We start from the raw sequence: 57,671 nt of genomic DNA, 5'->3' as shown, positions 1-57,671 counted from the left end.
AATAATTCAGGGCTGGCACCGATGACTTTCTGCTCAGCAAATTTGATGTAATACATCTGTGGCGAAGGGTTGACCTCGCGCAATTCCTCGTAAAGGTTGATGGTGTCGCCTTCCAGCTCGAACCACTTTTTAAAGCCCACTTCACACTGGAAGATCTTGCCTTCAACGATGTCTTGCTTCACCTTAGCAACGGCATCCGCATGATCAGTTTTGGTCATCGACTCTCCCAATGGTCGCACCACCAAAGGCCCATTTTCTGGCGTGGTTTCTGCCATCATTTGATTGACCAAATCCAAGCGATTATTTTCATAATAAAAATAGAAAACTTCGCCGGTCATCTTGTCTAGAATCAGCCCGTCGGTATACAAACCAAAACGGAACGCATCAAACATGTCACTGGCTTGCAGGTCTAAACTCGGCTCAAAATAATTCATACTGTCGTAGCCAATATAGCCCGTCAGACCACCAGCAAAGCCTCGAGACAAGATATTTTGTGGCACGATACTGCGCAATAAATAATAAGGGTTGTCCGACTCATAAGCTTGCGTTGCGCCATCACGCTCTTGAATGAAGAGCTGCTTACCTTCGGCCCACAACAATTTTTCAGGATCAAAACCAATGATGGAATGACGAGAAATAAAACTTTCTTCCCCAAGAGACTCCAACATAAAGCAGTTTTCAAAACGCTTTTCTATCTTTTTAAATAAACCAAAAAAATCGCAATCGGAACTGATGGTCACGTACTTTGGTTTACGCGGTAGCTCGATGCGAGGCGGTTGTTTGTTTTGTTCAGGACTCATTTTCTTTCAATTCCTTCAATGCTCGGGAGCCACGTGTCACTGTGGCAATACCAACCCCTAACTGTTTCGCAATATCCCGTTGAGGCACACCCTGCTCCAACAGAGACAAAATCTGTAAGCGATGCAACACCTCGTTAATTTCATTCGGCGTCAACAAAGCACGCAGACGCTTTTCTAACAAAGCTTGATCATCGACTTGGCTTAAAAATTCAATTAATGGCTGCATAGGCAGAGTTTACCATTCTTGTATTCACGTACTAGTACAATATAGTTTTCATATAAAGGATGCAAGAAAAGAAGGTGGTGATTCTTAATTAAGTTGGTGACTGAAGATGACTCTCATTTGTAATGAGAACCACCTTAAAGGAGTCTCGAGAACTAGTACAAAAAGTCCAACCAATGAGGCAAGTTCAATATTGAGGACTCAAACCTTTACTCAAAATTAAATTCTTCAACACTTGCAACTTATTCAAGCTGCCTGCCCACACCTTTGAATTTTTCAACAAAAGCGGCGATTTTTTGAAAAACTGTTTGTTTCTGGGTTCGATACAGTGGGTTCAATGGGCTGAGTTTTGGTAGTGCTTCATTAAGCGCAGTACCATTTTCAGAGGCATACTCTCTCTTAAGTGATGAGGCAATATAACGCTTAGCTGCCGCTTCATTTAGATTTTCTGAGGCAATAATTTCAGCAGCCTCTCGCTTTAACTGCTCTTGAGCAAATTTATAAAACTCATCTATAACACTCGCTTTATCAGCGATTTGGTCAAGGTCTGTTTGGTTTATAAAGTCAACAACTAGACCTTCTTTTGCGCGATTACCAATGCTACTGCGGATCAAGCGTCGAACTTCTTCGATTAACCACGCTTTATTTTTGTTCTTCTTATTGTGCTCATAAAGTAACCCAATAATATAATCGAGGTTTATTTCTTGAGATTTAAGCAAATCCACTTCAAAGACCACATCATCCCAATCTAGTGTTGACTTATCTTTGTCTTGGCCTTCTTTTTCACGACGCAACCAATCACGGGTATCGTTGTAAGTAGAGCGATAATCTTGAATAGCTCGCTCGCTAGGCATGTCGATGGTTTGCATGCTCTCGATGTCGGCATCATTTAGATAGTACTTGGCTTTAAATTCTTCAACCGCTTGTTCATCACTAAGATTTAAGTTTTGCAGTGCTTTTAAACCAGCAAATTCATCGTAGTTTTGTAAAATATTCTCAGCCTTTAGGTATTCACCAAAAAGCTTGGCAAAATCTTTTTTGTCCTGTTCTCCGGCAATGCTCTCAGAATTAGGAAAACGTTCTTTTAACTCTTTGACAATTGTCAAAAAGCCTCGGCGTTCTTGGCCAGTAAGAATATCTTTGAAGCCTTCCATGTACTCTTTGTAGCTCTTCTCCAGCACGACATTTTTGGTGTTACTATCACCAAACAAAGTAATCGCATCAATAGTAGCCTGTTCCAAATCTCGGAAGGTAACAATATTGCCAAAGGTTTTGGTTGCATCATAAATACGGTTCGTACGAGAAAACGCTTGCATCAAACCGTGATAGCGCAAATTTTTATCTATAAACAAGGTATTGAGCTTAGGCGCATCAAAGCCCGTTAAAAACATCCCCACCACGATGAGCAGATCTATTTCTTGATTCTTCACTCTCTGGGCAAGGTCACGGTAATAATTCTGAAAGCCATTACTGTCCACGCCATAATTAGATTTAAACATAGCGTTGTAGTCAGTGATCGCAGCACTCAGAAACTCCTTGGCGCTGCTGTTCATGGCACTGACTTCAAAGCTCTCATCTAAAATATCGCCAATGGCGTCCTGCTCTTCGTTGGCCGAAAATGAGAAGATAGTCGCAATGCGCAGAGGCTTAATGGTCGGGGTATTTTCAACCTCGGCCTGCAATTTTTTAAAGGTTTCATAATACGCTTTCGCCGCATCAACACTGCTGACCGCAAACATGGCATTAAACCCTTTCGCACCGGAATAAGCTCTGTGAGTTTTTTGATTAAAATGGCTCAGAATGTGCTGGGATATTTCACGAATACGAATAGGGTGTAAAAATGCTTGCTTGGTTTCAAAGGCGCTGAGTTTCTTATCGTCCTGCTCAGTTTCAATACTTTTAAATTGTGGGCGAACATCATTATAGTCCACTTTGAACTTGAGTACTTTCTCATCACGGATGGCATCGGTGATCACATAAGTGTGCAACTGCTGACCGAATACGCTGCCCGTGGTTTCTGCACCTAATGCATTCCCTTTACGGATTACTTTGCCATCAACAATGTCATCACCAAAAATAGGTGTACCACTAAAGCCAAATTGATAGAAGCGCTTAAACCTCTTTTGCAAATTCTTTTGGGCTTCACCAAATTGGCTACGGTGGCACTCATCAAAAATAAAGACAACTTGCTTGTTGTAGATAGCTAAATCGCTTTCACTTTTGATTAAGTTATTCAGCTTTTGAATCGTGGTGACGACGATCTTGTTATCGTCTTTATCCAAGTTGCTTTTCAGCCCAGAGGTACTGTCTGAACCGTTCACACTATCAGGCGAGAACCGCTGATACTCTTTCATGGTTTGAAAATCGAGGTCTTTTCTGTCCACCACAAAGAAGACTTTATCAATAAAGTCTAAATCCGTAGCTAAACGTGCGGCTTTAAAGCTGGTGAGCGTTTTGCCTGAACCTGTAGTATGCCAAATGTAACCACCACTTTCAGGCTTAGCCCAGTCTTTACCGTTAAAAGAACTTTTGATTTTCCATAAAATGCGCTCAGTGGCGGCAATTTGGTATGGGCGCATTACGAGCAGGGTGTTGCTGACATCAAACACTGAGTAACGCAAAATAACTTCAAGCAGCGTCTTTTTTTGGAAAAAGGTAGCGGTAAAGTCTTTTAAATCTTCAATCGTTTCATTATCGAATTTCGCCCAGTTCATGGTGAAGTCGAAGCTGTTCTTGTCCCGCTTAGTGGTATTAGCAAAATAGCGCGTATCAGTACCATTCGAGATCACAAACAGCTGTAAGAACTTATACAACGAGTTATCGGCATTAAAGCTTTCTTTGGTGTAGCGATGTATTTGGTTAAACGCCTCACGGATCGCCACACCACGCTTTTTCAGTTCGATTTGTACCAAAGGCAAACCATTGACCAAAATCGTCACATCGTAACGGTTGACATGGCTGCCCGTTTGTTCAAACTGCTTGATCACCTGCACTTTGTTACGAGCAATGGTTTTCTTGTCGAACAGGTAGATGTTTTCGATATGGCCATCATCAAAGACAAAATCGAAAATATAATCACTGTGCACCTTGCGAGTTTTATCAAGAGTATTGTCGCTTGGTGTGTTCAGGTATTGCTCGCCAAAGCGAATCCATTCGGCATCGGTAAACTCAACTTTATTCAGTACTTGTAGCTGCTTGCGCACATTCGCCATCATGGCATCTGGCGTCTTTAGTGTGGGTAAATACTCATAACCTTGGTTGCTTAGATCCTGAATGAACTCGCGCTCTAAATCACCTTCGCTTTGGAAGTTTTCGTTAACCTGCCATTCTTTAGTGTATTTATCTAACACAATAAAGTTATTCGATTCTGCAACCGTTTTATACGTTGTCATTCGTTTACATCCCTTTTGGTTAGCCGTGGTATTTTCCAAAATGGAAATAGCTACTGCATCGCATTATTCAGTGACTTGCCAATGGCCGGTTTTATCTGAGCCTATTCGGGTTAACTTACCTTCTTTTTGCAGTTTGCTAATAGCGCGACCAATGGTTCTCACGTCTTTATTCAAAGTATCAGCAAGTTGCTGTCGGGTCAGCTCAGGCGTGCTACTCAGCAATGCTAAAATAGCCTCAGGCGTTTTAAGGCCTGATACATTTACAAGAGTATTTACAGGGGCGTTTTGGCCCTCTTTTACAGAGGCATTTACAGAGGCGTTTTGCACGAGCGTTTGCTGAATAACCGATAACATAAAATGTATAAAAGGCGTGCTATCCGCATGCTTATCGGCCTGCTCAAGGGCGTGATAATACGCTTGCTGGTGGTCTTTAATCACACTTTCTAGCGGCAAGGATAAAAATAACGGATGCCACTTAGACAAAATCAGCGTTTGCCATAACCGCCCCATACGACCGTTACCATCGGCAAAGGGGTGAATAAACTCAAATTCATAATGAAATACACAACTGGCAATTAAAGGGTGATCTTTTGTTTGCTTGAGCCATTGGATTAAATCCGCCATTAAACCAGAAACTTGATGGGCAGGCGGTGCAACGTGGTGCACCACACCCCCTTTATGGATACCCACGCCTTTACTGCGAAACTCACCCGCATTCACTAGAACATCTGACAACATTAAACCGTGAGCAGTGAGTAAATCGTCAATGGCGCTAGGTGTAAAGGTAGGAAGGGAATCATAAGCAGCAATAGCGCCTTTTACCTCGGCCAGCTCGCGCACGCTACCCAACACGGGCTTACCTTCAACAATTGCGGTGATTTGCTCTTCAGTTAAGGTATTGCCTTCAATCGCCAGCGTGCCAGTAATGGTTTTAATGCGGTTTTGTTTGCGTAGTTGCGGCGAGGCATTAAGCTGGCTGGCGTTTAACTCGCCGACTTGTTGGCTGATTTGAGCCACCAAGTTGAGAATCTCGGTGGTAATGGTAAACGGCGGTTGATAGGCCATTAGGCTGACTCCTTACTCTTGTCATCTTGTAGACTAAGGTTTGGCATTTACGTCTCCTTACTGCTTGAAACCATAGTTTTTTATTAAGCGTTGTACTAGAGCTTCAAGATTTTCCTTATCTTTTTCTTCAATATCTGTAACTTCTTCCCCTGCATGCGCAGAGTGACTGGACAAGTTAAGAATTCTATTTGAGAAAGGATCAGGAGAGCCGTCAGTAGTCTTTTCCAAAAGAACTTCCCAGCGCGGGTGTCCAAGGAATGTAGCAGTTTTTTCTAAGATATTTCTCATGAATGAAAAGTGGTACTTTCTAACCTGATTATTTTTAATAGCCTCACGAATTTCAGACAATAAGAATAGATGATAGGAAAAGGGGTGATCATTCGAATTGAACAGTTCGAAAGTTCCGTCAGCATTTTTAACAAGCCTATACTTTTCTGCTTGATTGCGTCTATACAACCACTTTGGGCGGCTACCTTTTACTGGGTTTTCAAGGTCGTTATTGAACTCATTGTGTAAGACGTTATAAAACAATGGGCTATGTGTTGTAATGACGAATCTTAGACCTTTCCCCTCATGGTAATGGCTTCTTTTGATTAAGTTAGCTAAATCAACAGCCAATTCAATCAGGTGAGTATCATCCAATGAACTCACGGGGTCATCAATAAATACGTATTCTAAAGCATTAAACTTATCAGTAATCCTATTGGTAACATCTTGTTCATTAAGGGTGGAAATAACTTGTTCTAAAAGAGTATACATAACACTCCAAACAAAGTTACTTTCCTCACCTCTTGAAATTTTTATTACTTCGTATTTACCCTGAACCACATTTTCAACACCATCAGTAGCGTCAATAGCACCCTCATAGTTAACTAGTTCATTCGCGGCTACTTGAAAAGTGACCTCAGAAAACGCGGGTATCGTTACTTCCTTTCCATCAATTTTAGTTTTGTATGTTTCGTTAAATATCGGGGTAGCTTTGCTACCAGTATAACGTTGAAAGTTTGTAGCGATGTTGCCGTCTTCGCCTAACTCTTTTAGCAAGTTTATCAACCAACCCGTAAAAGTATTTGGTTGTATTTTTAACTTGGGCCTTGAATCTTCTTTTAAATCGTTATCCCAATAAAACAGGTCTTCCGTAAATGCGTTGTAGTACAGGAACTTATAACGAGTTTTTTCAACGTCGCCTTCAATATTAGCACCTTGTATAGAAGGAGATATTTCCTCTTTAAAAGCTCGTGATAAACGCGTTTTACCTGTGCCATTAAAGGCATAGATCAACTGCACTTTGGGAACAGGCTTAGTTTCTTCGATTTTCTTGGCTGGAATTTTTGTTTTTTCTTCAGTCACGATTTTTTCTGAATGTCGTGGCGTGCCTAATTGCTGGGCTATTTTCGCTAGCACTTTACTCATTAGGCCGCCTCATCTGATTTCGGGAAGCTCAACAACAAGTCTCGATAATACTCGTATTGCTTTTGACGTAACTCGATTTCGCGGGGCAGACCTTCTTGGATTGAAGTGGTTAACGTGTCAAACTTATCTAAAATTTCCACAATTCGCTCCTGTTCTGTAATAGAAGGAACAGGAATTTCTAACTTAGCCAAATCAGATTTATTCACTGCTGGAACACCACCTTCTTTTTTTAATCCTAATAACAGTTGATTTTTCGACTGAAGAATATAAAAAAGGTACTTATTGATTAGTATTTTGTTATCTATAGACCGTATTTTGTAACAAAGGGGACCTAACCAAAATGACTTATTTTGGTAACCAACAAAGCCAATGCCACCTTGCCCTCTTGATGGGGTCGTCACAGTATCGCCCTCACAATTACTCAGAGCACAATATCCAGACCTAGTTGTCCCAGCATTGATATAATCAAACTCCGCCTCTGTATCCAAGATTTCAGATGGTTTCTGACCAGTATTTATTTCTGCGATTTTCCCTAGTGCCTTCCACTCAACGTCACCCTCTTCAAAACTCAACAACTGGTCGCGGTAGTAGTTGTATTGTTTTTTGCGTAGGTTAAGCTCGACGGTCAACACGGCGGTCATGGCGGTAAATGCGTCCAGAATACGCACAATTTCAGCTTGTATTGCCAGCGATTTTTCTGGGTTATTTGGGCATGGGATGGGGATTTGGAAATTTAAGATCGCAGCTTTGTTCCCACGCGGCATTTTGGCGCCCTTAGCATGCTGCATGTTGTACGTGAAAAATGCGTCTGAAGACAAAAGGTAATAGAGATAATCAGAGCTTACCATTCCCTTGAAGTTTTCCGATATTCGAATAGCGAGTACATCACCACTACAGCCACCTGAGCTGGTCGCCTTCCAAACTTTCTTGAGGTATGGACGAATATTGCCGAGTAGGATGTCTCCAATTTCATATGCGGTCAAACGCTCTGTATTAGGCATATAGGTTGCGTCGACACGCCCGCTTTTGTTAGCAACAAGGTTATCTACTCCAACAAAAGACGATGCACATAAACAAGACGCATCTACTCGCGTTTGAGAATAGTCTGCTACATCGCCTAGAGCTTTCCACACCACCTCAACTCCATCCAGCAGTTTCTCCATGTAGCTCAAATGACTCATGCCTCAAGCTCCTCACCGTTAATTTCCGCCACAATGGCATCAATATCAGTACGAAGTTGGTCGATTTTAGCAACGGTAGTTTTAAGCTCGGCATTAAGCTTAATGATATCTATCACTTCACGAGTGTCTTTCGCTTCCACATAGCTACTTACCGAAAGGTTGTAGTCACTTTTCGCAATGACATCTAAATCAACGGATTTGGCAAAGTGATCCACATTCTCTTTGCTGGCAAACACCTTCATGATGTCTTCGATGTGTTGCTCAGTCAGCACGTTGTTATTGGTTTCTTTTTTAAACAGTCCGCTGGCATCAATAAACTGGGTGGTGGTATCGGTTTTATGTTTAGACAGCACCAAGATATTCACAGCAATGGTGGTGCCAAAGAACAGGTTAGGTGCCAATGAAATCACGGTTTCAACGTAGTTGTTATCTACTAGGTACTGGCGGATTTTCTTCTCCGCACCGCCACGGTAAAAAATACCGGGGAAGCAAACAATGGCTGCGCGGCCTTTGCTTGATAGGTAGCTGAGCGCATGCAGCACAAAGGCAAAGTCGGCTTTGGATTTGGGTGCCAGTACCCCTGCGGGGGCAAAGCGGTCGTCGTTAATTAGGGTTGGGTCGTCGTTCCCCATCCATTTCACCGAATAAGGCGGGTTAGAAACAATGGCATCAAAGGGTTTGTCTTCTAAAAAGTGCGGTTCGGTTAAGGTATCGCCCAACTGAATATTAAACTTGTCGTAATTAATGTTGTGCAAAAACATGTTCATACGCGCCAAGTTGTAGGTGGTGTGATTGAGCTCTTGGCCAAAAAAACCCTCTTCAATGATATGCGCATCGAAGTGCTTTTTAGCTTGTAACAGCAACGAGCCTGAACCCGCCGCAGGGTCGTAAATTTTATTGACACTGGTTTGGCCGTGCATAGCAAGCTGTGCGATGAGTTTTGACACATGCTGAGGGGTGAAAAATTCGCCACCGGATTTACCCGCATTGGCGGCATAGTTTGAAATAAGAAACTCGTAAGCATCACCAAACAGGTCATTTTCATTATCTTCAAACTGGGTAATGTTTAGCCCCGCCACGCCTTTTAACACAGCTGTTAGGCGTTTGTTTTTTGCCTCTACCGTATTACCCAGACGATTACTGGTGGTATCAAAATCCGCAAACAAGCCTTTGATGTCTTTTTCTGAATCATAGCCATTGGCTGAGTTTTCGATTGCAGCAAAAATCGCCGCCAAATCCGTATTTAAATTTTCGTTCTTATGTGCATTGGCCGCCACATTGCTAAACAACTGGCTAGGGTAAAGAAAATAGCCTTTGGTTTTAATCGCATCTTCTTTAGCCAGCGCTAGGTTTTTGTCATCGTCCGACATGGCCGCATAATGAACGCTTTCATCACCGCCGGTAATGTAGCCAACAAAGTTTTCGCTGATAAAGCGATAGAACAAAGAGCCCAGTACGTACTGCTTGAAATCCCAGCCATCCACTGAGCCTCGTACATCATTGGCAATCGCCCATATTTGGCGTTGAAGTTCGGCTCGTTGTTGTAAACTTGTCATCAGTTTATTCCTGTTTATCTATACTAATATTGCCCCAATGATAACTGATTTATCATGGATTTATTTACCACTAAAGCTCTGTTTCTATGGAAAAATCTATGTCATACGGCATATAAGACAACACTCTTTCAAGAACATGGCACTCAGTCAACGAATGTTAAAGATGGCCGCGCTGCCTATATCAATACGCACCAAACGCGAGTTTCCTAGCAAAATCCCCCTTAGGTTCAGATCATATTGATGTATTACGTTCATTGGAACAATGCTATTTGAGGTTAAGAAAAACGCAAAATTGCCCCCCAAAAGCAAAAAAGGGGGGGAGATTAGAGAAAATACTATAACCTGACTCAATAGATCAGCACCCTCCACAACCGTCATTTCAATGACATAGCGCTTTATCAGATCTGACCCTGTTCTCCTTAACCATTCTCAAACACCCCATAAGTCAGTTATTTGTTTGCTGAATGCCTGTTTCTGTCACGATTCCGCAAAGCTTTTTAAAAGGTCATACAAAGGCTGGATTTTAATAGGCTTCACTGCATAGAATCATCGACTTTTATTTGGGAATTTTTTTATGTTCGCTCGGTTTGTTAGTCTGTCTAGTACAGTACTTTTATTGTCTGCTTGTTCCAGCGGGCCAATCAGTCACAAGAATACTGCGGGCTTTTCCGAAGAAGGTGGCGCGAGCTATTATGCGGACAAATACCATGGCCGAACCACGGCAAGTGGCGAGCCATTTAATCAAAACGCCATGACAGCTGCCCATAAACGCTTACCTTTTGGCACTCAGGTACGGGTGACCAATTTAGACAATGAGAAAAGTGTCATAGTACGTGTAAACGATCGAGGGCCATTTGTTCGAGGTCGCGTGATTGATCTGAGTAAAACCGCATTTCAGCGCATCGCCAACACTCGCGCGGGAGTGGTAGATGTAAAGGTGACAGTGATGGGTCACTAGTTAAGTTGAGACCAACTTAACTAGAATTATATTATCTATTGAATCGACCTAACCTAGACCTCGATGCAAAAGGCATAAAAAAACGCCTACTGAACGTTCCAGTAGGCGTTTTTTACATGCTTAAAGCACTTAGCCATTAAGCGTAAGCACGTTGGTCTTACTAATACGGTGACGATAAATCTCACGCAGATATTTGATCGCATTTCGAACATTATCAATGTCCAAACGAATGTCGTTGATGGACACAAACTGCTGCGTATTGTCGATCAATTCACGGTATTTTTTCTCATACATAGGCTTGATCGCGTACCAGTTCGTATCCAAAATTTTGGCTGGATTTTCGTGACTGTTGAAATATTTGTCGACCAAACTGTCGTCAAAGTCTTCCATTTGAATCATGTCAATGATCGCTTGGTCCACTTCATCTGTGTAACGGTAATCATCTTTTGCAAAACAACGCTTCATGTAAGCCACCATCAGCGTTAAGAAGTCATCACTCAAACATGGGCTCTTAGCAATCAAGGTGGTTAATGATAGATTCGCTGACGCACCAATCACCAAGGCATAACGTTTAAGCGTGGTGTTTGGACACAAGCGGTTCAAGTGCATTTTCAACCGGTTTAACGCAGTGAAAGACAGTTTGAAGTCACGTGGCAAAGAAATGATCGACACAATAGACGAACAGTTTTTGAAGAAGTGCAAGTCACTCAATTTGGTGATGTCATAACCACTCTTACGGAAATCCTTAATGGCTTGACGGTAACGATCTGATTCAACAGGCAAGACACTCACCCCTTCAATCGCCGATGTGTCTTCGTTAAAGTGAGGCAATTCAATCGAACGGCAGAATAAGTCATCAATGTCGACCATATCCTGATGAACACCAGGTCCCACTACGCTCTCGGCATAAGCGACAGCAACTGGGCCCGCCAAACTCATAAACAAGTCATTGGCATCCAAACGAATGGTTTCTGAAATATCAATCCCTGCACGACGGAAGTAATCTTCATCGTAATCCGTTGTCACCGCTTGCGCCGTCAGGATGTTGAAGATTTGCTGAGAAATATATTGGTTTGCGTATTTCTCCATCGTATTCACATCAATACTATCGGCATCGCCGCCATCTTCTTCTTCCGCATAACGCATAATGTCGTTTGAAATTAGCATCATGGAGTTCCAAGGACGAATACGCTCCATCACATCGGCAGGTACTTCATCTTCTTCACGCTCTTCGTTGTAAGAGAAATTCCACTCTTCCGAGATGTATTTCGTCAACAAACGACCCGCATTGATGTGCAAAGCTTCTGAGATTTCCACGTTCTTACCGGAAATATTCGGCAAGATACAAATACCAGAGGTAAAAATAGGCTCAAAGACAAAGCTGTGGCGCTTATCCACCAATTGCGATTGGTCAGAACGGTAATCAAAGGTTTTGCTTAAGTATGAGAATTGCTGCGCCAAGCCGAACTCAGAGGCCATACCTGAACCGGTACCACCGCCCGCACTAAAGATGTAAAAGTACAAGCGAGATTGGTTGGCTTTGATACCACAAGAATCCACCAAGTAGGAATGCAGATGCTTCCAATCTTCGTTACGGAAGGTCGAGGTATCCTTATTCAGAATGATTTTCGCAAGATACTGACCAAGGATAGGTGCGTTACCGGCACCACCAGCATGGACTTCAGATAAATCCATGATTTGTAATTTTTTATATTCTTCCAAGAATTGCTCGCGGCCTTCTTGGTTTGAAAAACGAATACGGCCTTCGATGTCTTTGTCTAAGTCACCCAGTAAGACGATCGGTTCAATTAAGAATACCGGCTTAAAACCATCTTTACCTTCAATGGGCAAATGCTTGCGAATCCAACGCATCGGGCGGAATTCACGTTCGGTATCTAACAGCTCTTGATTTTCCACTTCACGCATATAATTTGCGCGCGCATCGTATACCAAAGACGCCACATCTAAAGCGATATTAGAGCCACAACGCCCTAAACCAATCAGACAGACTGACGGAAAAACCTGATCACTATTTTGTGCGCCTTCTGTCGTCACCGGTGGGTGAATCTGACCGCGAACAACGTCCAAATTTTCTAAGATTTTCTCTAGATTCGGTTCCGTGTAATAGAGGTGTTCTATTGGCAGGTTGTCTTGACTCATGTGGCATCCTTTTTTGAAGCAATTTACTTACAACAGGCGATCTGTTTTTCGCGACTCAGGCATTAAGAAAACAAACTTTTTGCTCTGTTAAATGCACGTTTTTTTCAATATCTATACTCAAACAATATCATCCTTATATAACAAAGGCACGAATATGATGAGACAGAATGCAAAATTTTTATCCGCTTTCATCAATCTTTTGTCTGAGCACTTCAATCTGGCTTATTGTTTACAAATCACACTGAATTTTCGGAATGGATAATAATACTGACACTGCAATAACAAAAAATTACACTAATTCAAACATAAAGTTAATCTTTGTACTAAGCTTATTTGCAAAGTTGTGTCTTAGATGACTGTCGGGGTATTGCCGTGTCGATTTCATCCATACCATTAAATCGCCTCACCATACCGACGATTCAGCCGGCAGCAGAAGTGCGGCCGCAAACATCATCACAACAAGAGCAAGAACCTGCCGTAGATTTATCGGAACAAGCAAAGCAGCTATTATCGTCATCCCAGTCTCAATTAGATGAAACCAAAGGACACAAACAAGGGAAAGAAGAGGAAGGTAAGGAGTCCGTACAAGTGACTTCCAGCATTGGCCGAATGTCACGAGTCACAGGTTTACAAAGGGAAGAAGTAGCGGCCTTGTACCGCACCATCGAAAAGCTGAATTAGCCAACATCACCACGAAAGATGTTGGCTCTCGTTGTCATGGTTATTCAAACGTCAGTGTGTAGCCGTTAGGTGCCAAAACCTCTGCTTCACGCTGTAAGTTCGCCAAAGTCAAAGGTCGGCTGTCTAACCAATCCGCCAAGAACTCTGCATGCAAACTTTTCTCAGACGCTTTCAATGTAAAGATCGGCATGTCGCCTTCTTTGCGATCATGATGAAGCAAAATGGCCAAGCGCAACAAAATCGAAAGTCGATCTAGGTCTTGCTGATCTCCTTTGGTGAAACGATATCCTAAAGATTGAGTAAATTTGCGACGATGGCGCAAGATCAAATTCGCTAACGCCTGTTGTTCTTGCTGTGAAAAGCCTGGCATATCAGATTCACTAATAATGTAGGCACCATGTTTGTGATAGCGGCTATGTGAAATCCCCACACCAACTTCATGCAACAAACCAGCCCAACGAAGCAAGTCTTCACTCGAAATACTGCTCAATCCCCAGTCATCTTTCACCTGAGCTAACGCAGAGAGCGCGGTTTGCGTGACCAATTTCGCTTGCTCAGTATCAATATGATACTGATTCAACATGTAGTTGACGGTACGCTCACGAATGTCCGTTTCCGCGTAACGCCCCATAATGTCATACAACACACCTTCTCTGAGCGCGCCATTGGAAAAGTCCATCTGCTTAATATCAAAACATTCAAACACCGCGGTTAATATAGCGATGCCTGCAGCAAAGGTACTTTTCCGCTCAGGCTTCAAGCCAACTAGATCAATGTTGTCTGCATGTCCTGCTTGAAATAGGGCTTTTTGAATTTGTTTGAGGTTTTTCGGCGTAATGCCCTTCTTACCCCAATTATTTTCTTTAACAATATTAAACGCCGCTTTAATGGTACCGGAGGAACCGATGGAGACGTCCCAAGCTTCATCTAAATAATCATCTTGAATACTCAGTAGCTCAAGACGAGCGGCCGTTACCGCTTTCTGGAAGTTTGATTTGGAGATCACACCTTCTTTAAAGAAACGTTTCGCAAAACTCACACAACCCATGTGCAAGCTTTCCGTTAAAATGGGTTCCAGTTGTTGACCGATAATAAACTCGGTACTCCCTCCCCCAATGTCGACCACTAGACGCTTGGATTCGCCATGATCCATGGTGTTAGAGACGCCCACGTAGATCAATCGAGCTTCTTCTCGCCCAGCAATGATTTCCACTGGGTGACTCATAATGTCCATGGCACTGCCAATAAAATCATAGCGATTTTTGGCCACGCGCAAAGCGTTGGTGCCCACTACCCGCACCGATCCAGGTGGCATGTCTTCGATAACCTGAGCAAATCGCGCCAAGCATTCCAAACCACGCTGCTGCGATGCGTCATCTAAATAATCGTTTACCAGGCCCGCTGCTAACTGTACTTTTTCACCAAACTCGCCAGTGATACGAAGCTGCCCATGAGTAACTTGAGCAATCACCATATGGAAACTGTTGGAGCCCAAATCAATAGCGGCTATTTTTTCGAAAGGGAAATCATGAGATTGTTGCAAAAAGAGTGACTGCATCCAGTAAACCTTATCTTGCTGAAATCAAAAAGGTGTCGAGTTGAGAGTATATCAGTTAACCGAACAAGCATTGATGGATCCGCTCATAAAAACCATGAGATTGATGGCTTTTTTTATCGCCGATCAAACCTTTTCTCAAAAAATCAAGAGAACATACAATTATTTTCCCTCTGCAACGGCCTAAAAACCCCACTTTGATCAAAAAATTACCAGAAATTGCTTTTTTCCTAGTTTTCTCTATAGACCTTCCCTTTAAGTCGATCTATAGTATGGATGGTCTTGATGAAGAGCCAACTATAAATGGCCTCTGAAAGATTCCAATCAAATTGTTTCGCGCTGTATTGGCTTAGCCCTATCCGGGCCCTTATAAATAGAGCATACCTTAAAAACATTGCTCGTTTCTTTGGTGCCGAGTGGCTGATACATTGTTAGATACTTCCAGACACAGATTAGTCTGGCTTAATAAGAAGCCCTTTTAATCCTGTCAATTTTCCTCAAATGAGCTAATACAAACCCGTTTATGAACCTTACCGAATTAAAACAGAAATCAGTACACGAACTTTTAGAAATCGCATCAGAAATGGGCCTAGACAACATGGCTCGTTCACGCAAACAAGATGTTATTTTCTCCATCCTTAAGCGTCATGCAAAAAGTGGGGAAGACATCTATGGCGATGGTATCCTTGAAATTTTACAAGATGGCTTTGGTTTCCTTCGATCGCCAGATTGTTCTTACCTAGCTGGGCCAGACGACATTTATGTTTCGCCAAGCCAAATACGTCGATTTAATCTTCGTACAGGTGACACCATTGCGGGGAAAATTCGTCCACCGAAAGACGGCGAGCGTTATTTTGCCCTTCTAAAAGTAAACGAAATTAATTTCGACAAGCCAGACAGTGTCCGCAACAAAATCTTATTTGAGAACTTAACCCCTCTTTTTGCTGATGACCGTTTGGCCATGGAAGCGGGTAACGGTTCAACCGAAGACGTTACCTCACGCATCATCGATCTGGTTGCACCAATGGGTAAAGGCCAACGTGCTTTGGTGGTTTCACCGCCTAAAGCCGGTAAAACCTTCATGCTACAAAACATTGCGAATTCCATTACTCGCAATAACCCTGAATGTCATTTGATCGTTCTATTGATCGATGAACGTCCAGAGGAAGTAACCGAGATGTCTCGTACCGTTCGCGGAGAAGTGGTTGCTTCTACCTTCGATGAGCCACCAGCACGTCACGTTCAAGTGGCTGAAATGGTCATCGAAAAAGCCAAACGTTTGGTTGAGCATAAGAAAGACGTTGTCATTTTGCTAGACTCCATTACCCGTTTGGCCCGTGCTTACAACACCGTCATTCCTTCTTCCGGTAAAGTCTTAACCGGTGGTGTGGATGCCAATGCCCTGGAACGTCCAAAACGTTTCTTCGGTGCGGCTCGTAACGTTGAAGAAGGTGGCAGTTTGACCATCATCGCAACAGCACTGGTCGATACGGGATCTAAAATGGACGAAGTTATCTTCGAAGAATTTAAAGGTACAGGTAACTCTGAGCTTCACCTTGACCGTAAGATTGCTGAGAAACGTACGTTCCCTGCTATCAACATTCGTCGTTCAGGTACTCGTCGTGAAGACCTACTGACATCCGAAGACGAACTGCAACGCATGTGGATCCTTCGTAAACTACTTAATCCAATGGAAGACATTGCCGCTACTGAGTTCCTCATTGATCGACTTCGAGTCACTAAGACCAATGACGAATTCTTCGAGTCGATGAAAGGCAAGAATAAGTAAGTCGATACACAACTTGAAAAACCACTTTTTATAAGTGGTTTTTTTTCCATTCTAGAAAGCATAACGGACATTTGTCTTTTGGCTGACAAATGCGCGACGGAGTAACAACATGAATGAAGTGACCGCCAAGGTAAAGGCTGTTGAACTGGTTAATAAAGACGTTTATCAAGTCACACTGGAAATGGATTCCTTTTCTTTTATCTCGGGTCAATATGTCATGATCCAGCTACCAACGGGCGAACAAGTGCCTTATTCCATTGGTAGTGCGCCTGGCGAGTTGCCACTGCTGACTTTATACATTCTTGTTAGTGATCCGGACTCCCTTGCTCACAAGGTAGTTGAACATCTTAGCCAATCGTCAGAAGTGAGCTTAAAAGCACCGGGTGGGGACTGCCATCTAGAAAGTGAAGCCTTCAGTCTGACCTCTGAGCATATCTTACTTATTGCCGGCGGCACTGGCTTTGCTCAAGTGAAAAGCCTATTCAGCGACCTAGTTGCACGTCGCTTTGAAGGCAAAATATCTTTTTATTGGGGCGTTAGAACGCCACAAGACACCTTTGCAGAAGCGTGGTTAGAAAATGCTAAGCAACATGACAACGTCTCTGTGAATCTTGTGGTTAATGAGGGTTCTGATGAGTGGAACGGCCGAACTGGTTGGTTGTATGAAGCCATCTTAGCCGATCATCCAGATCTGTCAGACAGCGCGGCTTTCATCAGCGGTTCAGTCGGTATGGTCTATGGCACATTAGACCAGCTTGAAGCAAAAGGCCTGAAAGAGAACAATTGTTTTTCTGATGTCTTTGCTTATGCACCAAGACCTGAAAAGCCGCAGCTTTAATATTAGCGGCCAAGGCGACAATACATTAGAAAGACAACAACCAAAAAGAGAAGTCCAAGACTTCTCTTTTTTCGTCTAGAAAGACGCTCAGTTTTAAGCGATCACTGACGTCCAAAGCTGCAGGATCTCTTGCTGATCCGCTGCTGACACGCCTTCTGACTCAAGCGTTTCTTTCAAAGTTCCTTCAAAGGCGAAGTCAAATTCATCCGCGCCTTCCCCTTCTACACTGCTGTGCAATCCCAACAAGCCTAACAAGTAAGCACAATAAAAGAGTTGATCTCCCTCTTCGGCTTGATGCTCTAGTTCGCGCAATTTATCGCACAGCTGATCAGCTCGATCAGCAAAGGTTACTGACATAATCTCTCTCTACTTTTTTGACGGATACAAAAAAGCTGGGCCACATTCCCAGCTTTTGAATGACATTAAAACCAGCTTAGGGCTTTAATTCCAATGTTGATAGGGTACGATCTCGAATCGTCAGTAACAAGTCCGTGTTTTCAACCAATGACTCACCGTAAGAAGGCACCATTTGTTTCATCTTCGTTTGCCATTCGCTGTCATTTAGACGGTCTGCGAAACAACGCTCAAGAATGCCAATCATGGTATTCACTGTAGTAGACGCACCAGGTGACGCTCCAAGCAAAGCAGCCAAAGAACCGTCTTGAGATGTGATCGCTTCGGTACCAAACTCCAGTTTACCGGCGCCCTTCTCGTCCTTCTTGATAATCTGAACTCGCTGCCCGGCGTACGCCAATTCCCAGTCTTCATCTTTCGCATCAGGGTAAAATTGACGCAAAGAGTTACAACGATCTTTATGGGATTGCATCACCTCGCTAATCAAGTAACGCGTCAGATCCATGTTGTTCTTACCGACACTCAACATAGGTTTGATGTTGTTAAAACGAACACTCTTTGGCAGATCCAAAAATGAGCCCGTTTTTAAGAACTTAGTGGTGAAGCCTGCAAAAGGCCCGAACAAAATGGCTTTTTTGCCATCAATGATTCGAGTGTCTAGATGTGGCACTGACATAGGTGGCGCACCAATCGGTGCAGCGCCATACACTTTAGCAAAGTGCTGCTCAACCAATTCTGGTTTGTCACATACAAGCCATTGGCCACTGACTGGAAAGCCACCATAACCATTGCTTTCTTTGATGCCGGATTTTTGCAGCAGCGGCAAGGCGCCACCTCCCGCCCCTAAGAAAACAAATTTAGCGTCAATTACTCGCTCTTTACCGTTCACGTCTAAAGTCACTTTCCAACGACCATCTGGCCCTTGTTCAAGGTCCGTTACTTCGCTCTTCAAGCTAAGTTCAAACTGATCAGACCTTTCCAGCAACTTGCTCATATTACGAGCAATGGCACCAAAATTAACGTCTGCACCATGTTCGATGCGAGTCGCAGCCAAAGGCTCATCCACACCGCGGTTTTGCATAATTAATGGCATCCATTGAGCCAAAGTATCACGGTCTTCCGTGTACTCCATTTCTTTGAACGCAGGATGTGCACTCATCGCTTGATGACGTGCTTTTAGCATGTTTACATTACGCTCCCCCCAGACAAAACTCTGATGAGGTACGCGATTGATGAATTCTTTAGGCGCTGGCATTAACCCTTGTTCAACAAGGTAAGACCAAAACTGCAGGCTCACTTCAAAAGCAGCATTAATACTGACCGCTTTATCAATGTTCACTGAACCATCTGAATTTTCTGAGGTGTAATTTAATTCGCAATACGCGGCATGTCCTGTCCCTGCGTTATTCCAACCATCCGTACTTTCTTTTGCGACACTGTCTAAACGCTCCACCATTAAGATGGACATATTAGGATCAAGTTGTTTTAGCAATACGCCTAGTGTGGTGCTCATAGCACCGCCACCGACGAGTAAAACGTCTACTAAATTTGAAGTCATAAAATTTCGCCGTGTCATACCCAATTGTAAAGTTGAGACTGATTTAGAAAGGGGGCTTTTGGCCAGCAGCTAGTTATTATTAGAGGAGGTACTGCAATACTTTCTTATCGGTTCCTCAGAATGCTTTTATTTGCATTGGCAAGCAGCTAGATTAAAAAATAAACAAGCCATAAAGGATTCTAAGTGGATAAAAAGTGATTATACGGATTTTGTCCCCAATGTCTTGAGACCTTAGTCTAAGTTTGTAGATATATTAACATTTCGAGCAACACGATCTATGACATTTTATTGACTTTAGCGACAAGAAATAGGATTTTTAAGGCATTAATAAAAAACTTGCTTCGATTTTGCAGCTATAATTAATTCGTAATACTCGTTATCACCGCACGAAATTCAATTTTCACTGGCATGGAGACTTAAGCAATGAAAGCTCAAGACATTATGGTGAGCAATGTTATCTGTGTTGACATGGACGACAGAGTGCCTGAAGTGAAAAACCTGCTACAGCAACATGGCTTCCATCACCTGCCGGTTACCGAACAGGGTCGTCTGGTTGGCATCATTTCAGATCGAGATATTTTACGCTTGGTCAGCCCGTTCATCGACAGCGTATCGGAACAAGCAAGAGACCTAGACACATTAAATCGTGCCGCCCATCAAATCATGACACGTCAACCAATCCGTGTGAAAGCCGACACGCCGATTACAGAGATTCTGGCTTGGCTAAAAAAAGTGGATATTTCATGCTTCCCCGTCGTCGACGAGGAAGATCATGTGATTGGCATCATCACTTGGCGAGATTTGGTCAACCACGCCAAGTATTGATCATAGGAAAAGCACTCGCTTAGTGCGTTTGTGCCTGATCTCCTAGCATGTCGACTAGATCGGCCTCTTTGAATTCATATTGCTCTGCACAGAATTGACAGTCGACCTTAATCGCACTTTGCTCAATCAACAGCTGACGAATCTCTTCCGCCCCTAACGACATCACCGCATCCAACATACGTTGACGAGAGCATGAACAACCAAATTGCATCTGTTTCGAGTCGTACATGCGCACTTCTTCTTCATGATACAAACGATGCAATAACGTCTCCGTATCCAATCCCAACAGCTCGTCTTCTGACACCGTTGAGGCAAGATGTGTAAAACGGTCCCAAGCATCGGTATCACCAGCCTTGGCTTGTTCTTGCGGCAATCGCTGTAAGAATAAACCACCACACTGAGAGCCATTCGCCGCTAGCCAAACCCGACTTGGTAACTGCTCAGACTGCAAAAAGTATTGCTCTAGACATTCTGCCAAGGTATCACCAACCACTTCCACAATGCCCTGATAGCGCTGACCATTGCGTGGTTGAATGGTGATCACCAAATACCCACCAGCCAGCAAATCTTTCAACGAAAGCGTGTCTGGTAAGGTTTGCTCCTCATCCCATTGCACAATGCCGCGCAAATTTTGGAATTCATCGCACTCCGTCATTAAAGTAGAAAGAAAACCATTACCTTTAGCTTGCATGGATAAAACACCATCTATCTTGATAATGTCACGCAACAAAGCAATGGCCGCGACAAACTCACCCAAGAGTTTTTCCAAGGGTAAAGGGTATTCTTTACGCTGAATGATTTCTTGATACGCACTGTTCAACAACACTCGCTCGCCACGCACATTGGTATGATCAAACGAAAAGCGTTGAATCTCATTCACTGATAAATTATTCACAAAAAGCACCTTCTCAGCTCAAAGCTGATGATAAAATTCATAACATAGATGCGCGCCATTTTACCCTTGCGAAAAGCAATCATCCACTTTAAAACAGTGTAACTAACACCTTTGCTATTTCGTTTCTTATTAGAGCACTCTAAAATACCCCCACACAGACATTAGTCCTCTTTTTTTGAGGTAAGAGACAGTTCGCTTATATGATTCAATTCACCGAAGTCAGTTTACAACGTGGTACGCAATTCTTATTGGAAGAAGCCGATCTCACCGTATTTGAAGGCCAAAAAGTCGGTCTTATCGGGGCCAATGGCGCCGGTAAATCGTCTCTGTTTGCCATGATCAAAGGCGAGTTACAAGCGGACACAGGTGAAGTCATCCTGCCAGGCCAACGCCGCATTGCGTTTATGGCGCAAGAAGTTGAGGAAACACAACGCTCGGCATTGGATTACTGTCTTGATGGCGACGATAACCTCAGAAAAATACAAGCCCACATCCTGCAAGCCGAAACCTCAGGTGATCATCATGCTCACGCTACTTGGCTAGCAGAGTTTGAAACTGCACAAGGCTACACCGCAGAGTCTCGCGCTGAGACATTACTGCAAGGTCTCGGCTTTAAAATGTCCGACATGCACAAACCCGTATCAGATTTCTCCGGTGGATGGCGCATTCGCCTCAACCTAGCCAAAGCGTTAATGTGCCCCTCTGACGTGTTACTGCTGGATGAGCCGACCAACCACTTAGACTTAGACGCCGTCATGTGGCTAGAAAACTGGCTACGTCAGTACCCAGGCACCCTATTACTGATCTCCCACGACCGAGACTTCATAGATGGTATTTGTAGCCACATTGTGCATCTGTACCAGAAAAAACTAACGCTTTATAAAGGCAACTACTCTGACTACGAACGCCAACGTGCAGAACATCTTGCCCAACAGCAAGCCAACTATGAAAAGCAGCAGACGAAGCGAGCCCACTTACAACAATACGTGGACCGTTTTCGCTACAAAGCGGACAAAGCCAAGCAGGCTCAAAGCCGCTTAAAAATGCTGGAGAAAATGGAACTCATTGGACCTGCGCACATTGATTCCCAGTTCGAATTCAGCATTCCCGTGGCCGAAAAGACCTCTCAACAACTGATTAACCTGATTCAAGCAAACCTCGGCTATACCTCAGAACAACAGGTTCAAACACAACAACTTGGCAACACCAACTTCACCATCCGTGATGGTCAACGCATCGGCTTACTGGGTCCAAATGGGGCAGGTAAATCCACCTTAATCAAATCCATTGTAGGGGAAATTCCACTCTTATCAGGTGACAGAGTGACTGGAGAAAACCTAGCCATCGGCTATTTCTCACAACACCAGCTCAGTGCACTGGATTTGGAAGCCTCTCCTGTTTTGCACATACAAAGACTGTCGCCCAAAGTGTTAGAAAGCGATATTCGTCGCTATCTAGGTGGTTTTGGCTTTATTGGGGACGACGCGTTGCGTGCCGTAAAAGGTTTTTCTGGGGGGGAAAAGGCGCGCTTGGCCTTGTCGTTAATCACTTGGACCAAACCCAACCTTCTCATTCTCGATGAGCCAACGAACCACTTGGATCTAGAAATGCGCCAAGCCTTAACCGAAGCCTTGCAAGCCTTTCCTGGAGCCATTTTACTGGTTTCACACGATCGCCATTTATTAAACAGCACAGTAGATGAGTTCTATTTGGTCGCTGACCACCAGATTCAAGCCTTTGATGGTGATCTGGCCGCGTACCATGCTTGGTTACAAGCTAGACAAGCCCAATCTTTAAGAGAAGAAAAAGGTGAGCAGGAAATCAAAGTAGATAAAATCGATCGCAAAGAAGAGCGACGAAAAGCCGCAGAACTTCGCGAGAAACTACGACCGCTTCGTAAACAAATTGACCAACATGAAAAAGCCGTTCAAATGGCGCAAAGTAAGCTGGATGTGATCTCTGAGAAAATGGCCGATTCCAGCCTTTATGAAGCGAGCCAAAAAGACAAACTACAAGCCTTACTCAGCGACGAAGCGCAATGGAAAAAATCCTTAGAAGAAAGCGAAGAAGCTTGGTTTGAAGCGCAAGAGGAACTCGAAGCAGCGGAAGCAGAACTTCAATAAACCGCTAACTGAGTAAATAATGGGGTAAAGTTTCTCTAATTGCCTAATCGCAAGGCTTTCCTCATGACTCTGTCTTATTATTGTCACATAACTAACGTACATTCCTACACTGCGAAAAGGAGATATGTGGATGACCTTTCCATACACTCGTATGCGCCGCATGCGTAAGCACGATTTTTCTCGTCGTTTGATGCGTGAGCATCGACTCACTGCAGACGATCTAATCTACCCAATGTTTATTCTTGAAGGAGAGCAAGTTCGCGAAGCGATTCCTTCAATGCCAAACATTGAACGTGTCTCTATTGATCTCCTTTTAGAAGAAGCCAAAGAACTGGTCGAGCTAGGCATTCCTACGGTTGCACTGTTTCCGGTCATCGCAGCGGATAAAAAGTCACTGCTCGCCGAAGAAGCCTATAACCCAGACGGTCTAGTTCAACGAGCGGTTCGCGCACTAAAAGAAGCGTTCCCAGAACTGGGCGTCTTAACCGATGTGGCCCTTGATCCCTATACCACACATGGACAAGACGGCATCATCGACGATGATGGCTATGTTTTGAACGATGTCACCGTTGACACGCTTGTGAAGCAAGCTCTGTCCCATGCGCAAGCAGGCGCTGATGTGGTTGCGCCATCAGATATGATGGACGGTAGAATTGGCGAAATCCGTGAAGAACTGGAAACAGAAGGCTTCATTAACACCTTGATCATGGCGTATGCCGCGAAATACGCATCCGCCTACTATGGTCCATTCCGTGATGCGATTGGCTCAAGCGGCAACCTCGGCAAAGGCAACAAGTTTACGTATCAAATTGATCCGGCAAACTCTAATGAAGCCATCCGAGAAGTCATGCTGGACCTAGACGAAGGTGCCGACATGGTGATGGTGAAACCAGGGCTACCCTATTTGGACATAGTTCGTCGCGTTAAAAGCGAACTAGAAGTGCCCACCTTTGCCTATCAGGTCAGCGGTGAGTATGCCATGCACATGGCCGCTTTTGAAAAGGGTTGGTTGGACAAAGACTCAGTGATGATGGAATCGCTGCTAGCGTTTAAACGTGCCGGAGCAGACGGCATATTAACCTATTTCGCAAAAGACGCAGCTCGCCTGCTAAAAGGTTAAAGAAGGTACGAACTGATTCGTGCTTTCCTTAATTTTATAAATATTGAAATAAAACCAGAGAATCTGGTGACCAGCAGGCGGCATTGGTGTAATTTGTTTATAGCTGCTTTCAACAATTGAAGGCAGCAAAGACAAGGAATACCAACAACATATAAAGGTATTTGGAGAGAATAGAAGCACATGTCTGAGCAGCCTGTTAACGACGTTGAAAAAAAGGGCGTTCCTACCGCACCGCCGATGGAACTGGATGCCGAATTGGTTCTTGAGCCCATTCCAGAGCAACCACAAGACCCGACCAAGATCGCCATTGAGGAACGTTTACCAGAAGAAATTGATCTGGGCGATCCTGAACTGTATTTCAACCGAGAGTTAAGTCACCTGCAATTCAATGCCCGTGTGCTTGAACAGGCCATGGATGAAAACCACCCAATTCTCAACCGTTTGATGTTTTTGTGTATTTTCAGCTCCAATATGGACGAATTCTTCGAAATTCGTGTCGCTGGATTAAAGAGCCAACTGGAATACAGCCGCGAGAAAAACGGCCCAGACGGCATGCACCCGAAGAAGGTGCTGAATCTAATCAGTGAACATGCCCACAAATTAGTACGTCGCCAATATCGTATACTCAATGACATCATCTTCCCTAAATTAGCGGAAGAGAATGTGCAATTTATTCGCCGTACCCTATGGACAGACAAACAATCCAACTGGGTACGTCGCTACTTTAGAGATAATGTACTGCCTATTATCAGCCCGATTGGCTTGGATCCAGCGCACCCTTTTCCTAGGCTGGCAAACAAAACCTTTAACTTTGTGGTTGAACTAGAAGGACGCGATGCCTTCGGCCGTGAAAACGGACTGGCAATTGTGCCAGCACCAAGCTCCTTACCGCGTTTGGTGAAACTGCCTGACGATGTCAGTGAAGGCGGCGACAACATGGTCTTCCTGTCTTCGATTATTCACGCTCACGCTGATCAATTGTTTCCTGGCATGACGGTCAAAGGTTGCTACCAATTCCGACTCACTCGTAACGCCGATTTAGAAGTGGATTCCGATGATATTGGCGTGGATTTAGCGGGTGCGCTTCGAACCGAATTACAAAGCCGCCATTATGGTAGCTCTGTTCGCCTCGAGATTGCAGAAAACTGCCCAGACCATATTGTTAGCTCCCTACTCAAGCAATTTGACCTTGAGCAACAAGATTTATATCAAATTGACGGACCAGTGAACCTAAGTCGTTTAATGGCCGTATTAGAGTTAGTCGATCGTCCTGATTTGATGTACTCGCCTTTCTCTCCTGGCTTACCAAGAAAGCTAGCGAGCGCAGGTGGACTATTTGAAGCAATTCGTCAGCGCGATTACCTATTAATGCACCCGTTCGAGAGTTTTTCGCCTGTTATCGACTTATTAAGCGAAGCTGCGAAAGACCCGAACGTGGTGGCAATACGCCAAACCCTTTACCGAACGGGTGCTCGCTCTCCTATTGCTAACGCCTTAGTCGAAGCGGCTCGAAATGGTAAAGAAGTAACGGTCGTTATTGAGCTACGCGCTCGCTTTGACGAAGCAGAAAACCTGGCCTTGGCCAGCCGACTTCAAGACGCTGGCGCCATTGTGGTGTACGGTGTCGTGCGTCATAAAACCCACGCCAAAATGATTTTGATTGTGCGTCGTGAGGGTAACAACCTTACCCGTTATGTGCATTTAGGCACAGGTAACTATCACGCCGGTAACGCTAGGCTGTACACGGATTACAGCTTCATGACGTGCAACAAGGAAATCGGTGATGACGTGCATCGGGTTTTCCAGCAACTGACCGGAATGAGTAAAGAGCTGAAGGTGAAAAAGCTTCTGCATGCTCCTTTTACACTCCGTAATCGTCTGCTGGAAATGATCGACCGCGAAGCCAAAAATGCGCAAAACGGCGATCCATCTCGCATCATTATCAAGGTCAACTCTTTGACCGAGCAGAAGCTGGTTCAGGCCTTGTACAAGGCATCACAGGCCGGTGTTAAGATTGATTTGATTGTGCGTGGCATTTGTACTCTTCGCCCGGGCATTAAAGGCATTTCATCGAATATCCGAGTACGCAGTATTATTGGCCGCTTTTTAGAACATACTCGTGTTTATTACTTCTACAATAATCGTAACCCTGCCGTCTATTTGTCCAGTGCCGATGGCATGGATCGCAACCTCAATAACCGAATTGAAGTCGCCTTCCCATTGCAGGATTACAAACAAGTACGTCGAGTGAAGAAAGAGTTAGAATATTACTTAACAGACAATACACAGAGTTGGATTTTACAAAGTGACGGTTCCTATCAATTGTCTAAACCAAGAAAAGGGGAATATCGCAGTGCACAACGTGCCCTGTTGAGTGAACTGGCTGATAGCACACGACAAAGCTAGCCTTTTCAAGGTCCACTAAAACAAAAAAACCAGTTCGATGAACTGGTTTTTTTTTCGTCTTACTGACGGTTAAGCGAGATTTTCTGGCCCGAACGAAAAGGGCAACAACTCATTCATGGTCAATGATTTGCGAACCCCTTCTGGCCCACAAATGTGGATCACAGTGTCCACAGAAGAAAATTCTCGAATACGCTGACGGCAGCCGCCACAAGGTGTTACCAATGCATCCCCTTCACCTATGACGTAGATTTCTTTAATCTGTGTCTCACCGTCACGAACCATGGCAGCAATTGCCCCAGCTTCCGCACAAGTTCCTTCTGGGTAAGAAGCATTTTCTACATTACAGCCAGAATACAGCTCACCAGATGCCGTCAGAATCGCGGCACCAACCGTAAAATGAGAGTACGGCACATAGGCTTGGCTCATCGCGGCTTTAGCAAGATCAAACAACTGCTTGCTTTGCTTTGCATCCGACATATTAAGCTCGCTCTTTCACGTAGGGTCGACCAATCGCTTTTGGACCCACAGCTTTACCGATGAAACCAGCAAGAAGCAGTACCGTTAAGACATAAGGCAAGACTTCAATGGCTTGAACTGGCACTTCACCAACACCTGGCAATACTACCCCTTGCATGCGCACCGCAACCGCGTCGAGGAAGCCGAATAGCAAACAAGCGAACAACACTGGTACTGGACGCCATTTACCGAAGATCAGCGCAGCAAGCGCCATATAACCTTTACCTGCACTCATGTCTTTCAAGAAGCCCGCATTATGTGCCGTCGACAGGTAAGCCCCGGCCAAACCACATAAAATACCACACACAATTAAGGCTCTGTAGCGAATGAAAGCAACCGAAATACCGGCCGTATCAACCGCATGTGGGTTTTCACCCACAGCACGTAAACGTAAACCAAAACGGGTTTTATACACCACCCAAAATGTCATCGGCACCATTGCAAACGCTAAATACACCAAAATATTATGGCCACTTAACAATTCGGAATAGATCAAACCAATCACAGGCACATCCGCTAAGGCGTCGGCAAATGGCAGGGTAATGGATAGGAAACGCGCGTCACCTGACAAAGTGGGTGTTTGCCCCCCCATACCAAACCAGTCCATAGACAAGGTAACCGTTAAACCTGCGACAATCGTATTAATGGCAACACCAGAGACAATGTGATCACCACGGTGCGTAATACACGCAAAACCGTGGATCATTGCCAACGAAATGGATGCCATGATACCAAAACATAAACCAATCCAAGCAGAGCCAAAAATAGCCGCGCCTGCCGCCGCCGCAAAAGCACTGCCCAAAATTTTACCTTCCAGACCAATATCTACGATGCCCGCACGTTCTGAATACAAACCAGCCAAAGCAGCAAAGATCAGTGGTGTCGACACTCGCATGGTCGCGTCTAACATAAGTATTAATGTTTCAAACATAATGGTTCCCCTACGCTACCGCTCTGCGAATAAAAAAGCCTTCAATACGATCTTTAAACATATGTTCAAGAGCACCAGAGAAGAGAATCACCAAACCTTGAATCACAACAACGATCTCAGGTGTGATGGTCGGGATTTCAAATGCTAACTCAGCACCACCTTGGTACAAAGCACCAAACAGAATCGCCGCTAGCACAATACCAATAGGATGATTACGCCCCATCAAGGAAACCGCGATACCTGCAAAACCATAACCGGCGGTGAAGTTCAGCAACAGGTTGTGGTTTACCCCCATGATTTCATTAATGCCGACAAAACCGGCTAGACCACCGGAAATCAGCATCGCCCAGATAGTCACCTTGGCGGTATCAATGCCCGCGTAACGCGCCGCAGTCGGATTGGTGCCCAAAGTACGCAATTGATAACCCCAGCGCGTGTGCCAGATCAATCCCCACACAAACACACAGCAAATCAAGGCGATGATGAAGGCTAGGTTCAATGGTGAATCACCAATATCAATGCCCAGAGGCGACAAGAGCTCATGCAAGTAAGGTAACCAAGCGTTTTCTTCAAAGGTTCGGCTGTTAGGCGCCATACGACCGTCTTCTTTTAGCCAGTTCACAATCAAATAAACCATTAAAGAAGAGGCGATGAAATTAAACATAATGGTAGTGATAACGATGTGACTGCCACGACGCGCTTGTAAATAAGCCGGAATGTAAGCCCATGCTGCACCAAATACTGCCGCACCAATAATGGCCAATGGCGCAATAATATACAGCGGCATCGTGTGATCGAGCGCCAGACAAACTAATCCAACCCCCAAACCGCCAATATATGCCTGACCTTCACCACCGATATTGAACAAGCCACCTTTAAAGGCAACAGAAACGGCCAATCCGGTGAAAATAAGGTTGGTCGCATAATACAGCGTATAACCAATCCCTTCGTCATAACCGAACGCACCGTAGACCAAATACCCAGCCGCCTCAATCGGGTTCTCACCAATCGCTAGAATCACCAAACCAGAGACAATAAAGGCCAATAAAATATTCAAAAAAGGAATCAGCGCAATGTTTACCCAAGCTGGCACTTTTGCTTCACTCATGCTGATACTCCTTGCTCTTCTTTGTTGTAGGCATTTGCCATCATCAGACCAAGGGTTCGTTCATCCGCGTCTTTAGCGTCAAGTTCGCCAACGACTGCACCATCAAACATCACTATGATGCGATCACTCAGTGCCATAATTTCATCCAATTCTACTGACACAAGCAAAATGGCTTTGCCTGAGTCTCTCAATTTAACAATTTGTTCGTGTATGTTTTCAATCGCACCAATATCGACGCCTCGTGTCGGTTGACCGATCAACAACACATCTGGATTTTGCTCCACTTCACGAGCAATAACGATTTTTTGCTGATTACCACCAGAGAAATTCGCGGTTTTTAGATGCGGATTAGGCGGACGCACATCCCAATCCGCCATACGCACCTTACACTCCTCTAACATGGCGGTATGATCCATTAGAATCTTACCGTTATAGGAAGCGGAGTTATGGTAACCAAGGACTGCCGCTTCATAAGCCTCAAAGCCTGTAACAAGCCCCATCTTATGACGATCTTCTGGCACATGCGCCATTTTTAAATCACGCATTTGCGCCGCATCTTTTGGTGCTTTAGCGGTAATGGTTTGACCTGCAAACTGTATTTCGCCTTCGCTCATCGGTGTGATGCCAGATAAGACGTTGAGCAATTCACTCTGACCATTACCCGACACACCAGCAATGCCTAGAATTTCACCCGCACGCAATTCCAAGCTGACTTCTTTTAGGCGTTTTACACCTTGGCCATCAAATTGCGTCAAATTCTTCGCGGAAAGGAAAACGTCACTCGGTTGAGCGTCGTCTTTGTTAACCGTTAAACGGACTTTCTTACCGACCATTAATTCAGCCAACTCTTCCGTATTGGTGTGCTGAGTTTCACGGTGCGCAACCATTTCTCCCTGACGCATGACAGAGATGTTATCCGTCGAGGCCATGATTTCACGCAATTTGTGGGTGATTAACAGTACCGTAACCCCCTGCTCTTTAAGGGATTTCAAAATACGGAATAAATGATCCGCTTCTTGCGGTGTTAACACCCCAGTTGGCTCATCCAATATCAAGATGCGAGCACCGCGATACAAAGCCTTTAAGATTTCCACTCGTTGCTGCAAACCAACCGGAAGTTCTTCAACGATTGCGTCTACATCAATGTCTAAGCTGTACTCTTTCGCTAGGCGTTGAAGCTCCACCCGAGCGGCAGTCAAACCACCTTTTAGTAGCGCACCGCCCTCTGTCCCTAAGACAACATTCTCAAGCACACTAAAATTTTCCACCAACATGAAGTGCTGATGCACCATGCCGATGCCAGCATCAATCGCGTCTTGTGAACTACGAATATCAACTCGTTTGCCGTCTACTTCGATGAACCCGGTATCGGCTTCATAAAAACCATAAATGATACTCATCAAAGTGGATTTACCCGCACCGTTTTCACCAATAATGCCGTGAATGGTACCAGCCGGAACTTGTAAGCAAATGTCTTTGTTGGCCTGAACGGCACCAAAGCGTTTGCTGATATCTCGCAATTCTATTGCGAATGGCACTGTATTATTCGTCATATCAAAAAGTTATTCGTCTGCTTAAATTGGAACGCTTAGAGCAAGACTCTAAAGCGAGAGCACCTTCTGGCACTTTTAATTCGTCTCTCTGAATATTCAGCAAAACACTGATCACAGAGCTTTGCTGATTACACACTCACCTGCCAAGGCATTATGAGTGAAATACTTTACGCAAAAAAAACAGTTGCCCGCATTAGCGGACAACTGTTTTCATCATAACTTAGTAGTTACAAGTGTTGTCTGACATGTAGTCATGCACCTGGATATCACCGCCGATAATTTTACCACGGATATCTTGGATTTTAGATTTCATGTCAGCCGTGATTAGGCTCGCGTTGTTATCATCAAGCGCCCAGTCAACACCGCCTTCAGCCAAACCTAGAACCACAACACCTGGCTTCCAAGAACCGTCTGCAGCGCTCTTGTAAGTGTTGTATGCGGCTAGATCGACACGCTTAACCATGGATGTCAGCATAGTACCTGGCTGCAAATGGTTTTGGTTAGAATCGACACCGATCGCCAATTTACCTTCGTCTTTCGCCGCTTGGTAAACACCGATACCTGTTCCGCCTGCCGCTGCGAAGACAACATCAGCACCTTTAGAGAACTGGCTCTTCGCAAGCTCAGAACCCTTGGTTGGATCGTTAAATGCCGCACCAGTAGAACCCGTCATGTTCTGTAAAACCGTTGCATCTGACGTCACATATTTCACGCCTTGCTCGTAACCACAACCAAATTTACGGATAAGAGGAATATCCATACCACCAATGAAACCCACTGCATCGGTTTTAGATGCCATGGCTGCTAGCGCACCAACAAGGAAAGAACCTTCGTGCTCTTTAAACACGATAGATTGAACATTTGGTAGATCAATCACACTGTCGATGATGCTGAAATGAATTTCTGGGAAGTCTTTCGCTACTTTTTCAACAGCAGAAGACATGTTGAAACCAACGGCAACAATAGGAGAGTAACCACGTTTTGCTAAACGACGAAGACCCTGTTCAACCTGAGCCTCGTTCTTTGGCTCAAATTCACGAATTTGTATACCTGTTTCAGACGTGTACTTTTTCACGCCATTGTATACGCCTTCGTTAAAAGACTTATCGAATTTACCCGCTTGGTCATATACTACAGCTGGATCAGCTGCTTGAGCCATGCTTGCAGAGATGGCCAACGCCGTTACTGACGCAATAAAGACACCTTTCATTCCTATTCCTCTTTTTATGTAATTAATCTAGGCAATACAACCTTGCCTAACTGGTCAAAAATAAACCTATTCAAACAATACCGCAACGAAATATGCACATTTTAATCAAGGTTTTTGCGCAAATCCCGAGAGGCACCCGAAAAACTTCTCTTTGATTGACGAAATCAAACTAATTTACAGCAATTCTTGTGCCTAAATTGAACAAAGAGTCAGGTTTGGCATTTTGCACAATACACCGTACTACGTTGCGCCTGACGAACTTCCGTTAACACCTGCTGGCATTGGGTACATGGCAAACCAGCCCGGCCGTACACTGCCAGCTCTTGTTTAAAATACCCAGGCTTACCATCCCCACCGACAAAATCTTTCAATGTCGTGCCACCTTGTTTGATCGCATTGGCAAGCACTATTTTAATGCACTCAAGCAATTTCCGCATTCTAACTTTGGAAATATTCCCTGCCATACGCGTTGGACGAATACCCGCCATAAATAGGGCTTCATTCGCATAAATGTTGCCAACGCCCACCACCACCTTACTGTCCATCACGAAGGTTTTAATCGGCACTTTACGACCTTTGGCTTTGGCATAGAAATAATCCAAATCAAAGGCATTAGACAAAGGCTCGGGACCAAGGTGACTCAACAAGTCATGCTGTAACCAATCTTCAGTAGTCCATAAAATGGCACCAAAACGACGAGGGTCCGTATAACGCAACCATTGATCCACACCCGCAATCTGAAAATCCACATGATCATGAAACAAGGGCGGCGTATTAGCTGGTACAAAATACAAGCTGCCTGACATGCCCAAATGGATAATCATGGTGCCTTTTGCCGTATGAACACCTATGTATTTACCGCGACGCGATACCTGCACCACTTCCTGGCCTAAAATATCTTGGCTTAACTCAGGCGTAATCAACCAGCGTAATTGTGGCTGGCGAATATCTATTTTTGCGATTTTCTGCCCCACCAAATGCGGTTCAATACCGCGCATCGTGGTTTCCACTTCAGGTAATTCAGGCATCTCTACCCCCAAGAAAAAGACGGATAAAACACTGACCAAACGAACAAAGTATATCTACTAGATACAAAAAAACCGACTCAATGAGTCGGTTTTTTTGAAGAAGTCAAAAATTACTTAATTTTCGCTTCTTTGTACATTACGTGCTTACGTACTACAGGATCAAACTTTTTCATTTCTAGTTTGTCTGGAGTATTACGCTTGTTCTTGTCAGTTGTGTAAAAGTGACCAGTACCAGCGGAAGATACCATGCGAATAAGATCGCGAGCGCCTTTAGAAGCCATGATTCAGATCCTTATACTTTTTCGCCGTTGGCACGAATTTCAGCAAGAACTGATTCAATACCTTTTTTATCGATAATACGCATACCTTTAGAAGATACACGTAAACGGATGTAACGGTTTTCGCCTTCGACCCAAAAACGGTGCCAGTGAAGGTTTGGAAGAAAACGACGTTTAGTACGACGCTTTGAGTGAGAAACGTTGTTACCTGTAACAGGACGCTTCCCAGTAACTTGACATACGCGAGACATAATTAAATACCTTTTGCTATCCAGAAATTATTGGAAGTGTGCTTCACTTCCTCAGGCGGAGCATGGTTCCGAATAAACCAAAAATATCCCGTACCGAGGAATAGCGGCGCGGATTTTCCCATAACCTAGCCCATTGAGCAAATCTTTTGTTAAAAAAATGATCAATTCTACTTTTTTGCTAAAGCAGGGAGCGCTGGAAAGCGCTGCGTATTAATTGTATTAATTCCGCATGAATGTCCTGTCTCGTTCTTCCGCCGACGTCATCACACAGTCGATCTTCTTCGCCAATTTTTTTAAGAAACGCTTTTGCCCCGTCCCTACATTCAGGCAAAAAACTAAAATGTGTGGCGTCTAAAACATGATCCAATTGACCATTAGGTAGCGCTGCAGATAAGGCTGTTGCATCAACCGATACGGGCACGTTTATCGAACGCCCGAGATTAATAAAATACATCGACCTATGATTATTTCGCAAGCGACTCAACTCAAAAGCCTGCGCCATAGATGGATCGACTAACACGGCCGCCCGGACTCTAGCATCTAAATTCGATTGTTCGAATTTGCCTTTATCAGTGGATCTAAGCTCAAACGGAGGCATATCAACTTGTTTTCCATCCACATACCCTATTAGCGAATCAAACCAATGACAATCGGCCATAGAAGGATATTTATCACAATAATGAACATAGTCATCTAGATTCAATTTTGCGCCAGCTAAAGACAGAGCAGCCGCCCCTCCTAAAGAGAACCCTAGGACACCGATTTTCGTAGAATCAAGATGATCACGTGACGACCATGTGTCAGTCAGAAAAGTCATCACCAAGGCAAGGTCATCCGTACGCTGCCATAGTTTAGGCGTATCTATCGGTGTGGAATCTCCTGTCGTCGTACCTGGATGATTCGGTGCCGCGACAATAAAACCTGACTGTGATAATTCAGTCGCCAGCCACGCCATACTATCGTTATTGGAACCTGACCCATGAGACATGACGAGAAGAGGATAACGACCGGAGGCAATAGGCCCTTCTTTTAATACCCGGCTCCCTTTAAAGATACGATTTGTATCAGTCATAATGGGTGCGTCCATTGCCGAAGACGGATACCAGACTTTAATCGAAACATCTTCTTGTCTAGAAGGTGAATATACCACCAAACTTTGCATTCCAACGGAACGATACTCATCCGCTAAAACAGAGCCTGAGACACTAACTAAAATTACAACACACAAATTCACCAGTTGCTGGACACTCATCACATCACCTAAAACCTTATTGAAAGATAATGAGATACTAGAAAAACTCGGAAAAAATACGTCCTATTTCACAATCAAGGACGTACTTTATGACATAAAACTCAAACCAAACCCCGTTCAGCCAAGGAAACAGGCAAGCCATCTCCCACCACAAAATGATCCAATAAGCGCACATCAATCAGTTCTAACGCCGATTTAATTCGGCTCGTAATACTGATGTCAGCTTGACTGGGTTCCGCGACACCACTGGGGTGATTATGAGCAATGATGACCGCGGCGGCATTATGTTGCAGTGCGGCTTTCACTACTTCTCTAGGGTAAACAGCGGCGGCATCTATGGTGCCGAGGAAAAGTTCTTGGTAACGGATCAGGCGATGCTGCGAATCCAAAAACAACACAGCAAAGATTTCTCTTTGCACATGACGTAACTGTGACGATAAATAGCTACGGACCTGTTCTGCACTGGAAAACACCGCCTCTCGCATCAGCTGCTCTTGCAAATGACGCTTCGACATTTCCAACACGGCTTGCAATTGGGTGTATTTCGCATCCCCTAACCCAAAGCCTTGGCAAAACTCTTCTCGACTGGCTGACAGCAAAGCGCGTAAACCGCCAAAATGCTGTAACAGTTGTCTCGCCATTTCGACCGCACTTAAACCATGAGACCCAGTGCGTAAAAAAATCGCCAGCAGCTCTGAATCTGAAAGAGCCCCAGCACCATGATGGATAAGTTTTTCGCGGGGACGATCCTGCTCTGGCCAGTGTTTAATACTCATGATCTACTCCTTGATCCATGATAATCTTGTGGTATTCGGCTTCCTGCCTACAAAACTAACCATATAGATCACTGAACGACTTGAGAAGTTTTTTATGTCAAACCTAGCGGCAAAACGTATTTTATTAGGTATTACTGGCGGCATTGCCGCTTATAAAAGCATTGAATTAATTCGTTTTCTGACGAAAGCTGGTGCGGACGTTCAAGTAGTATTGACAGAAGGTGCCAAAGCCTTCGTAACGGAAATGACGTTGCAGGCCATATCAGGTAAGCCGGTGAGAAGCACGTTGCTCGATCCGACGGCCGAAGCCGGTATGGGTCACATAGAGCTCGCCAAATGGGCCGACATGATTGTCATTGCCCCTGCGTCAGCCGATTTTATGGCACGCTATGCCCAAGGCATGGCCAATGATTTATTGACCACGCTTTGTTTAGCCACCGAGGCACCTGTGCTAATTGCCCCAGCGATGAACCAAGCCATGTGGCGACACCCAGCCACTCAAGCCAACGCCACCACCCTGACGCAGCGTGGTGTCTTAAGTGTGGGACCAGCCGAGGGCGCGCAAGCCTGTGGTGACATTGGCCCGGGCCGTATGAGCGAACCTGCGGACATTTTCTCCAATGTGAATGACTATCTGGCGGCGAATGGCAAACCACAAGATTTAACAGGCCAGCATTGGGTGATTACCGCAGGGCCAACCATGGAAGCCATCGACCCTGTACGTTATATCAGCAACCACAGTTCTGGTAAAATGGGCTATGCGCTGGCTCAAGCAGCCCAACGGCGCGGGGCTAAGGTCTCATTAATTTCTGGACCTGTGGCCATCTCGGCTCCTCAAGGTGTGACGTTAGTGAAAGTAAAAAGTGCTGACGACATGTTAGCAGCTTGCCAGCAAGCCATGACGCAAAAAGCCGATGTCTTTATCGGTGCCGCGGCGGTGGCAGATTTCAAAATGAAATCCCAAAGCGGTCAAAAAATGAAGAAGCAAGCGGACAGCAATGAACTGCAACTGACCTTAGTGAAAAACCCAGACATTATCGCCACGATTGCCGAGCAACAAGGTGCAAATTGTATGGTGGGCTTTGCCGCTGAGACGCAAGACGTGATCGCCTACGCGAAAAGCAAACTTGAACGCAAAGGCTTAGATATGATCATTGCCAATGACGTGTCACGCAGTGACATCGGTTTTAATCAAGACGAAAACCAAGTCACCGTGATCAGCAAAGATCAAACTTGGTCACCAGAAAAAGCCAGCAAACAACAACTGGCCATGCAACTGGTGGAACATATTTACCAACACATTCAATCCTCATAAGCAGATTAAGAGACACACATGAAACAAGCTATTCAACTAAAAATCGTTAACGATAAAATTGGTAACGACATTCCATTACCAACTTATGCCACCGAAGGCTCAGCAGGGCTGGATTTAAGAGCCTGCTTAGATAAGTCCATTGAACTGGCACCAGGCGAAACCACTTTATTACCAACCGGGCTGTCCATTTACATTCAAGACCCAAATCTGGCCGCGACTATTTTGCCGCGCTCTGGTTTAGGTCATAAACACGGTATCGTGTTAGGCAACCTAGTTGGCCTGATCGATTCAGACTACCAAGGCGAGCTAATGGTGTCTTGTTGGAACCGTGGCAACACCAGCTTTGTGATCGAGCCTGGTGAACGTGTTGCACAGCTTGTTTTACTTCCGGTTGTACAAGCAGAATTTGATATCGTGACAGAATTTGAAGAGACCGAACGCGGCGCTGGCGGTTTCGGTCATACCGGCACAAAATAAAAACCACATTAAAAGGGTGAGTAAAACTCACCCTTTTTCTCTTGCTGACCAGCCTAGCTCAACCATCTTCAACCCTTGTCCAATTTTTTACTTTCATAAGTCAGTAATTGGTAATTTTCATACATTTTTCTGTAGTTAATCCGCCAAGTTCACGTTATTATTTCAACCCTAAGTGGTTGCTTACACTCGTTATCCGCCTTGTATGTCATCGTTTTCACATAGCGGAGTAATATTTTAATGCTGGATATCTAGCTCTCTTCCAATTTACTGAACTAGATAACAGGCAACCTTGTCGTTTGGCTAACAGGAGTAATTAAAACGTGGCTTTTTCTCGTGAGTCTGCTTTAGATGTTGCTAAGGTTTTGAGCGAATCTCTACCTTACATTCAACGCTTTGCTGGTAAAACATTGGTCATTAAATACGGCGGCAACGCCATGACAGATGAAACACTGCAAGCTGGATTTGCTCGAGACATCGTTTTAATGAAAGCCATCGGTATTAATCCAATAGTGGTACACGGTGGTGGCCCACAAATCGGTGATATGCTGGCAAAACTCAACATTGAGTCAAAGTTCATCAATGGTATGCGCGTTACCGACACGGCGACAATGGACGTAGTGGAAATGATCCTTGGCGGTCAGGTCAACAAAGAAATCGTTAACCTCATTTGTGAAGCTGGTGGTAAAGCCATTGGTATCACAGGGAAAGACAGCCACTTCATCAAGGCCAAGAAACTTTTTGTAAAGCAACAAGCAGAAGGCGCAAGCGCACCAGAACAAGTGGACATTGGTCATGTTGGTGAAGTCGCCAGTGTCGACACCAAATTCCTCAAACTGTTTGAAAGCAGCGATTTGATCCCTGTCATTGCGCCTATCGGCGTAGATGAAGAAGGTCATGCCTATAACATCAACGCGGATTTAGTGGCCGGTAAGGTAGCCGAAGCCGTCGGAGCTGAAAAACTGATGTTGCTGACAAACATTTCGGGGGTTCAGGATAAACAAGGCAATGTCTTAACTGGGTTAAGCACAGCGCAAGTTGATGCCTTGATTGCTGACGGCACTATCTATGGTGGCATGCTACCAAAGATCAGTTGTGCTTTATCCGCTGTAAATTCCGGTGTGACTAGCGCGCATATTATTGATGGTCGAGTACCTCATGCTACGCTATTAGAAATCTTTACCGACACAGGTGTCGGCACATTGATCTCTAACACCAAAGCAAGTGCTTAATAAGGCTCGCATCATTAAAAAAACATCGACAATAGGTTATTACTGGGTACGAGACCATGAGCAATAAAAAAATCGATCGCCGCACTCAAATCTTGCAAGCACTGGCTCAAATGCTAGAAAGTAGTCCGGGGGCTCGCATCACAACCGCTGCACTTGCCAGACAAGTTGGCGTTTCAGAGGCTGCACTGTATCGCCACTTTCCAAGCAAGGCGAAGATGTTTGAAGGCTTGATCGAATTTATTGAAGAGTCTCTTTTTTCTCGTATCAATCGTATTATTCAAGAAGAAAGTGACGTAGTGTCTCGTATTGAAATGATGATGACACTGATTCTCGGCTTTGCTCAGCAAAACCCAGGCATGTGTCGATTACTCACAGCGGACGCGCTGTCTGGTGAGACAGAACGCCTAAGAGTACGTATTGCGCAACTATTTGATCGCATCGAAACTCAGCTTAAACAGATTATTCGTGAAGCAGATTTGAAACAAGGTTTGCGATCGAAAATGGGTGTCGCACCAACGGCGGATTTTTTAATGGCGGTGATCGAAGGCAAAGTACGTCATTATGTGCGCAGTGAGTTCAAAACGAAGCCAATGGAAGCTTGGAAAGAACAATGGCCCATATTGGCACAAAATTTGATGCAGAATCGCTAAGACTCAGCCGCGCTGAGCCTTAGCGTGATGCTTACTTAGATTCCGTATTGGTCTCGGTAAGCTTTGACCGCGTCCAAATGCTGGGCAAACTCTGGAGAGTCTTGCTCAGCCAAATACGTCATGATGTCGTTGAGTGACACGATGCTGATAACCGGCATACCAAAGTCTCGTTCAACCTCTTGAATGGCAGACAATTCGCCTTGGCCTCGTTCTTGACGATCCAATGCGATAAGCACACCAGCTGGCGATGCATTCGCTTGTTGGATAATGGCCATGACTTCACGGATAGCGGTTCCTGCGGTAATCACGTCATCAATAATCATGACGCGACCAGCAAGAGCTGCGCCAACGAGAGAGCCGCCTTCACCGTGAGTTTTTGCTTCTTTGCGGTTGAATACGTATGGTGTATCTAGATTATGATGATCATACAGGGCAACAGCTGTCGTCGTAGCCAAGGGAATGCCCTTGTAAGCAGGGCCAAAAAGAACATCAAATGGAACATTTGCTTCCATGAGAGAGGCGGCGTAAAAACGGCCTAACTTCGCTAATGCTTGGCCTGAACTAAATAAGCCAGCATTAAAAAAGTAAGGGCTTACGCGGCCTGATTTAAGTGTAAATTCGCCAAAGCGCAAAACGTTTTGCTCAATAGCGAATTTGATAAAGTCTCTTTGGTAAGGTTTCATACCGGCTCCAGAAAGATAAAAATTCACAACACAGCGTCACCAAGATGGTATAAAAAGCCATGCTAACTTAGGATAGGCGCTAATATAACACACGGCTAGGAATTGTAGGGACCAGAAATGAAGGTCATCAGCCTTAATGTAAACGGTATAAAACAAGCAGCCGATCGCGGCTTTTTTGAATGGATGGTTCGTCAGAACCCGGATGTTGTGTGTCTACAAGACATACAGGTCGATGAACGTAGCTTAAATGACAGCGTTTTCTTTCCACCTGAATACAACACCTATTTCTTTGATTCGATGGAAAACCCTGATCAAGCAGGGGTTGCCATCTACTGTAAGAGTATGCCAAAAGCAATTATGACTGGCATGGGCTTCCCTGAATGTGACTTTGAAGGTCGTTTCATTCAGGCGGATTTTGACAAGGTTAGTATTGGTGCTTTTTTAACACCACACGGATCGAATCACGAAGAAGCCTTACAGGAGCATAAATATCGCTTTATGGAAGGTTTTAAGAATCATTTGATTAAAACCCGTCGTAAGCGTCGCGAATTTATTTTTTGCGGCACAGCGAATGTGGCTCGCTCTCCGATTGACGTCAGCAGTTGGTTTGTTAATCAGCGTAACTCTGGTTTTTTACCAGAAGAACGCAAATGGATTAATGAAATCTTTAACGAGCTGGAATACATCGACGCGTTCCGCCAGGTAAACAAGCAAGACAAGCAATACACTTGGTGGCCAGACTACGAACGCGCTTGGAAACTGGACGAAGGTGGTCGTTTGGATTATCAAATCGCCACACCCGGTCTGAAAAACTTAATTCAAGGCGGCACCATCTACAAAGGTCAGCGTTTTTCTGACCACGCGCCACTGATTATGGAATACAACTTAGACTAAGCGTTTAAGCGACCACAAAAAAACCGCTGCATGCATTTGGCATCCAGCGGTTTTTTTAATGGCGACAGCCAACAGACAATCTAGTCTTCCATTAGTGGCTTGTGTTTTACCTTTAGCTTCAATTGATGAATGTCGCCTGGTGCAATCACATAAGCATCTGACAAAGCATTACCCGCTTCAACACAAACAAAGCGACGATAGTCCTCTTTGTCCATATCAGCTCGTTTCTTTGCCAATTTACCGCCTGGGTTCCACAAAACCGTACTGCCACTGCCTTCCGTTTGAATAATCAAGCGGCGCTGCAAATCTGGATCATGTATCTCACACTCTTCTGGTGACGACACATACACTCGATCCATATGATTACAAGGCGTCACGACACCTTGCTGCTGATATTCACGCCCCTCATCAAACTTATCAATATAGGTAACTTGATCTAAACCATGTACTTGCGCTGTTTTGTTATCCGCCACATGGAAATAAGTATGCAAGGCCTCACTTACCGGCATGGGCTGATCGGATAGATTTGCCGCGGTAAAGTTAATGCGAAAACCTTTGCTAGAGAAACGAAATACCTGACGCAACTCAAAAGCATAAGGCCACATTTCTTCAATCAATGGATGGTCTTCCGAAGCAAGACGAATGACAATTTTCACATCGCCGTTTTTAAAGCGCCCTGCTTCAATAAATTCCCAACGGAAATAACGCGCTAATCCGTGCGCAGGAAAATCTTCCTGCTCTTCATTGGCACCGAACCAAGGCCAACACACTGGCACACCAAAATGTCGACGGCCAAAACGGCCTTCACCGCCTTTATTTTCCGATTGAAACAAGAGATCAGGCTGACCAGATGGCGTAAAGCTCACCAAGTGCCCGCCCCATAGAGCAATAACGGCGCTAAAGCCTGGTTGATCTATGATGATTTCATCACATTTTTTTAAGCTTGCAGGGCGTATTTCCCCTCCCAGCTCTTCCAACTCTTTCATTAGTTGGCCATTCATTTATCACCCCAGTTGCTATTTCTTATACGCACATAGTAACCCCACAAATGACGATTACAATAGTTTGTGTTTATAGCGAAAATTCGAACATGAAAATTATGCCAAAAGGAATGAAATAACGCTTAACCTAAAATGCCTTTTAAGCTATAAAGCACGGGAAAAATAGATGGCCATCAAGGCTGCAAAAGCCATGGACTTACGTGTGGCAGGAGTGGATATTATTCGTTCCAATAAAGGCCCATTATTATTAGAAGTGAACTCGTCCCAAGGTTTACAGGGCATAGAAACCGCCACCAATGAAGACATTGCTAGCCGAATGATCATGGCGATCGAGAAGCAACGGCTGCAAAAGAAAGAATCCTAACACCCCAAGATTCGGTTTATTACCTGTGCTTAAAAATAAAAGCCACCTTAAGGTGGCTTTTATTAGGCTTTTATTAGGCTTTGGTTGTGCCACCTTGTTGAATCGCCTCAAAGGCCATCTTGTTAGTCGCCACATCCGTGACGTCATAAACCACTAAACAGACTTGATTAATCGCACCATTAGGGCCAGAGATAGGACGTATTGCGATATTTTGGTACATATAATCAGCAATACTAGTCAGTGGTCGATAACATTTAAATTTGAACAAGTGAGGTCGCTGTTCCCAAGAAATGTAAATCGGTGTTTTCAAACCAAACACATTATCCAGCTTTTGCTGTAACCAACTTTGTTCAAGGTCAGAAAACACTGTAAATAAAGATTGTTGCTTAGCAATAGAAGAACTCACACCACTGTGATTCTCCATAAAGCTATTCCACAACTGTATTTTGTATTGTCGATCCAGTACCACCAGCCCCACGTCAATGTGGTGCAATAGATCAAACATCCAATGAAAATCGGCTAAGCCGTCAGACTGCATACTCATTCGTCCTCCGCCAGAAATGACAACAAGTGCTCTAATGTCGGTACAGAATCTTCTGTGAACAATAACATCAAATCACAATTGATCTGGTAGTTCTCCACTTCATAAACAATCTCGACCGCTAAGGTACGCTTCCACGACGCTTTTTTCACATTAATTAAATCCGCAATTCTGACATGTTGACCAAGCAAGGTTGGATGGCCATGGCTAAAATCAATGTTCAATTGCTTACCGACGGCGTCCATAAAAGGGCCAACGAGTACGGAAGATACATCCATTAAAAGTTCGGTTTCATGTTCACGAGAAATCGCATCCGTCATTCCCAGCAGGGTGGCCATGTCAGGAAAACTGGAGTCGTTAAAAATCAACAAAGCTTCAAACGCAATGCCAGAGCCCACAAAGCCTTGTGATACGGCGGAACAACTGTCCTCTTTCACACTGTATTCTAGTGCCATTTGCAGTTCACCCACCTCCAGAATGCTAACTCTAGGTACGGGCAACTTGATAAACACATTGAGCATTTCTGCTAGCACGCTAGCGGCACGTCCCATGGCAATATTAGAGACCTCTTGTAATGTCTCTTGCAGGGTGAAGCTTTCCGCCGCGGTCACCACCTCATTCGGCGTCTCACTCGCTTGAGCATTTGGCGAGAATAACTCTAGCTCCAACAATAATGTTCGTATGTCTTCTGCGGTAGCGGGCTTTTTATGGAACGCAGCGGCACCCATGGCCTTCACTCGCTCAATGGCTTTAGGTTGGACGTCACCTGACACCACAATCACAACAGGTGCGCTAGCGACGCCTTGAAGCGCTTCCAGAGTTTCATAGCCGTCTTTTACCGGCATATTCAGATCTAAGAATAAGACATCAAACCCATTGGCAGCTATTTGCTCCAACGCGTCCTGACCATTCTCAGCAAATTCAATTTCGACCTTCCAGTCATTTGGCAAAGCCTTTGCCAGCTGCTTCCTTGCAATTTTTGAATCATCACATATTAGTACCTTTGTACTCATGACCGTTCTCTTGTTATCTAGTATCTCTACTATGGCAGCTAAGATGATGTTTGGAAAAACACAAAAGTGTTACGTCTCGTAATTTTTTTTATCCCATCCCAATCAAGCTGTATTTTATTCTTTGCTAATACTCATTAGCTTCTCACTAAAAAGTAGCACAAGTTCTTAAAAGTCGCTTTTATACGAGCGACAACAAGGCCTTAGTCACCAGCCTCTCATCGTATTTTTCAGGTTTGTGAGTGATTAGAGGCGTTTTAATCACGGCCACATTGAGTCGAGCGAGTTTATCATAATTCAATTCGCCATAATCGTAGCGATCATCAAGTAATACGTAATCCAATGCAGAATAGTTTGCATGTTCTGGCACATCTTTTATGATCGCTGCGATGAGACGCTCAACTCGCTCCGTAAGTGGCAAGCCTAACTGCTCCGGGTCCACTCCTAAATTCGGAACGTAAACCTTTGGATTCGGGTTTTGACAGATGGCTTGCCCAACGCCCTGTGGCGCTAAATTAGCCAATAAGCTGCTGTAGAAGCTGCCTGGTGGGTAACAAATCAAATCCGCCGTTTCGATGGCATCTTTCCGATCATCGGCAATCTGACAGTTGGTTGGTTGTGGTCGTTTTAATCCCTTATTCAACCACATGCGTTTAATCGGACTGGCAAGCGCCGACGTTTCTTTGCCCGTTATATTGTGCTGACCTAACACCACATCGCCATTTTCCAACTCAACGCCCAGATGCAAATCAGCATCCAGAGTGGTTTTTACTTCCCCAAGCGCCTTGATAAGACGAGAAAATAAAAACACGATGGGATCAAGTTGATGCTGATTGTTTAAGAAGCCTCCTGCCATAATCAGGTTGCCAATGCTTGCTCCGCGTAAATCAAACTGTTCATCGATTTCAGCTTGAGTCACGGCCAATTGGGTTTGAATCAAAGCCTTCATTGGATTTGGTATATTTACGATTAGCTCATGCTCGCCTTTCACCAAGGCATCCAATTGCGCATTGAGCTCGCTCATGGAATCCGCATGATTTAAACGATGGGTGAACAACGCATACACTTCTGGTTGCCCCAAAACCGTTTCATCCGCTAACGCCATTAGGCGACTTCGCAAATCACCAACAGCAGGAATATCAAACGCCGCTCGCAACCTCGCTGAACTGCCACCGGAATCAAAAGGAGTCACCAAATGTATAGAGTGATGGGTATATTCTTTAAAAACTCGACTAATTTTATTCAGTGCTGAACCACCGCTAAAAAACAACACTTTTGGCCCTTGCTCAGGCAAACTTTGATAACGATGCACACGAACAAGATCTGGCATCACCATGCGTCGCCAGATACGTAAAGCATCCGCCATATTAACCACTCCGTCTATTGACTCTTGACCCTACCGAAAACGAAAAAGCGTTTTGAAATATATTCTCTTAACTGACAATGTTAAGATAAAACGCATTCTAACCATAACATGTTTTACAGACAGGAAAGATCATGGAAAAAAAACCAACTGGTTCTTCTCTTAGCAAAGCTCTTACTATGCTGAATCATGTGTGTACTTCTCCAGTACCGTTACGCTTTGCCGAACTGGTTGAACTGTCTGAATTACCTAAGGCCACTGCCCATCGACAACTTAATACCTTGCTGGAGCATGGCTTAGTACGCTTTGATGATCATAAACAAGCCTATTATCCAGGCTATGGATTATTGGCTTTAGCTCATCGCACCTGGGCCAACTTAGATATCCGCGATGTGGCCGCCTCACCAATGCGTGATTTATGGTCTAGCACTCAAGAAACCATTCACTTGGCGGTTCTTGATGGCGCTGACGTCATCTACATTGATAAATTAGAAAGCCCTAAAAGCCTTAGGTTATATTCCGCTGTCGGCAAAAAAGGCCCTGTTTATTGTACAGGTGTCGGCAAAGCCATGTTGGCGTTTTTACCCACACACATACAACAACAGATCATTAGTGAACAAGCCTTTATCCGCCATACTGAGCACACACTCACCACACCAGAAGCGCTGCAAGACAATTTACAACAAATAAAAGACACGGGTATTTCACTCGACCTTGAAGAGCACGAAATCGGCATCAAGTGTGCTGCGGCTCCTATTTTTAACGCACGTCACGAAGCCGTGGCAGCGATCAGTGTTACCGCACCAGCGTTTCGAACTCATGATGATATTTATGAAGAAATGAAAAAAGCGGTGAAATTAGCCGCCGAAGTAATTTCAAAGCATCTCGGAAATTGCGATCATGGATAATCGATCAAATTGCACGAGATGCCAAAACGACCTGAGCAAGTTCGGCAAAACCAAGTCCACCAGGTTGGCTAGTTTGAAACTTTGGATGATGCTGCATTTGCGCTAAATGATGCGCTATATTCGCCACGCCAACACTGAGAGGAAAGCGCGCAAACATACTTTCATCATTCGGCGCATCACCTACATACAACACCTGCTCACGCTGCTGTTGCTCGCTCAATTGATATACCTGACTTAGTACACGTTGAGCCATCGAAAACTTGTCATAGCCATCGGAACAAACGTTGATGTGAATCGAGCTGGCACGAGCATTCAGTCCTAACGCTAATAGCGCCTCCAAACAAGCCTCCTTGGAAGCAATGGCTGGTGGGTTCACATCTTGTGCGTAATCAATCGCCACATCCGTCAAACGATAGGCCTGATCGCGCGCAAGCTTTAAATCTGGAAACTGACTCAGCACACGCTCCACCTGTACTAAAATATCTTGCTGCTCGGCGCGCATTACGGACTCTTCTCGCCAAAAATCATAAGTCAGATGCTGTCGTTCATCACGACCAATGAAGCACGCACCGCCTTCCGTTATGACGCCTTCGACAGGCAAGGCCCTAGCAATCATATCCGACCAACCAGCACAGCCACCGGTCACTGGAATCACTTTAATGCCTTGAGTTGCTAGTTCAGCTAAAGATTGTAACGTTTCTACTGGCAACTGCCCTTGCCAAGTTAAGGTGTCGTCAAAGTCCGTTAGAATAAATCGTAAACGCTGACAATCCTGCATTGCCAATTCAGAAAGAGAATAAATAGACATAGTCACCTTATGAACAAAGTTGTATTTGAACGCCATGCAAGGTGAGTAGCTGCCGTTGCTTTTCAGATAATTTATCGGTGAAAATTTGATCGACCGCCGAAAAATTATGCACCCTCGCCATGGCCTTTCGCCCCCATTTATGCTGATCTGCCACCAGCAAACTGTGCCGACTCTGATCCACTAAAACACGACTAACGGCGGCTTCTTCAGGATCAAAATCCAACACGCCCTGTGCTTCATCTAATCCACCACAACCCAACACACCATAATCAAAATAATATTGTCTTAGACCTGTTAAAGTTTCCTCACCGACCAAGTCATAATGACGATGCCTCAGTTTCCCTGCTAACACTCGCACACGGATATGAGAGTAGTTACCAAAGATACTGGCCACAGTGAGATTGTTGGTGAATACCTGCAGATGCTGATGAGAAACCAAGGCTTTCGCCACATACTCAACCGTTGTCCCTATGCCTAAAAAGACCGATGCACCGTCAGGAATAATCTCAGCGACTCGAGCTGCAATCGTGGCTTTTGATTCACCGTTTAATAACTGACGATGATCAAAAGGCAAGTTCTCGGTACTTGATAGTGGCGCCACACCACCGTGAGTACGGCGCACTAAATGGCGCTCCGCCAATAAATTGATGTCTTTACGAATGGTTTGGGAAGACACATTAAAGCGTGCCACCATGTCCTCCACTAACAAAGCGTCTTCCTGTTGAACCCAATTTAAAATTTGATTCTGTCGGTCACTTAATGCCACATCAAAGCCTTTCATCTTCGACTAAAAACGCAAACTGAGTAGGGTCATCGGTAATCACCGCATCCATCCCCCACTCCCAATGAGACGTCACTGTCTCAGGGTCATTGGGTGTATAACAAAGCAACTTATAGCCTGCCGCTTTCACGGCTTGTGCTTGTGCCTGAGTTAAACAGCTATAGTCACAATTCAAACTGTAGGCTTCAATGCTCTGCAATTGTGCCAGCCAATCCTCGGGGATCGCTTCGTACAATTGTGCCAAATGTCGCCCATCGGCAATCTCATAGCACAGTTGCAATGCCTGATGATTAAAGCTTGAGATAATCAATTTATTATTGTCCTGCCAATGATCGCGCAATACCGCCATCACCGCTGGCACAATATTCTCCACATCCTTTTCGGCGTGTTTGATTTCTAAATTAAGACCCAACCCCAACGATTGAATGCATTCCAAAGCTTCTAATAAAGTGGGCACTTTTTCATTGATAAACGCCGCTGAAAAATACCCACCCGCATCCAGTTTTGAAACGTCTGCTGGCAGCAATAAACGAGTGTTACCTGTGCCATTTGTGCAACGCTCTAGAGTGTCATCATGAAAGATAACCAAACCACCCTCAGCGATCAGATACACATCAATTTCAACCCAAGTCGCCCCGGCTTCAGCCGCAGCCTTAATGGATGATAAAGTATTCTCCGGTGCCAATAAGGCCGCACCACGATGTCCCATCACCTTCGTATCTAAAACGGTTTCCACTGTCATACTCACTTACAAGCGTTGTTGCGTTACAGCATCAAAAACATGCCAATGATCCAAAGGCGCTTTTAGCCACAGTAACGAGTTGATTTCTGGCCAATGAGGACCGGCTAACCGGACGACCATTGGCTCTTGCTTAACGCCTAGATCCACCGTGCCGTGTATTAAGGTTTCAGCGCCTAACGATTCTACCGCTTGAATGCGCAAAGCGAAATCGGCATTTGCTTCATCGACAACTTCTAGGTGCTCAGGGCGGATTCCCCAAATAATGCTTCCTCTATGATCGTGAACCAAAGGTAAAGACAACCGATCCGATAAACAGATGCCTTGTTCATCTAAATTCGCTGGCAACAAATTCATCGAAGGTGAGCCAATAAACGCCGCCACAAATGGCGTAGCAGGCTTATTATACAACGCCATCGGCGAACCTATTTGCTCCGCCTTACCTTTGTTTAGCACCACCAAACGATCCGCTAAGGTCATGGCTTCAACTTGATCATGTGTCACGTACAAAGTCGTCGTACCTAACTTTCTTTGTAACTGGCGAATTTCGACTCGCATCTGTACTCGCAATTTGGCGTCTAGGTTCGATAACGGTTCATCAAACAAAAACACCTTGGGATCTCGCACCATGGCACGTCCCATAGCAACGCGCTGACGTTGACCACCAGATAGCTGCTTAGGTTTTCGCTCCAACAACTCTTCCAGCCCCAGCATGTTCGCCACAGAGGTGACTTTTTCAGCAATGACTTCTTTACTTTCACCTCGATTCTTCAAGCCATAAGCCATATTGGCATACACCGTCATATGAGGGTAAAGCGCGTAATTTTGGAACACCATGGCAATGTCACGATCTGCGGGTTCTTTATCATTAACCTTCGCCCCTTTGATCATCAGATCACCTTGCGAAATGGTCTCAAGACCTGCCACCATTCGCAGTAACGTTGACTTACCACAACCTGACGGACCAACCAGAACAATGAACTCACCTTCTTCTATCGTCAGATCGATACTTGGAATCGCGTGATACCCATTGGGGTAGGTTTTACCAATATTGTTTAATACTACATCTGACATTTTCTTATTTCTCCGCGTCCACTAAGCCTTTCACAAACAATTTCTGCATACCAATCACCACGGCGACTGGCGGAATCATGGCGAGCAGCGTAGTGACCATGACATGGTTCCATTCAATATCCCCCTGATCCACGGCCAGCATACGTTTAATACTCATTACCAAGGTATAATAAGCATCGTCTGTGGTGATGATCACAGGCCATAAATATTGATTCCAACCGTAAATAAACATAATGACAAACAAGGCAGCGATGTTGGTACGAGACATCGGCAACAAGATATCGAAAAAGAATCGAATCGGGCCCGCACCATCAATTCGCGCCGCCTCAATCAACTCTCCCGGCATGGTCATAAAGCATTGTCGGAATAAAAAAGTTGCCGTCGCACTGGCAATCAAGGGCAAAATTAACCCTGAATAACTGTTCAACATATCGAGATTCGCCACCACTTCATAAGTCGGCACTATACGCACCTCGACAGGGAGCATCAGGGTAATAAAGATCACCCAAAAACACGCACCACGGAAGGGAAAACGAAAGAACACAATGGCATAAGCCGACAATAATGAAATAAACAACTTACCGACGGTAATACCAAGCGCCATGATGAAAGAGTTCAGCATCATGTACCAAACAGGCACATCCACACCGGAGCTGGCTTCTCCTAAAAACACAGATCGCCAATTTTCTAGCGCTTGATCACCAAACCACAACGGAATTTCACCGGCACCAAAAGCGGAACTGGGGTGAGTCGATGCCACCAAGGCGACCCAAACAGGCAAGGCGACGACACCAATCCCGAGCAACAATGAAAAATGACTGACGAAGGTAAGCCAAGGACGATTTTCTATCATTAGTATTCCACCTTACGTTCAATGTAACGGAATTGAATCACCGTCATCACGCCAACCAAAAACATTAACACCACTGACTGAGCCGCTGAACTGCCCATGTCTAAACCGATAAAACCATCATTAAAGACTTTGTACACCATGGTGGCCGTACTGACGCCTGGACCACCTTGAGTGGTCGCATCGATTACTCCGAAGGTATCGAAAAAGGCATACACTAAATTGATTACCAACAAAAAGAAGGTCGTCGGCGACAACAGAGGAAACACTATGGTCCAGAAACGTTTAAACGGACTAGCGCCATCAATCGATGCCGCCTCAATAAGAGAACGAGGTACCGCTTGTAAACCCGCTAAAAAGAACAAAAAGTTGTAACTGATTTGCTTCCAAGTCGCTGAAATAACCACTAAGGTCATCGCCTGATCGCCATTCAAAAAATGGTTCCAGTCGACACCAAAATACTGCAACCACAACGCAATTGGCCCCATACTGGGATCGAATAACAGCCACCAAAGCACACCTGCCAAAGCGGGCGCGACCGCATAGGGCCAAACCAGTAATGTTTGATACGTTAATTTTCCGCGAATCACTCGGTCTGCCATGACGGCTAGCCAAAGCGCGATAGCCAGGCCTGAAAAGGCAACAGAAAAACTAAACACTAAAGTGACCCAAATAGACTTGTAGTACTGTGGATCATTAAACAGGTAAACAAAGTTATCAAAGCCAACAAACTCTCGGCTCAAGCCAAAGGCGTCTTCTTGATAAAAAGCTTGTTCAAACGCTTGCTCTGCTGGCCACAAAAAAAAGATAAGAGTGATAACAAGCTGAGGTAAAACCAACAAATAAGGTAATTTTTTATGAGGAAAATACACAGACATTAATACCGCGCCTTGCCATAAGTTCAAATACAAAACCCTCACTCATCATGAGCGAGGGTTACACCGTAACTAACTAGCGTTCATTACTTATTGGCTCTTTCAAACTTACGCAGCAACACATTACCGCGCTTAACCGCTTCGTCTAGTGCTGCCTGTGCGGATTTTTGTCCCGCCCAAACACCTTCTAACTCTTCATTAATGATGTCACGAATTTGTACAAAGTTGCCCAAACGTAAACCTTTAGAGTTTGCCGTTGGTGTACCCGACGTCATCTGCAACACACCTGTCTCTGTACCAACATTTTGGGCATAGAAGCCTTGCCCTTTGGTTAGATCATAGGCGGCACGAGTAATTGGCAAGTAGCCCGAGAATTGGTGCCAATCGGCTTGTACTTCGGCACGAGACAAGAAGCTTAGGAAAGACGCAACGCCTTTGTATTCTTCTTTTTTATGGCCTTGCAATACCCAAAGAGACGCGCCACCAATGATGGTATTCTTCGGCTCAGAGATAGCACTGCCTTGATAAGGAAGCTGTGACACACCAAAATCAAACTTGGCATTTTTCTTAATGCCAGCGTAGCCTGCTGAAGAGTTCATGAACATCGCACATTCTTGGCTGTAGAATTTTGGTGCCGAATCACTGCGACGACCACCATAACTAAAGATACCGTTTTGCTGCCACTCACTCATTTTTTCAATATGAGCCACTTGCAATGGACCATTGAATGTCAATTTCGTGTCTAAACCACCAAAACCATTTGCTTCACTGGCAAAAGGTATATTTTGACGAGCACTGAAATTCTCTAATTGAACCCATGATTGCCACGCGGTAGTGAAGCCACATTTAACGCCATTATCCAATAGCTTCTGAGAAACACTTTCCATTTCTTCCCAAGTCGTTGGTGGGGTTTTAATACCAGCCTTAGCAAATAGGTCTTTGTTATAGTACAGAACTGGCGTTGAACTATTAAACGGCATAGACAACATGTTGCCTTCTTGATCAGAGTAGTAACCCGTAACAGCGCTTAGAAAACCACGTTGATCAAATGACTGGCCAGACTCACGCATTAATTCATAAACAGGGTAAATTGCCCCTTTTGCCGACATCATACTGGCTGTACCGACTTCGAATACTTGCACTATGTGTGGTTGTTTTTTGGCACGGAAAGCCGCAATAGCGGACGTCATGGTTTCCGTATAATTTCCTTTGTAAACAGGCTTAACGGTATAGGCATCCTGAGAGTCATTAAATGCCTTAGCGATCTCATTTACTTTTTCGCCATTCGCACCACCCATTGCATGCCACCATTCAATATCGGTTGCCGCAAAGCCGGAGCTTGCAATAGAAAATCCAATCACCGCTGACGCCAATTTCAATTTATACATTTCCGTGTTCCTCACAATGAGTTGTTTTTAGAAAAGAAAGAACGACTATAGAAACTAAATATTTCAATTTGATGATAGATAAGTTTCATTTGAAACACAAATGCACTCAAATGAAATTATAGATGAAGATTTTATTCATAAAACGGAGAATAAACAGGCGTTTACACGTCATTCATTATTGATTTGAAAGGTGAAAATAAGGAAGAGATAAGAGATTAAAAAGAGTGAATGATCAGATTATTTTAAAATTTCGTGCTTTAAAGCCAAAGACAGACGGTCAAATTCTGTATTCAGAGCCAACAGCACCATGCTTAATTGCGACGCAGATTCGTTGTCGATAATACGCTGTAAATCAGTGAGTTTTTCGCAAAATTGATAACCAGACACCTCTAAACCGGCCCCTCTCAAACGATTGGTCACCAAGCCTAAATTAGGCCAATCTCGGGCCATGGCATAGGTCTCTAGCAACGCTAATAGACTCGTCGCTTCTTTCAGAAACTCCGCCGCCACGAGTGTCATCAGCTCTTCATTACGAGCAAGACGACTTTCAAAGTCTGAACTATCAAATATGATTACATCCAACATAGTCTTACTACCTAGTCTATTGATTTAAGCCATTTCGTTAGAGCTTCCACTAACTTATTCTGGGATACGGGCTTAGCAATATGGTCATCCATACCGGCAGCAAAGCACTCATCCTGATCCCCCTTCATGGCATTAGCACTTAATGCAATAATAGGGACATTCGCAGCGGTTTCAGCATCTTTAAACTGCCGAATATGACGCGTCGCCTCATAGCCATCCATCACCGGCATTTGACAATCCATCAATACCAAATCAAACGCTGTTTGTTTGGCTAGACTTACCGCACGCTCACCATTCTCAGCAATCACAACCTCAACGCCATACAGGTTTAATAACCCCCGTGCGACGATCTGATTCGTCAAATTATCTTCTGCTAACAACACTTTAACATTAAAAACAGGGCGATTATCTGGCGCTGCGTTATTGCTACTGATCGCCATAATTTCTCCTAAGACGGGTGGCTTCAAACTTTCTAAAACATCTAATAATGGCTTGCTAAATATAGGCTTCATCACAGACATTGTCGTCATTTTATCACTAAAGTTAAACGCAGAGCGAGATGACAATAAAACTTGCTGAACTTGCTTTTCTAGACACACTTTCTGCAACTTAGAAACCTCATCAGATGACGCATTTTTCAAAGCATCAGAATCTAATAAAAGCAGTCTTTCAAGCTCCTTGTCACTGGCTAAAGCCTCACTTAAATCAGCAAAAGCCGTCACCTTACAATCTAACGAATCAAGCAAACTGGCCACATAAGAACGCCCTGTATCATTTTCATAAATGAGCGTCACACTGACTTCGTAGCTCACCGTCTGTGGCGTCTCGATTGCATTCACTTGGATTGGGATTTGCACATAAAAACTCGACCCAACTCCTTGCTGTGACTCGAAACGAATCGTTCCTCCCAACGCAGTGACAATCTCCTTACTGATGGCCAAACCTAACCCTGTACCACCAAAACGTCGCGTGGTAGAACCATCCGCCTGTTTAAAACGCTGAAATAATTGTGATTGTGCTTCCTTAGCAATCCCAATTCCAGTGTCTTCAACCTGGCAGGATAAAACATGACAATCGTCTGCTTGACGGTCAATTGTTAACGTTAAATTCACCTCGCCAACCTGAGTGAATTTGACCGCATTCCCCACCAAATTCATGATGACCTGTTTCAGCCTGACACGATCCCCTAACAAGATTAAATTAGGTACCAAGCTCGCAGGTACATTTAATACGATGCCTTTGTCTTGCGCTTTGAGGCTGGCAATATTGGCCACTTCTTCTACTAAAGCATTTAATGAAAATAACGTTCTTTCAATTTCCATAGCCCCAGCTTCAATTTTAGAAAGGTCTAAAATATCATTTATAATATCCAATAGAGACTCAGCACTTTGTTTTGACAGCGTCGCCAATTGAATTTGATCCGCCTGCAATTTACCGTTTAACAACAAGGTCAAACTGCCGATCACGCCATTCAGTGGCGTACGAATTTCATGACTCATATTCGCTAAGAACTCACTCTTAGCGCGGTTTGCTTGTTCTGCTTCATCTTTGGCTTTGCTCTGCTTCAATTCGGACAATTTGAGATTATCATTCGCCAATTGCAGATCTTTAGTACGCCGCCAGACTTTATGTTCAACATCGGCAGCATGACTGCTTACAATCAATAAGAACCAACCAAATAAGCCCGCCACAAATAGACTAAAAGCTAAGACTAACTGGACAATCCAAGGCTGTTTAAAAAAGTAATCTTGACTCACTTGATAGAGTTGCCAAGTTTTCGCACCAACACGAATATCAACTTTTACAGCGTGTTGAAAGTCATTTTTTTCATAAGCTAGTAACAAATCAGAAACGGTTAAACTTGCCTCACTATTTTTCGCCACTAACACCGATGAACCACTGTGACCAAACTCGTCCACTAGATACAAATCCGTGTTCGGTAAACGACCTTTTTGAACAATGGCGTCCGTTAATGTCGACAGAGAAATGACAGACGTAGCCACGCCTAAAAAGGCCTCCGTGTGCTGATCAAAAAAAGGTAAAAACAACAAAACCCCTTTCGTCTCCTGTACAAGGCGTAAAGGAGACGTTGGATAAACTTGTTTGTTTTGAATCGCTTGATCCAAAGCAAACTGTCTGTCTGCTTGAGAGTAGACATCATAACCAAGCGCGGCAGCGTTACGCTCAAGTGGCGAAATAAAGGTCACTACAATGTGGCTCTCTCTAGGAATAACCGGGACTAAACGCCCAGCTGGGGACCTTTCTTTCACCCGAAACTCTCGATCCTGATAAAAGCGTTGAATACGCCTTTCAAAGTTCAAAATATTGTCACCAGCCACGGCAAAGTTCAACGAAACCCCAACAATTGAGTCATCTCTTTGCATTACTCGATCAGAAAAAAAGGCAAACTCCTCCGCATTAATTTCTTCGCTACTATCAATAAAAGCCACAAAACTGTAGAGCATATCCACGGCATTTTTAATACGATTTGAAATAGAAACTTCTAACCGTTCTGCGTTGGATTGAAATTCCTTAACTTGCCGATTCCATTCCGCATAACTTCCTCCCCAAGACAAAATAGCGATCATCAACAACACCACAATCAGACCACTCATTAACCGCATTGGACGATCAAAATATTCACCAAACAAAGACGGTAAAAATACCGCCAACCACGGTACGATAAAAATCACACCAATCATGTCACCGGCCCACCAAACACTCCAGTTTATCCAATATTGGGAATAATCTATGGCCCCAAAAAATAATAATGATGAAACCCCTACACTTGCTCCTATCAAGGTTGACAAGACACCACCCAGAATCACAAAACGTAGTGCCTGACGACTACGATGAAACAAACGTGACACATCAACAAAGCGACGCACTAAATAACCACCAACACACGATTGCAATACCGCCCCCATGGCGATACACGCTGGTAACGCCAAAGCAAACTCTTGATGATTTAACCAAGTAATGGAAACATTAATGAACCAAGAACCAAGGAAGACGCCCAATGGAGCAAACTTTGGAAAAAACACAACCGCAATAAGTGCTAGCCCAGAGGCAGGCCAAATAATCGTGGAATAACCTGGAGAGATAGCAACCGTCAGACCAAGTGCTCCCAACACCGAATACCCCAGCGCTGTCAGCAAAATAATCTTAACGATTTGTGTCATCATAATATCCCTAGTGATCGGTCATCTAAGCATAGACAAGCTGAATCAAGGCATACGTAAGATATTAGTTATGTTATGTAATAAAGAGGCTTACAAACAGATAGAGATACACAATCTAATTAATGGGAGAAAACGTCTCATTCCCCCGACAAACATACTTACTTGGAGCCGTATTACACCTCATTCTTAAATCATTTAAATAGCATCATCAAACACCATGTCGGATAGCTTGAGTTCATCTAATGACTAGATAAGCAACTAAGATCCGAAGCAGCGTAAGCCGCTGACGACAGCCGTGACGCAAGGCTTAAACATCAAGTGGTGTGGTTGGTTGAGCACAGTGGGACTTTTTCGGATAGCTTGAGCCCATCTGACTTATGCATGTGACTAGATGAGCAAGATCCCAAGCAGCGTAAGCCGCTGACGACGGCAGTGACGCAAGGCGTCGCTGTTTGGGATCGTATTGTGTGTGAGGATTTCAGAGGTTGGGATTTAACGACGACCAACATTTACGCCAGACGAAAAAAAGCCCTGACAGGATAACCTATCAGGGCTTCTTAATTTAAAGCTTGACGACGACCTACTCTCACATGCTTTCCTTTCATCATAAGGCCCACACGACCATCGGCGATGGCGAGCGCCTGCGGCGAATAAAGAGTCTCTGCTGAGTTCGAGGTGGGATCAGGTGGTTCAACGACCTAATTAACATCAAGTCCATGTTGACGTTTCTACAGACGTAAAAAAGCCCTGACAGGATAACCTATCAGGGCTTCTTAATTTAAAGCTTGACGACGACCTACTCTCACATGGGATCCCCCACACTACCATCGGCGATGGCGCTTTTCACTGCTGAGTTCGGGATGGGATCAGGTGGTTCAACGCCTCTATGATCGTCAAGCAATTCGGTTTGCGTATCGTTCTGGTATGAGCTGTTTGCTCTGTTAACCAAAACACGCGAATACGTTGCTTGGATCTTTAACAATTCATTTTGAAATAACGTGGATCAAGGTTAAACCGGATCGTATTATGTGTCTAAAAACTACTTTGGTGTTATATGGTCAAGCCTCACGAGCAATTAGTATTGGTTAGCTCAATGCCTCACAGCACTTACACACCCAACCTATCAACGTCGTAGTCTTCAACGGCTCTTTAGGGAACT

Annotated in this window: 50 protein-coding genes, 2 rRNA genes and 1 pseudogene (1 of these 53 running past the window's edge); 15 read left to right on the top strand and 38 right to left on the bottom strand. The window is 44.5% G+C overall.

The genetic code is table 11. From position 1 onward, the window contains the following. The 7 genes from OA79_RS06725 to OA79_RS06695 form a co-directional block, all read right to left on the bottom strand. Nucleotides 1-800: the 5' portion of an anthranilate synthase component I family protein gene (locus OA79_RS06725; protein WP_063332462.1), read on the bottom strand. It extends 604 nt beyond the left edge of the window; only the first 800 of its 1,404 coding nucleotides appear in the window; it begins with the start codon at nucleotides 798-800; its stop codon lies off the left edge, out of view. Then, nucleotides 790-1,026 (bottom strand): Trp family transcriptional regulator, encoded by a 237-nt coding sequence (locus OA79_RS06720; RefSeq protein ID WP_063332461.1) that lies wholly within the window; start codon nucleotides 1,024-1,026, stop codon nucleotides 790-792. Before OA79_RS06720 ends, OA79_RS06725 begins: the two co-directional genes overlap by 11 nt. Before the next feature lie 239 nt (nucleotides 1,027-1,265). Beyond that, complete coding sequence (locus tag OA79_RS06715; protein ID WP_063332460.1) at nucleotides 1,266-4,415, bottom strand: HsdR family type I site-specific deoxyribonuclease; 3,150 nt, start codon at nucleotides 4,413-4,415, stop codon at nucleotides 1,266-1,268. Between the two features lie 63 nt (nucleotides 4,416-4,478). Further along, nucleotides 4,479-5,480, bottom strand: coding sequence for a Fic family protein (locus OA79_RS06710; RefSeq protein WP_063332459.1), 1,002 nt, complete (start codon nucleotides 5,478-5,480; stop codon nucleotides 4,479-4,481). Between the two features lie 57 nt (nucleotides 5,481-5,537). Continuing rightward, nucleotides 5,538-6,893, bottom strand: coding sequence for an AAA family ATPase (locus OA79_RS06705; protein WP_082825403.1), 1,356 nt, complete (start codon nucleotides 6,891-6,893; stop codon nucleotides 5,538-5,540). Next, entirely contained in the window at nucleotides 6,893-8,074 is a 1,182-nt protein-coding gene (locus OA79_RS06700) for a restriction endonuclease subunit S (RefSeq protein WP_063332458.1), read from the bottom strand. Before OA79_RS06700 ends, OA79_RS06705 begins: the two co-directional genes overlap by 1 nt. Further along, nucleotides 8,071-9,630: a type I restriction-modification system subunit M gene (locus tag OA79_RS06695; RefSeq protein WP_063332457.1), complete on the bottom strand. Its 1,560-nt coding sequence runs from the start codon at nucleotides 9,628-9,630 to the stop codon at nucleotides 8,071-8,073. The genes OA79_RS06700 and OA79_RS06695 overlap by 4 nt, the downstream gene beginning before the upstream one ends. Nucleotides 9,631-10,204: 574 nt before the next feature. On the opposite strand from OA79_RS06695, the gene OA79_RS06690 reads away from it, so the two are divergent. Beyond that, the gene (locus OA79_RS06690; RefSeq protein ID WP_063332456.1) at nucleotides 10,205-10,588 is read left to right on the top strand and encodes a septal ring lytic transglycosylase RlpA family protein; all 384 of its coding nucleotides are present in this window, start codon (nucleotides 10,205-10,207) and stop codon (nucleotides 10,586-10,588) included. A gap of 129 nt (nucleotides 10,589-10,717) precedes the next feature. On the opposite strand, the gene OA79_RS06685 is transcribed toward OA79_RS06690, so the two are convergent. Beyond that, complete coding sequence (locus tag OA79_RS06685) at nucleotides 10,718-12,748, bottom strand: hypothetical protein (protein ID WP_063332455.1); 2,031 nt, start codon at nucleotides 12,746-12,748, stop codon at nucleotides 10,718-10,720. Between the two features lie 372 nt (nucleotides 12,749-13,120). On the opposite strand from OA79_RS06685, the gene OA79_RS06680 reads away from it, so the two are divergent. Beyond that, nucleotides 13,121-13,429: a hypothetical protein gene (locus tag OA79_RS06680; RefSeq protein ID WP_063332454.1), complete on the top strand. Its 309-nt coding sequence runs from the start codon at nucleotides 13,121-13,123 to the stop codon at nucleotides 13,427-13,429. A gap of 40 nt (nucleotides 13,430-13,469) precedes the next feature. On the opposite strand, the gene OA79_RS06675 is transcribed toward OA79_RS06680, so the two are convergent. After that, a complete protein-coding gene (locus OA79_RS06675; protein WP_063332453.1) occupies nucleotides 13,470-14,987 on the bottom strand; it encodes a Ppx/GppA phosphatase family protein in 1,518 nt (505 codons plus the stop codon). Between the two features lie 520 nt (nucleotides 14,988-15,507). Here OA79_RS06675 and rho point away from each other — a divergent pair. Both rho and OA79_RS06665 read left to right on the top strand, forming a co-directional pair. Beyond that, nucleotides 15,508-16,773, top strand: a complete 1,266-nt coding sequence (rho, locus tag OA79_RS06670) for a transcription termination factor Rho (protein ID WP_063332452.1) — start codon at nucleotides 15,508-15,510, stop codon at nucleotides 16,771-16,773. Between the two features lie 109 nt (nucleotides 16,774-16,882). Then, nucleotides 16,883-17,611: an NAD(P)H-flavin reductase gene (locus OA79_RS06665; protein WP_063332451.1), complete on the top strand. Its 729-nt coding sequence runs from the start codon at nucleotides 16,883-16,885 to the stop codon at nucleotides 17,609-17,611. A 93-nt stretch (nucleotides 17,612-17,704) separates the two neighbouring features. On the opposite strand, the gene OA79_RS06660 is transcribed toward OA79_RS06665, so the two are convergent. Beyond that, nucleotides 17,705-17,968 carry a hypothetical protein gene (locus OA79_RS06660; protein WP_063332450.1) on the bottom strand — a complete coding sequence of 88 codons (264 nt, stop codon included), beginning with the start codon at nucleotides 17,966-17,968 and terminating at the stop codon, nucleotides 17,705-17,707. 76 nt (nucleotides 17,969-18,044) lie between these two features. Then, nucleotides 18,045-19,541, bottom strand: coding sequence for a malate dehydrogenase (quinone) (mqo, locus tag OA79_RS06655; protein WP_269447824.1), 1,497 nt, complete (start codon nucleotides 19,539-19,541; stop codon nucleotides 18,045-18,047). Nucleotides 19,542-19,946: 405 nt separating this feature from the next. Here mqo and OA79_RS06650 point away from each other — a divergent pair, with 405 nt between their 5' ends. Beyond that, nucleotides 19,947-20,348 carry a CBS domain-containing protein gene (locus OA79_RS06650; RefSeq protein ID WP_063332448.1) on the top strand — a complete coding sequence of 134 codons (402 nt, stop codon included), beginning with the start codon at nucleotides 19,947-19,949 and terminating at the stop codon, nucleotides 20,346-20,348. 19 nt (nucleotides 20,349-20,367) lie between these two features. On the opposite strand, the gene hslO is transcribed toward OA79_RS06650, so the two are convergent. Next, nucleotides 20,368-21,243, bottom strand: coding sequence for an Hsp33 family molecular chaperone HslO (gene hslO, locus OA79_RS06645; protein ID WP_082825402.1), 876 nt, complete (start codon nucleotides 21,241-21,243; stop codon nucleotides 20,368-20,370). A 200-nt stretch (nucleotides 21,244-21,443) separates the two neighbouring features. On the opposite strand from hslO, the gene OA79_RS06640 reads away from it, so the two are divergent. The 3 genes from OA79_RS06640 to ppk1 all read left to right on the top strand — a co-directional run bounded on the left by OA79_RS06640 (nucleotide 21,444) and on the right by ppk1 (nucleotide 26,892). Further along, a complete protein-coding gene (locus OA79_RS06640; RefSeq protein ID WP_063332447.1) occupies nucleotides 21,444-23,366 on the top strand; it encodes an ABC-F family ATP-binding cassette domain-containing protein in 1,923 nt (640 codons plus the stop codon). A 130-nt stretch (nucleotides 23,367-23,496) separates the two neighbouring features. Beyond that, nucleotides 23,497-24,486 carry a porphobilinogen synthase gene (gene hemB, locus OA79_RS06635; protein ID WP_082825401.1) on the top strand — a complete coding sequence of 330 codons (990 nt, stop codon included), beginning with the start codon at nucleotides 23,497-23,499 and terminating at the stop codon, nucleotides 24,484-24,486. 180 nt (nucleotides 24,487-24,666) lie between these two features. Beyond that, nucleotides 24,667-26,892 carry a polyphosphate kinase 1 gene (gene ppk1 / locus OA79_RS06630; protein WP_082825400.1) on the top strand — a complete coding sequence of 742 codons (2,226 nt, stop codon included), beginning with the start codon at nucleotides 24,667-24,669 and terminating at the stop codon, nucleotides 26,890-26,892. A gap of 69 nt (nucleotides 26,893-26,961) precedes the next feature. Here ppk1 and OA79_RS06625 read toward each other — a convergent pair whose 3' ends face one another. From OA79_RS06625 to radC, 10 genes are all read right to left on the bottom strand, one after another. Beyond that, nucleotides 26,962-27,369, bottom strand: a complete 408-nt coding sequence (locus OA79_RS06625) for a cytidine deaminase (RefSeq protein ID WP_063332445.1) — start codon at nucleotides 27,367-27,369, stop codon at nucleotides 26,962-26,964. A 1-nt stretch (nucleotide 27,370) separates the two neighbouring features. Next, on the bottom strand, nucleotides 27,371-28,339 hold the full coding sequence (locus OA79_RS06620; RefSeq protein ID WP_063332444.1) for an ABC transporter permease: 969 nt from the start codon (nucleotides 28,337-28,339) through the stop codon (nucleotides 27,371-27,373). A 10-nt stretch (nucleotides 28,340-28,349) separates the two neighbouring features. Further along, a complete protein-coding gene (locus tag OA79_RS06615; RefSeq protein ID WP_063332443.1) occupies nucleotides 28,350-29,447 on the bottom strand; it encodes an ABC transporter permease in 1,098 nt (365 codons plus the stop codon). Beyond that, nucleotides 29,444-31,000: an ABC transporter ATP-binding protein gene (locus OA79_RS06610; RefSeq protein WP_063332442.1), complete on the bottom strand. Its 1,557-nt coding sequence runs from the start codon at nucleotides 30,998-31,000 to the stop codon at nucleotides 29,444-29,446. The genes OA79_RS06615 and OA79_RS06610 overlap by 4 nt, the downstream gene beginning before the upstream one ends. Before the next feature lie 220 nt (nucleotides 31,001-31,220). Further along, on the bottom strand, nucleotides 31,221-32,210 hold the full coding sequence (locus OA79_RS06605; protein WP_063332441.1) for a BMP family lipoprotein: 990 nt from the start codon (nucleotides 32,208-32,210) through the stop codon (nucleotides 31,221-31,223). Between the two features lie 209 nt (nucleotides 32,211-32,419). Next, nucleotides 32,420-33,238 carry a bifunctional DNA-formamidopyrimidine glycosylase/DNA-(apurinic or apyrimidinic site) lyase gene (gene mutM, locus OA79_RS06600; protein ID WP_063332440.1) on the bottom strand — a complete coding sequence of 273 codons (819 nt, stop codon included), beginning with the start codon at nucleotides 33,236-33,238 and terminating at the stop codon, nucleotides 32,420-32,422. A 110-nt stretch (nucleotides 33,239-33,348) separates the two neighbouring features. After that, nucleotides 33,349-33,519: a 50S ribosomal protein L33 gene (rpmG, locus tag OA79_RS06595; protein ID WP_011978459.1), complete on the bottom strand. Its 171-nt coding sequence runs from the start codon at nucleotides 33,517-33,519 to the stop codon at nucleotides 33,349-33,351. Between the two features lie 11 nt (nucleotides 33,520-33,530). Then, nucleotides 33,531-33,767, bottom strand: coding sequence for a 50S ribosomal protein L28 (gene rpmB / locus OA79_RS06590; protein WP_063332439.1), 237 nt, complete (start codon nucleotides 33,765-33,767; stop codon nucleotides 33,531-33,533). 178 nt (nucleotides 33,768-33,945) lie between these two features. Next, nucleotides 33,946-35,019: an alpha/beta hydrolase family protein gene (locus OA79_RS06585; protein WP_063332438.1), complete on the bottom strand. Its 1,074-nt coding sequence runs from the start codon at nucleotides 35,017-35,019 to the stop codon at nucleotides 33,946-33,948. Between the two features lie 101 nt (nucleotides 35,020-35,120). Further along, on the bottom strand, nucleotides 35,121-35,795 hold the full coding sequence (radC, locus tag OA79_RS06580; protein ID WP_063332437.1) for a RadC family protein: 675 nt from the start codon (nucleotides 35,793-35,795) through the stop codon (nucleotides 35,121-35,123). A gap of 94 nt (nucleotides 35,796-35,889) precedes the next feature. Here radC and coaBC point away from each other — a divergent pair, with 94 nt between their 5' ends. The 4 genes from coaBC to slmA all read left to right on the top strand — a co-directional run bounded on the left by coaBC (nucleotide 35,890) and on the right by slmA (nucleotide 39,466). Further along, complete coding sequence (coaBC, locus tag OA79_RS06575) at nucleotides 35,890-37,110, top strand: bifunctional phosphopantothenoylcysteine decarboxylase/phosphopantothenate--cysteine ligase CoaBC (RefSeq protein WP_063332436.1); 1,221 nt, start codon at nucleotides 35,890-35,892, stop codon at nucleotides 37,108-37,110. Between the two features lie 18 nt (nucleotides 37,111-37,128). Continuing rightward, nucleotides 37,129-37,587 carry a dUTP diphosphatase gene (dut, locus tag OA79_RS06570; protein WP_063332435.1) on the top strand — a complete coding sequence of 153 codons (459 nt, stop codon included), beginning with the start codon at nucleotides 37,129-37,131 and terminating at the stop codon, nucleotides 37,585-37,587. A gap of 320 nt (nucleotides 37,588-37,907) precedes the next feature. Then, a complete protein-coding gene (argB, locus tag OA79_RS06565; protein WP_063332434.1) occupies nucleotides 37,908-38,816 on the top strand; it encodes an acetylglutamate kinase in 909 nt (302 codons plus the stop codon). Nucleotides 38,817-38,872: 56 nt separating this feature from the next. Continuing rightward, entirely contained in the window at nucleotides 38,873-39,466 is a 594-nt protein-coding gene (slmA, locus tag OA79_RS06560; RefSeq protein WP_063332433.1) for a nucleoid occlusion factor SlmA, read from the top strand. A 35-nt stretch (nucleotides 39,467-39,501) separates the two neighbouring features. On the opposite strand, the gene pyrE is transcribed toward slmA, so the two are convergent. After that, nucleotides 39,502-40,149 carry an orotate phosphoribosyltransferase gene (gene pyrE, locus OA79_RS06555; RefSeq protein WP_063332432.1) on the bottom strand — a complete coding sequence of 216 codons (648 nt, stop codon included), beginning with the start codon at nucleotides 40,147-40,149 and terminating at the stop codon, nucleotides 39,502-39,504. A 117-nt stretch (nucleotides 40,150-40,266) separates the two neighbouring features. On the opposite strand from pyrE, the gene OA79_RS06550 reads away from it, so the two are divergent. Next, on the top strand, nucleotides 40,267-41,043 hold the full coding sequence (locus OA79_RS06550; protein WP_063332431.1) for an exodeoxyribonuclease III: 777 nt from the start codon (nucleotides 40,267-40,269) through the stop codon (nucleotides 41,041-41,043). Nucleotides 41,044-41,123: 80 nt separating this feature from the next. Here the strand turns inward: OA79_RS06550 and OA79_RS06545 are convergent, their stop codons facing one another. Beyond that, entirely contained in the window at nucleotides 41,124-42,044 is a 921-nt protein-coding gene (locus tag OA79_RS06545) for a D-hexose-6-phosphate mutarotase (RefSeq protein ID WP_063332430.1), read from the bottom strand. A 169-nt stretch (nucleotides 42,045-42,213) separates the two neighbouring features. Here OA79_RS06545 and OA79_RS06540 point away from each other — a divergent pair. Next, a pseudogene (locus OA79_RS06540) lies at nucleotides 42,214-42,408 on the top strand (30S ribosomal protein S6--L-glutamate ligase); the annotation flags it as partial. A 73-nt stretch (nucleotides 42,409-42,481) separates the two neighbouring features. Here OA79_RS06540 and OA79_RS06535 read toward each other — a convergent pair. From OA79_RS06535 to OA79_RS06525, 3 genes are all read right to left on the bottom strand, one after another. Beyond that, nucleotides 42,482-42,952 (bottom strand): PAS domain-containing protein, encoded by a 471-nt coding sequence (locus OA79_RS06535; protein WP_063332428.1) that lies wholly within the window; start codon nucleotides 42,950-42,952, stop codon nucleotides 42,482-42,484. Further along, nucleotides 42,949-43,962 (bottom strand): response regulator, encoded by a 1,014-nt coding sequence (locus tag OA79_RS06530; RefSeq protein WP_063332427.1) that lies wholly within the window; start codon nucleotides 43,960-43,962, stop codon nucleotides 42,949-42,951. The genes OA79_RS06535 and OA79_RS06530 overlap by 4 nt, the downstream gene beginning before the upstream one ends. A 178-nt stretch (nucleotides 43,963-44,140) precedes the next feature. Continuing rightward, a complete protein-coding gene (locus OA79_RS06525) occupies nucleotides 44,141-45,325 on the bottom strand; it encodes a GAK system CofD-like protein (protein ID WP_063332426.1) in 1,185 nt (394 codons plus the stop codon). A 131-nt stretch (nucleotides 45,326-45,456) separates the two neighbouring features. Here OA79_RS06525 and OA79_RS06520 point away from each other — a divergent pair, with 131 nt between their 5' ends. Then, a complete protein-coding gene (locus OA79_RS06520) occupies nucleotides 45,457-46,230 on the top strand; it encodes an IclR family transcriptional regulator (protein ID WP_063332425.1) in 774 nt (257 codons plus the stop codon). Between the two features lie 4 nt (nucleotides 46,231-46,234). Here the strand turns inward: OA79_RS06520 and OA79_RS06515 are convergent, their stop codons facing one another. From OA79_RS06515 to OA79_RS06465, 11 genes are all read right to left on the bottom strand, one after another. Next, nucleotides 46,235-47,038 carry an HAD-IIB family hydrolase gene (locus OA79_RS06515; RefSeq protein ID WP_063332424.1) on the bottom strand — a complete coding sequence of 268 codons (804 nt, stop codon included), beginning with the start codon at nucleotides 47,036-47,038 and terminating at the stop codon, nucleotides 46,235-46,237. Nucleotides 47,039-47,045: 7 nt separating this feature from the next. Further along, nucleotides 47,046-47,804, bottom strand: a complete 759-nt coding sequence (locus OA79_RS06510; protein WP_082825409.1) for a DeoR/GlpR family DNA-binding transcription regulator — start codon at nucleotides 47,802-47,804, stop codon at nucleotides 47,046-47,048. A 1-nt stretch (nucleotide 47,805) separates the two neighbouring features. Then, entirely contained in the window at nucleotides 47,806-48,561 is a 756-nt protein-coding gene (locus OA79_RS06505; protein ID WP_063332422.1) for a glycerophosphoryl diester phosphodiesterase, read from the bottom strand. Between the two features lie 6 nt (nucleotides 48,562-48,567). After that, entirely contained in the window at nucleotides 48,568-49,632 is a 1,065-nt protein-coding gene (gene ugpC, locus OA79_RS06500; protein WP_063332421.1) for a sn-glycerol-3-phosphate ABC transporter ATP-binding protein UgpC, read from the bottom strand. A gap of 4 nt (nucleotides 49,633-49,636) precedes the next feature. Further along, nucleotides 49,637-50,485, bottom strand: a complete 849-nt coding sequence (gene ugpE / locus OA79_RS06495; protein WP_063332420.1) for a sn-glycerol-3-phosphate ABC transporter permease UgpE — start codon at nucleotides 50,483-50,485, stop codon at nucleotides 49,637-49,639. Then, nucleotides 50,485-51,360 carry a sn-glycerol-3-phosphate ABC transporter permease UgpA gene (ugpA, locus tag OA79_RS06490; protein WP_063332419.1) on the bottom strand — a complete coding sequence of 292 codons (876 nt, stop codon included), beginning with the start codon at nucleotides 51,358-51,360 and terminating at the stop codon, nucleotides 50,485-50,487. The genes ugpE and ugpA overlap by 1 nt, the downstream gene beginning before the upstream one ends. 83 nt (nucleotides 51,361-51,443) lie before the next feature. Beyond that, on the bottom strand, nucleotides 51,444-52,745 hold the full coding sequence (gene ugpB / locus OA79_RS06485; protein WP_063332418.1) for a sn-glycerol-3-phosphate ABC transporter substrate-binding protein UgpB: 1,302 nt from the start codon (nucleotides 52,743-52,745) through the stop codon (nucleotides 51,444-51,446). 237 nt (nucleotides 52,746-52,982) lie between these two features. Further along, a complete protein-coding gene (locus tag OA79_RS06480) occupies nucleotides 52,983-53,330 on the bottom strand; it encodes a hypothetical protein (protein WP_063332417.1) in 348 nt (115 codons plus the stop codon). An 11-nt stretch (nucleotides 53,331-53,341) separates the two neighbouring features. After that, nucleotides 53,342-56,515 carry an ATP-binding protein gene (locus OA79_RS06475; protein ID WP_063332416.1) on the bottom strand — a complete coding sequence of 1,058 codons (3,174 nt, stop codon included), beginning with the start codon at nucleotides 56,513-56,515 and terminating at the stop codon, nucleotides 53,342-53,344. A gap of 780 nt (nucleotides 56,516-57,295) precedes the next feature. Further along, a 5S ribosomal RNA gene (gene rrf / locus OA79_RS06470) occupies nucleotides 57,296-57,410 on the bottom strand. A gap of 156 nt (nucleotides 57,411-57,566) precedes the next feature. Continuing rightward, nucleotides 57,567-57,671: ribosomal RNA gene (locus OA79_RS06465) — 23S ribosomal RNA — on the bottom strand; the annotation flags it as partial.

Source organism: Marinomonas sp. TW1 (genome assembly GCF_001625355.1).
Classification (GTDB): Bacteria; Pseudomonadota; Gammaproteobacteria; order Pseudomonadales; family Marinomonadaceae; genus Marinomonas.
Note: the sequence above shows the minus strand (reverse complement) of the source record. Positions and strands in the feature narration are given on the sequence as shown.

What these genes read in the sequence shown, in the direction of transcription:
- OA79_RS06720 (WP_063332461.1), bottom strand. Translation starts at nt 1,026, where the DNA reads ATGCAGCCATTAATTGAATTTTTAAGCCAAGTCGATGATCAAGCTTTG.
- OA79_RS06715 (WP_063332460.1), bottom strand. Translation starts at nt 4,415, where the DNA reads ATGACAACGTATAAAACGGTTGCAGAATCGAATAACTTTATTGTGTTA.
- OA79_RS06710 (WP_063332459.1), bottom strand. Translation starts at nt 5,480, where the DNA reads ATGGCCTATCAACCGCCGTTTACCATTACCACCGAGATTCTCAACTTG.
- OA79_RS06705 (WP_082825403.1), bottom strand. Translation starts at nt 6,893, where the DNA reads ATGAGTAAAGTGCTAGCGAAAATAGCCCAGCAATTAGGCACGCCACGA.
- OA79_RS06700 (WP_063332458.1), bottom strand. Translation starts at nt 8,074, where the DNA reads ATGAGTCATTTGAGCTACATGGAGAAACTGCTGGATGGAGTTGAGGTG.
- OA79_RS06695 (WP_063332457.1), bottom strand. Translation starts at nt 9,630, where the DNA reads ATGACAAGTTTACAACAACGAGCCGAACTTCAACGCCAAATATGGGCG.
- OA79_RS06690 (WP_063332456.1), top strand. Translation starts at nt 10,205, where the DNA reads ATGTTCGCTCGGTTTGTTAGTCTGTCTAGTACAGTACTTTTATTGTCT.
- OA79_RS06685 (WP_063332455.1), bottom strand. Translation starts at nt 12,748, where the DNA reads ATGAGTCAAGACAACCTGCCAATAGAACACCTCTATTACACGGAACCG.
- OA79_RS06675 (WP_063332453.1), bottom strand. Translation starts at nt 14,987, where the DNA reads ATGCAGTCACTCTTTTTGCAACAATCTCATGATTTCCCTTTCGAAAAA.
- rho (WP_063332452.1), top strand. Translation starts at nt 15,508, where the DNA reads ATGAACCTTACCGAATTAAAACAGAAATCAGTACACGAACTTTTAGAA.
- OA79_RS06665 (WP_063332451.1), top strand. Translation starts at nt 16,883, where the DNA reads ATGAATGAAGTGACCGCCAAGGTAAAGGCTGTTGAACTGGTTAATAAA.
- OA79_RS06660 (WP_063332450.1), bottom strand. Translation starts at nt 17,968, where the DNA reads ATGTCAGTAACCTTTGCTGATCGAGCTGATCAGCTGTGCGATAAATTG.
- mqo (WP_269447824.1), bottom strand. Translation starts at nt 19,541, where the DNA reads ATGACACGGCGAAATTTTATGACTTCAAATTTAGTAGACGTTTTACTC.
- OA79_RS06650 (WP_063332448.1), top strand. Translation starts at nt 19,947, where the DNA reads ATGAAAGCTCAAGACATTATGGTGAGCAATGTTATCTGTGTTGACATG.
- OA79_RS06640 (WP_063332447.1), top strand. Translation starts at nt 21,444, where the DNA reads ATGATTCAATTCACCGAAGTCAGTTTACAACGTGGTACGCAATTCTTA.
- hemB (WP_082825401.1), top strand. Translation starts at nt 23,497, where the DNA reads ATGACCTTTCCATACACTCGTATGCGCCGCATGCGTAAGCACGATTTT.
- ppk1 (WP_082825400.1), top strand. Translation starts at nt 24,667, where the DNA reads ATGTCTGAGCAGCCTGTTAACGACGTTGAAAAAAAGGGCGTTCCTACC.
- OA79_RS06625 (WP_063332445.1), bottom strand. Translation starts at nt 27,369, where the DNA reads ATGTCGGATGCAAAGCAAAGCAAGCAGTTGTTTGATCTTGCTAAAGCC.
- OA79_RS06620 (WP_063332444.1), bottom strand. Translation starts at nt 28,339, where the DNA reads ATGTTTGAAACATTAATACTTATGTTAGACGCGACCATGCGAGTGTCG.
- OA79_RS06615 (WP_063332443.1), bottom strand. Translation starts at nt 29,447, where the DNA reads ATGAGTGAAGCAAAAGTGCCAGCTTGGGTAAACATTGCGCTGATTCCT.
- OA79_RS06610 (WP_063332442.1), bottom strand. Translation starts at nt 31,000, where the DNA reads ATGACGAATAATACAGTGCCATTCGCAATAGAATTGCGAGATATCAGC.
- OA79_RS06605 (WP_063332441.1), bottom strand. Translation starts at nt 32,210, where the DNA reads ATGAAAGGTGTCTTTATTGCGTCAGTAACGGCGTTGGCCATCTCTGCA.
- mutM (WP_063332440.1), bottom strand. Translation starts at nt 33,238, where the DNA reads ATGCCTGAATTACCTGAAGTGGAAACCACGATGCGCGGTATTGAACCG.
- rpmG (WP_011978459.1), bottom strand. Translation starts at nt 33,519, where the DNA reads ATGGCTTCTAAAGGCGCTCGCGATCTTATTCGCATGGTATCTTCCGCT.
- rpmB (WP_063332439.1), bottom strand. Translation starts at nt 33,767, where the DNA reads ATGTCTCGCGTATGTCAAGTTACTGGGAAGCGTCCTGTTACAGGTAAC.
- OA79_RS06585 (WP_063332438.1), bottom strand. Translation starts at nt 35,019, where the DNA reads ATGAGTGTCCAGCAACTGGTGAATTTGTGTGTTGTAATTTTAGTTAGT.
- radC (WP_063332437.1), bottom strand. Translation starts at nt 35,795, where the DNA reads ATGAGTATTAAACACTGGCCAGAGCAGGATCGTCCCCGCGAAAAACTT.
- coaBC (WP_063332436.1), top strand. Translation starts at nt 35,890, where the DNA reads ATGTCAAACCTAGCGGCAAAACGTATTTTATTAGGTATTACTGGCGGC.
- dut (WP_063332435.1), top strand. Translation starts at nt 37,129, where the DNA reads ATGAAACAAGCTATTCAACTAAAAATCGTTAACGATAAAATTGGTAAC.
- slmA (WP_063332433.1), top strand. Translation starts at nt 38,873, where the DNA reads ATGAGCAATAAAAAAATCGATCGCCGCACTCAAATCTTGCAAGCACTG.
- pyrE (WP_063332432.1), bottom strand. Translation starts at nt 40,149, where the DNA reads ATGAAACCTTACCAAAGAGACTTTATCAAATTCGCTATTGAGCAAAAC.
- OA79_RS06550 (WP_063332431.1), top strand. Translation starts at nt 40,267, where the DNA reads ATGAAGGTCATCAGCCTTAATGTAAACGGTATAAAACAAGCAGCCGAT.
- OA79_RS06545 (WP_063332430.1), bottom strand. Translation starts at nt 42,044, where the DNA reads ATGAATGGCCAACTAATGAAAGAGTTGGAAGAGCTGGGAGGGGAAATA.
- OA79_RS06535 (WP_063332428.1), bottom strand. Translation starts at nt 42,952, where the DNA reads ATGAGTATGCAGTCTGACGGCTTAGCCGATTTTCATTGGATGTTTGAT.
- OA79_RS06530 (WP_063332427.1), bottom strand. Translation starts at nt 43,962, where the DNA reads ATGAGTACAAAGGTACTAATATGTGATGATTCAAAAATTGCAAGGAAG.
- OA79_RS06525 (WP_063332426.1), bottom strand. Translation starts at nt 45,325, where the DNA reads ATGGCGGATGCTTTACGTATCTGGCGACGCATGGTGATGCCAGATCTT.
- OA79_RS06520 (WP_063332425.1), top strand. Translation starts at nt 45,457, where the DNA reads ATGGAAAAAAAACCAACTGGTTCTTCTCTTAGCAAAGCTCTTACTATG.
- OA79_RS06515 (WP_063332424.1), bottom strand. Translation starts at nt 47,038, where the DNA reads ATGTCTATTTATTCTCTTTCTGAATTGGCAATGCAGGATTGTCAGCGT.
- OA79_RS06505 (WP_063332422.1), bottom strand. Translation starts at nt 48,561, where the DNA reads ATGACAGTGGAAACCGTTTTAGATACGAAGGTGATGGGACATCGTGGT.
- ugpC (WP_063332421.1), bottom strand. Translation starts at nt 49,632, where the DNA reads ATGTCAGATGTAGTATTAAACAATATTGGTAAAACCTACCCCAATGGG.
- ugpE (WP_063332420.1), bottom strand. Translation starts at nt 50,485, where the DNA reads ATGATAGAAAATCGTCCTTGGCTTACCTTCGTCAGTCATTTTTCATTG.
- ugpA (WP_063332419.1), bottom strand. Translation starts at nt 51,360, where the DNA reads ATGTCTGTGTATTTTCCTCATAAAAAATTACCTTATTTGTTGGTTTTA.
- ugpB (WP_063332418.1), bottom strand. Translation starts at nt 52,745, where the DNA reads ATGTATAAATTGAAATTGGCGTCAGCGGTGATTGGATTTTCTATTGCA.
- OA79_RS06480 (WP_063332417.1), bottom strand. Translation starts at nt 53,330, where the DNA reads ATGTTGGATGTAATCATATTTGATAGTTCAGACTTTGAAAGTCGTCTT.
- OA79_RS06475 (WP_063332416.1), bottom strand. Translation starts at nt 56,515, where the DNA reads ATGATGACACAAATCGTTAAGATTATTTTGCTGACAGCGCTGGGGTAT.